General features: G+C 62.4%; 51 protein-coding genes and 3 pseudogenes (1 of these 54 cut by a window edge). 30 read left to right on the forward strand and 24 right to left on the reverse strand.

Annotated features, from left to right (window positions below; translation table 11 throughout):
• Positions 1-131 precede the first annotated feature (131 nt).
• The gene (locus M3484_RS19695) at positions 132-1,103 is read left to right on the forward strand and encodes an MFS transporter (RefSeq protein WP_249498879.1); all 972 of its coding nucleotides are present in this window, start codon (positions 132-134) and stop codon (positions 1,101-1,103) included.
• Positions 1,055-1,300 (forward strand): hypothetical protein, encoded by a 246-nt coding sequence (locus M3484_RS19700; RefSeq protein ID WP_249498880.1) that lies wholly within the window; start codon positions 1,055-1,057, stop codon positions 1,298-1,300. Before M3484_RS19695 ends, M3484_RS19700 begins: the two co-directional genes overlap by 49 nt.
• Before the next feature lie 275 nt (positions 1,301-1,575).
• On the opposite strand, the gene M3484_RS19705 is transcribed toward M3484_RS19700, so the two are convergent.
• Positions 1,576-2,232 carry an ArsR/SmtB family transcription factor gene (locus M3484_RS19705; RefSeq protein WP_249498881.1) on the reverse strand — a complete coding sequence of 219 codons (657 nt, stop codon included), beginning with the start codon at positions 2,230-2,232 and terminating at the stop codon, positions 1,576-1,578.
• A 197-nt stretch (positions 2,233-2,429) separates the two neighbouring features.
• Here M3484_RS19705 and M3484_RS19710 point away from each other — a divergent pair, with 197 nt between their 5' ends.
• The 3 genes and pseudogenes from M3484_RS19710 to M3484_RS19720 all read left to right on the forward strand — a co-directional run.
• Complete coding sequence (locus M3484_RS19710; RefSeq protein WP_249498882.1) at positions 2,430-3,617, forward strand: MFS transporter; 1,188 nt, start codon at positions 2,430-2,432, stop codon at positions 3,615-3,617.
• Positions 3,618-3,632: 15 nt separating this feature from the next.
• Positions 3,633-4,172 (forward strand): prolyl-tRNA synthetase associated domain-containing protein, encoded by a 540-nt coding sequence (locus M3484_RS19715; RefSeq protein WP_249498883.1) that lies wholly within the window; start codon positions 3,633-3,635, stop codon positions 4,170-4,172.
• A gap of 113 nt (positions 4,173-4,285) precedes the next feature.
• A pseudogene (locus tag M3484_RS19720) lies at positions 4,286-4,408 on the forward strand (PLP-dependent transferase); the annotation flags it as partial.
• Between the two features lie 205 nt (positions 4,409-4,613).
• Here M3484_RS19720 and M3484_RS19725 read toward each other — a convergent pair.
• Entirely contained in the window at positions 4,614-5,312 is a 699-nt protein-coding gene (locus M3484_RS19725) for an ArsR/SmtB family transcription factor (protein ID WP_249498884.1), read from the reverse strand.
• 346 nt (positions 5,313-5,658) lie between these two features.
• On the opposite strand from M3484_RS19725, the gene M3484_RS19730 reads away from it, so the two are divergent.
• Together M3484_RS19730 and M3484_RS24060 are read left to right on the forward strand one after the other, a co-directional pair.
• Complete coding sequence (locus M3484_RS19730; protein ID WP_502942487.1) at positions 5,659-6,336, forward strand: ATPase, T2SS/T4P/T4SS family; 678 nt, start codon at positions 5,659-5,661, stop codon at positions 6,334-6,336.
• Positions 6,337-6,693: 357 nt separating this feature from the next.
• A complete protein-coding gene (locus M3484_RS24060) occupies positions 6,694-6,945 on the forward strand; it encodes a TrbC/VirB2 family type IV secretion system protein (RefSeq protein WP_502942491.1) in 252 nt (83 codons plus the stop codon).
• Here M3484_RS24060 and M3484_RS19740 read toward each other — a convergent pair.
• From M3484_RS19740 to M3484_RS19770, 7 genes are all read right to left on the reverse strand, one after another.
• Positions 6,867-7,160: a hypothetical protein gene (locus tag M3484_RS19740; RefSeq protein WP_249498885.1), complete on the reverse strand. Its 294-nt coding sequence runs from the start codon at positions 7,158-7,160 to the stop codon at positions 6,867-6,869. The two genes, M3484_RS24060 and M3484_RS19740, sit on opposite strands and share 79 nt — an antisense overlap.
• Positions 7,153-7,920, reverse strand: a complete 768-nt coding sequence (locus M3484_RS19745; RefSeq protein WP_249498886.1) for an ABC transporter ATP-binding protein — start codon at positions 7,918-7,920, stop codon at positions 7,153-7,155. The genes M3484_RS19740 and M3484_RS19745 overlap by 8 nt, the downstream gene beginning before the upstream one ends.
• On the reverse strand, positions 7,920-8,909 hold the full coding sequence (locus M3484_RS19750; protein ID WP_249498887.1) for an ABC transporter permease: 990 nt from the start codon (positions 8,907-8,909) through the stop codon (positions 7,920-7,922). The genes M3484_RS19745 and M3484_RS19750 overlap by 1 nt, the downstream gene beginning before the upstream one ends.
• Positions 8,910-8,930: 21 nt before the next feature.
• Entirely contained in the window at positions 8,931-9,953 is a 1,023-nt protein-coding gene (locus M3484_RS19755; protein ID WP_249498888.1) for an ABC transporter substrate-binding protein, read from the reverse strand.
• Positions 9,954-10,127: 174 nt separating this feature from the next.
• Positions 10,128-11,201 carry an amino acid ABC transporter permease gene (locus M3484_RS19760; RefSeq protein ID WP_249498889.1) on the reverse strand — a complete coding sequence of 358 codons (1,074 nt, stop codon included), beginning with the start codon at positions 11,199-11,201 and terminating at the stop codon, positions 10,128-10,130.
• Complete coding sequence (locus tag M3484_RS19765) at positions 11,198-12,382, reverse strand: amino acid ABC transporter permease (protein ID WP_249498890.1); 1,185 nt, start codon at positions 12,380-12,382, stop codon at positions 11,198-11,200. The genes M3484_RS19760 and M3484_RS19765 overlap by 4 nt, the downstream gene beginning before the upstream one ends.
• A gap of 14 nt (positions 12,383-12,396) precedes the next feature.
• Complete coding sequence (locus tag M3484_RS19770) at positions 12,397-13,422, reverse strand: amino acid ABC transporter substrate-binding protein (RefSeq protein ID WP_249498891.1); 1,026 nt, start codon at positions 13,420-13,422, stop codon at positions 12,397-12,399.
• Positions 13,423-13,865: 443 nt separating this feature from the next.
• On the opposite strand from M3484_RS19770, the gene M3484_RS19775 reads away from it, so the two are divergent.
• Both M3484_RS19775 and M3484_RS19780 read left to right on the forward strand, forming a co-directional pair.
• Positions 13,866-15,173, forward strand: a complete 1,308-nt coding sequence (locus M3484_RS19775; protein ID WP_249498956.1) for an O-acetylhomoserine aminocarboxypropyltransferase/cysteine synthase family protein — start codon at positions 13,866-13,868, stop codon at positions 15,171-15,173.
• A 95-nt stretch (positions 15,174-15,268) separates the two neighbouring features.
• Positions 15,269-16,288, forward strand: a complete 1,020-nt coding sequence (locus M3484_RS19780) for an isopenicillin N synthase family dioxygenase (protein WP_249498892.1) — start codon at positions 15,269-15,271, stop codon at positions 16,286-16,288.
• 19 nt (positions 16,289-16,307) lie between these two features.
• Here the strand turns inward: M3484_RS19780 and M3484_RS19785 are convergent, their stop codons facing one another.
• Positions 16,308-17,639, reverse strand: a complete 1,332-nt coding sequence (locus M3484_RS19785; RefSeq protein ID WP_249498893.1) for an LLM class flavin-dependent oxidoreductase — start codon at positions 17,637-17,639, stop codon at positions 16,308-16,310.
• 119 nt (positions 17,640-17,758) lie between these two features.
• On the opposite strand from M3484_RS19785, the gene M3484_RS19790 reads away from it, so the two are divergent.
• Positions 17,759-18,049: an ArsR/SmtB family transcription factor gene (locus tag M3484_RS19790; protein WP_249498894.1), complete on the forward strand. Its 291-nt coding sequence runs from the start codon at positions 17,759-17,761 to the stop codon at positions 18,047-18,049.
• A gap of 166 nt (positions 18,050-18,215) precedes the next feature.
• Here the strand turns inward: M3484_RS19790 and M3484_RS19795 are convergent, their stop codons facing one another.
• The 5 genes from M3484_RS19795 to M3484_RS19815 all read right to left on the reverse strand — a co-directional run bounded on the left by M3484_RS19795 (position 18,216) and on the right by M3484_RS19815 (position 24,932).
• Positions 18,216-19,247, reverse strand: coding sequence for an HlyD family secretion protein (locus tag M3484_RS19795; RefSeq protein ID WP_092903297.1), 1,032 nt, complete (start codon positions 19,245-19,247; stop codon positions 18,216-18,218).
• 4 nt (positions 19,248-19,251) lie between these two features.
• Positions 19,252-20,907: an MFS transporter gene (locus M3484_RS19800; RefSeq protein WP_249498895.1), complete on the reverse strand. Its 1,656-nt coding sequence runs from the start codon at positions 20,905-20,907 to the stop codon at positions 19,252-19,254.
• Complete coding sequence (locus tag M3484_RS19805; protein WP_249498896.1) at positions 20,904-21,332, reverse strand: MarR family winged helix-turn-helix transcriptional regulator; 429 nt, start codon at positions 21,330-21,332, stop codon at positions 20,904-20,906. The genes M3484_RS19800 and M3484_RS19805 overlap by 4 nt, the downstream gene beginning before the upstream one ends.
• 20 nt (positions 21,333-21,352) lie before the next feature.
• Positions 21,353-22,390 carry an FUSC family protein gene (locus M3484_RS19810; protein WP_249498897.1) on the reverse strand — a complete coding sequence of 346 codons (1,038 nt, stop codon included), beginning with the start codon at positions 22,388-22,390 and terminating at the stop codon, positions 21,353-21,355.
• 124 nt (positions 22,391-22,514) lie between these two features.
• Positions 22,515-24,932, reverse strand: coding sequence for a membrane-bound PQQ-dependent dehydrogenase, glucose/quinate/shikimate family (locus M3484_RS19815; protein WP_249498898.1), 2,418 nt, complete (start codon positions 24,930-24,932; stop codon positions 22,515-22,517).
• A 409-nt stretch (positions 24,933-25,341) separates the two neighbouring features.
• Here M3484_RS19815 and M3484_RS19820 point away from each other — a divergent pair.
• Positions 25,342-25,488, forward strand: a pseudogene (locus M3484_RS19820) (IS5/IS1182 family transposase); the annotation flags it as partial.
• A 254-nt stretch (positions 25,489-25,742) separates the two neighbouring features.
• Positions 25,743-27,512: an aromatic amino acid ammonia-lyase gene (locus tag M3484_RS19825; RefSeq protein ID WP_249498899.1), complete on the forward strand. Its 1,770-nt coding sequence runs from the start codon at positions 25,743-25,745 to the stop codon at positions 27,510-27,512.
• Between the two features lie 38 nt (positions 27,513-27,550).
• On the opposite strand, the gene M3484_RS19830 is transcribed toward M3484_RS19825, so the two are convergent.
• The 3 genes from M3484_RS19830 to M3484_RS19840 form a co-directional block, all read right to left on the reverse strand.
• The gene (locus M3484_RS19830) at positions 27,551-27,793 is read right to left on the reverse strand and encodes a hypothetical protein (protein WP_249498900.1); all 243 of its coding nucleotides are present in this window, start codon (positions 27,791-27,793) and stop codon (positions 27,551-27,553) included.
• Positions 27,794-28,138: 345 nt separating this feature from the next.
• Entirely contained in the window at positions 28,139-30,031 is a 1,893-nt protein-coding gene (locus tag M3484_RS19835; RefSeq protein ID WP_249498901.1) for a pilus assembly protein TadG-related protein, read from the reverse strand.
• 187 nt (positions 30,032-30,218) lie between these two features.
• On the reverse strand, positions 30,219-30,452 hold the full coding sequence (locus M3484_RS19840) for a hypothetical protein (RefSeq protein ID WP_092903285.1): 234 nt from the start codon (positions 30,450-30,452) through the stop codon (positions 30,219-30,221).
• Between the two features lie 388 nt (positions 30,453-30,840).
• Between M3484_RS19840 and M3484_RS19845 the strand changes: the two genes are divergently transcribed.
• Both M3484_RS19845 and M3484_RS19850 read left to right on the forward strand, forming a co-directional pair.
• On the forward strand, positions 30,841-31,845 hold the full coding sequence (locus M3484_RS19845) for an NADP-dependent oxidoreductase (protein WP_249498902.1): 1,005 nt from the start codon (positions 30,841-30,843) through the stop codon (positions 31,843-31,845).
• Positions 31,846-31,917: 72 nt separating this feature from the next.
• Positions 31,918-32,817, forward strand: a complete 900-nt coding sequence (locus M3484_RS19850; RefSeq protein ID WP_249498903.1) for a LysR family transcriptional regulator — start codon at positions 31,918-31,920, stop codon at positions 32,815-32,817.
• Positions 32,818-33,005: 188 nt separating this feature from the next.
• Here M3484_RS19850 and M3484_RS19855 read toward each other — a convergent pair whose 3' ends face one another.
• Positions 33,006-35,513 carry a LuxR C-terminal-related transcriptional regulator gene (locus M3484_RS19855; RefSeq protein ID WP_249498904.1) on the reverse strand — a complete coding sequence of 836 codons (2,508 nt, stop codon included), beginning with the start codon at positions 35,511-35,513 and terminating at the stop codon, positions 33,006-33,008.
• Between the two features lie 223 nt (positions 35,514-35,736).
• Between M3484_RS19855 and M3484_RS19860 the strand changes: the two genes are divergently transcribed.
• The 3 genes from M3484_RS19860 to catB all read left to right on the forward strand — a co-directional run bounded on the left by M3484_RS19860 (position 35,737) and on the right by catB (position 38,883).
• Positions 35,737-36,906, forward strand: coding sequence for a TMEM43 family protein (locus tag M3484_RS19860; protein ID WP_249498905.1), 1,170 nt, complete (start codon positions 35,737-35,739; stop codon positions 36,904-36,906).
• 102 nt (positions 36,907-37,008) lie between these two features.
• The gene (locus M3484_RS19865; RefSeq protein WP_249498906.1) at positions 37,009-37,758 is read left to right on the forward strand and encodes a hypothetical protein; all 750 of its coding nucleotides are present in this window, start codon (positions 37,009-37,011) and stop codon (positions 37,756-37,758) included.
• A 498-nt stretch (positions 37,759-38,256) separates the two neighbouring features.
• Positions 38,257-38,883: a type B chloramphenicol O-acetyltransferase gene (catB, locus tag M3484_RS19870; protein WP_249498907.1), complete on the forward strand. Its 627-nt coding sequence runs from the start codon at positions 38,257-38,259 to the stop codon at positions 38,881-38,883.
• 72 nt (positions 38,884-38,955) lie between these two features.
• On the opposite strand, the gene M3484_RS19875 is transcribed toward catB, so the two are convergent.
• Complete coding sequence (locus tag M3484_RS19875; RefSeq protein WP_249498908.1) at positions 38,956-39,873, reverse strand: LysR substrate-binding domain-containing protein; 918 nt, start codon at positions 39,871-39,873, stop codon at positions 38,956-38,958.
• Between M3484_RS19875 and M3484_RS19880 the strand changes: the two genes are divergently transcribed.
• The 5 genes from M3484_RS19880 (at position 39,754) to M3484_RS19900 (ending at position 44,794) form a co-directional block, all read left to right on the forward strand.
• Complete coding sequence (locus M3484_RS19880; RefSeq protein WP_249498909.1) at positions 39,754-40,431, forward strand: DMT family transporter; 678 nt, start codon at positions 39,754-39,756, stop codon at positions 40,429-40,431. The two genes, M3484_RS19875 and M3484_RS19880, sit on opposite strands and share 120 nt — an antisense overlap.
• Before the next feature lie 329 nt (positions 40,432-40,760).
• Entirely contained in the window at positions 40,761-41,393 is a 633-nt protein-coding gene (locus tag M3484_RS19885; protein ID WP_249498910.1) for a DsbA family protein, read from the forward strand.
• 79 nt (positions 41,394-41,472) lie between these two features.
• Positions 41,473-43,293, forward strand: a complete 1,821-nt coding sequence (gene dsbD, locus M3484_RS19890; RefSeq protein ID WP_249498911.1) for a protein-disulfide reductase DsbD — start codon at positions 41,473-41,475, stop codon at positions 43,291-43,293.
• Positions 43,293-44,096: a TlpA disulfide reductase family protein gene (locus M3484_RS19895; RefSeq protein WP_249498912.1), complete on the forward strand. Its 804-nt coding sequence runs from the start codon at positions 43,293-43,295 to the stop codon at positions 44,094-44,096. The genes dsbD and M3484_RS19895 overlap by 1 nt, the downstream gene beginning before the upstream one ends.
• The gene (locus M3484_RS19900) at positions 44,096-44,794 is read left to right on the forward strand and encodes a L,D-transpeptidase (protein ID WP_092903266.1); all 699 of its coding nucleotides are present in this window, start codon (positions 44,096-44,098) and stop codon (positions 44,792-44,794) included. The genes M3484_RS19895 and M3484_RS19900 overlap by 1 nt, the downstream gene beginning before the upstream one ends.
• Before the next feature lie 269 nt (positions 44,795-45,063).
• Here the strand turns inward: M3484_RS19900 and M3484_RS19905 are convergent, their stop codons facing one another.
• Positions 45,064-45,453, reverse strand: a complete 390-nt coding sequence (locus tag M3484_RS19905) for a hypothetical protein (protein WP_249498913.1) — start codon at positions 45,451-45,453, stop codon at positions 45,064-45,066.
• Between the two features lie 66 nt (positions 45,454-45,519).
• Here M3484_RS19905 and M3484_RS19910 point away from each other — a divergent pair, with 66 nt between their 5' ends.
• From M3484_RS19910 to M3484_RS19935, 6 genes are all read left to right on the forward strand, one after another.
• The gene (locus M3484_RS19910) at positions 45,520-46,608 is read left to right on the forward strand and encodes a helix-turn-helix transcriptional regulator (protein ID WP_249498914.1); all 1,089 of its coding nucleotides are present in this window, start codon (positions 45,520-45,522) and stop codon (positions 46,606-46,608) included.
• 248 nt (positions 46,609-46,856) lie between these two features.
• A complete protein-coding gene (locus tag M3484_RS19915) occupies positions 46,857-47,201 on the forward strand; it encodes a hypothetical protein (RefSeq protein WP_249498915.1) in 345 nt (114 codons plus the stop codon).
• Between the two features lie 48 nt (positions 47,202-47,249).
• Positions 47,250-48,245, forward strand: coding sequence for an HlyD family efflux transporter periplasmic adaptor subunit (locus M3484_RS19920; RefSeq protein ID WP_249498916.1), 996 nt, complete (start codon positions 47,250-47,252; stop codon positions 48,243-48,245).
• Complete coding sequence (locus tag M3484_RS19925) at positions 48,242-49,498, forward strand: hypothetical protein (RefSeq protein WP_249498917.1); 1,257 nt, start codon at positions 48,242-48,244, stop codon at positions 49,496-49,498. The genes M3484_RS19920 and M3484_RS19925 overlap by 4 nt, the downstream gene beginning before the upstream one ends.
• Entirely contained in the window at positions 49,491-50,177 is a 687-nt protein-coding gene (locus tag M3484_RS19930; RefSeq protein WP_092903254.1) for an ABC transporter ATP-binding protein, read from the forward strand. The genes M3484_RS19925 and M3484_RS19930 overlap by 8 nt, the downstream gene beginning before the upstream one ends.
• Positions 50,177-51,340, forward strand: a complete 1,164-nt coding sequence (locus M3484_RS19935; protein ID WP_249498918.1) for an ABC transporter permease — start codon at positions 50,177-50,179, stop codon at positions 51,338-51,340. The genes M3484_RS19930 and M3484_RS19935 overlap by 1 nt, the downstream gene beginning before the upstream one ends.
• Before the next feature lie 446 nt (positions 51,341-51,786).
• Here M3484_RS19935 and M3484_RS19940 read toward each other — a convergent pair whose 3' ends face one another.
• On the reverse strand, positions 51,787-52,056 hold the full coding sequence (locus M3484_RS19940; protein WP_249498919.1) for a hypothetical protein: 270 nt from the start codon (positions 52,054-52,056) through the stop codon (positions 51,787-51,789).
• Between the two features lie 416 nt (positions 52,057-52,472).
• On the opposite strand from M3484_RS19940, the pseudogene M3484_RS19945 reads away from it, so the two are divergent.
• A pseudogene (locus M3484_RS19945) lies at positions 52,473-53,600 on the forward strand (integrase core domain-containing protein); the annotation flags it as partial.
• Positions 53,601-54,155: 555 nt separating this feature from the next.
• On the opposite strand, the gene M3484_RS19950 reads toward M3484_RS19945, so the two are convergent.
• The gene (locus tag M3484_RS19950) at positions 54,156-55,223 is read right to left on the reverse strand and encodes a ParB/RepB/Spo0J family partition protein (protein WP_249498920.1); all 1,068 of its coding nucleotides are present in this window, start codon (positions 55,221-55,223) and stop codon (positions 54,156-54,158) included.
• Positions 55,220-56,530: an AAA family ATPase gene (locus M3484_RS19955; protein ID WP_092903557.1), complete on the reverse strand. Its 1,311-nt coding sequence runs from the start codon at positions 56,528-56,530 to the stop codon at positions 55,220-55,222. The genes M3484_RS19950 and M3484_RS19955 overlap by 4 nt, the downstream gene beginning before the upstream one ends.
• A gap of 354 nt (positions 56,531-56,884) precedes the next feature.
• Here M3484_RS19955 and M3484_RS19960 point away from each other — a divergent pair, with 354 nt between their 5' ends.
• A protein-coding gene (locus tag M3484_RS19960) for a hypothetical protein (RefSeq protein WP_249498921.1) crosses the window boundary here: on the forward strand, positions 56,885-57,529 show its 5' portion. Its footprint extends 81 nt past the window's final position; 645 of the gene's 726 nt are visible here — the first part of the coding sequence; the start codon lies at positions 56,885-56,887; its stop codon lies beyond the right edge, outside the window.

A 57,529-nucleotide genomic window follows, 5' to 3' on the forward strand; every position in this document is an offset into this window, starting at 1 on the left:
GCGCGAAAGTGAGTTTCATGGTGGCTCTTGATATATATTCAAGTAATATATTGAAAAATGTTTGCTGGTAGTCCACCCCGCCGCTGGTGGCCCGCCGGTCGGTCGGCTGTCAGGAACAAAGGCCCCGATCCATGACCCACGCCCTTGGTATCCGCGAGAACCTGCGGCCATTCCTGGAACAGCTTCTGCAGGTGTTCTTTGTTGGGCTGACCATCGGCTTGCAACGCACGGTGATTCCAGCGCTGGCCGAAACCGAGTTTGGGGTGGCCAGAGGCTCTATGCTGGCGCTTTTCGGCTTCATCGTCTCCTTCGGGATCGTGAAGGGCGCGATGAACTTTGTCTCGGGCCGCATATCCGAGCGGGTTGGGCGTAAGCGGGTGCTGATCTGGGGCTGGCTGGCGGCCTTGCCGATCCCGTTCATCATCCTCTGGGCGCCGAGTTGGGGCTGGATCGTCGCGGCCAATGTGCTTCTCGGGGTCAACCAGGGTTTCTGCTGGTCGATGACCGTGACCGGCAAGATGGACATCGTGCGCGCCGACCAGCGCGGCATCGCCACCGGGGTCAACGAGTTCGCCGGCTATGGCGCGGTGGCACTGGCCGGCCTGCTGACCGGCTATCTGGCCAGCAGCTTTGATCCGCGCCTGAGCCTGTTCGCTTTCGGCCTGGTCGTCACGCTTTTCGGGCTGGCGGCCGCGCTTCTCGCCTACACCGAGACGCAGCCCTTCGCACGGGCCGAAGCCGCGCGGCACAAGGCCGGCACGGTCACGGGACCGCGCGCCCGCTTTGTCAAAGGGCCGGAACACCCGACCTCGGGTCAGATCTTTGCGCTGATCACATGGCAGAACCGCAGCTTCATGGCGCTGTCGCAGGCCGGCAGCGTGGAAAAGTTCGTGGATGCGCTGGTCTGGGCGCTGGTGCCGGTGTTCCTGATCGGCAGGGGCGCAAGCCTGATCGAGATCGGCTGGATCACCGGCATCTACGGCTTCGTCTGGGGCGGCAGCCAACTCTGGACGGGGCCGCTCTCCGATCGGATCGGACGCAAGGGCCGATCGTCATGGGCTTTTTCATCTGCGCGGCGGGTGTGCTGGCCTTCCCGTTCCTGACCGGCGTGGCGGCCTGGAGCATCGCGGCCGCGGTGATCGGGGTCGGCATGGCGCTGCTCTACCCGACGCTGATCGCGGCGATGGGCGATATTGCGTCTCCGGTCTGTGGCTGGTCCTCGATATGGAAGAAACCCATCCCCGCATCAATCCCGCGCCCGAACCGGCGCTTTGATCCCCTGCACTGCGGCTTGCCATGAAGCACCTGCTGATCGCGAACGGCCCGCCCTACGGCACCGAACGCAGCTAAAACGGCCTGCGACCGGCGAATGCGCTGGCCAGACAGGAAATCGGGGGCGAGGTCACAGTGTTCCTGATGGCCGATGTGGTCGCCTGCATGAAGGCCGGCCAGAGAACCTCCAACGGGTTCTGCAACATCGAAATGATATGGCGTCGCTAAGGTGCTGCTCTGCGGCACCTGCATGGATGCGCGCTGGCTTAAAGGCGGCGCGAACGGCAGGTTGGCCGGGATGGATCAGGCTGACTGAACCGCGCGGCCATCGGCCCGCCACTCGGGCAGGCCGCCCTCCATCCGGCGGGCGGTCAGGCCCATGGCGCGCAGCCGCGCCACGGCCTGATCGGACAGCACACAATAGGGACCTCGGCAATAGGCGACGATCTCGCGCCCGCCCGCGTCACGCACCGCTCTGGCCAGCGCATCAAGCTGAGCATTGCGTGCGCCGGGGATATGGGCGGCGGTGAACTCATCATCGGGGCGCAGGTCGAGCAAGATGACCCGATCCTCTGCCAACGCCCGTTCCAGATCGTCGCGGTCCATGGCTGTGGGCGGTTCCTCGCCCCCGGAAAGCCCCCGCAGGATCGCCTCCACCTCGGCCAGGTTCTGTTCGGCCAGCCGCCGGATCTGGTCCATCAGCACGAGGATGCGGTTGTCGGTCAACCGATAGATCACATGGTTACCGTCGCGGCGCGAGGCGACCAGTCCGGCGCGGCGCAACTGCTGAAGGTGCTGCGAGCAGTTCGCCACGGAAATCCCGACCCGCTCGGCCAGAGCCTCTACCCCGCGCTCGACCTGGGCAAGCTGTTCGAGAATCGCAAGGCGATGCGGCGCCGACATCGCGCGGGCGATCGTGGCGAATTCTTCCAGCAGGGCGGCCTTGGGTGAGGAGGTCATCGGCGGCTCGCTGTTCAAGAGTTTGCTTGAATCATAGGGGCATGATGGCCGCGCTGCAAGCCGTTGACCGCCCGGTCGATGCAACCTGGCGTTATGCCGGGGGCGTTGACAAATATATCTCAACAGAACTATCGATCAATTTAAAAATTGAATGATGATTCCGACCCTCAGCACAAGAGATCACGGAGACCCGGTCGATGATCCGCAACCCGATGCACCGGCAGGTGTTTCTCCTCGCTTCGGCACAGGCGCTGTTCCAGACCGTTTCGGTACTGGTGATGACCGTCGGCGGGCTCGCCGGCGCGCAGATCACCCCTCGCCCGGAACTGGCAACGATGCCCGTTGCGGCGATGTTCCTCGGCACCGCCCTGATGACCTTTCCGGCCTCGCATTTCATGGCCAGGGCCGGCCGGCGCGCGGGCTTCCTGCTCGGCGCGGGCCTCGGTATCGCCGGTGGCGCGATCGCGGCGGCGGGTATCTGGCTGGCGCAGCTTTACCTGCTGTCGCTCGGCGCTCTCCTGGTCGGAGCTTATCAGGCCTTCGCGCAATTCTACCGCTTCGCCGCCAGCGAGGTGGCCGATGATGCCTTCCGGCCCCGGGCGATTTCGCTGGTCATGGCGGGCGGTGTGGTCGCGGCGCTGCTCGGGCCGCTGCTCGGGCGGATCGGCGGGCCGCTGATGGAGCCGGCCTATGTCGGTTCGTTCCTGATCCTCGCCGTGGTCTCGCTGATCGCGGCGGGGGTGCTGACCGCTCTCAGGATGCCGGATGCCAGGGCCGATCACGTCGATCTCCGGCAGGGCCGCCGGTGGGGCGAGATCGTCACCCAACCCGGCTATCTGGTGGCGCTGTTCGGGGCGGCTACCGGCTACGGCATCATGATCCTCGCCATGACCGCGACGCCGATCGCGATGCAGCACCATCACCATGACCTCGGCACCGCCGCCACGGTGATCCAGCTTCATGTGCTGGGGATGTTCCTGCCGTCCTTCATCACCGGCTCGCTGATCGCGCGCTTCGGGGTGCTGCAGATCATGCTCGCCGGGGTCGCGATTCTCGCCACCCATGTCGCGCTGACCTTCACCGGCACCGGCTTCACCTCATTCGCCTCGGCGCTGATCATGCTCGGGGTGGGCTGGAACTTCCTCTACATCGGCGGGACCACACTGCTGACCACGACCTACACCCCCGCCGAGAAGAGCCGGGCGCAGGCCACCAACGACATGACGATCTTCGTGGTCGGGCTGGCCTGTTCGTTCAGCGCCGGGGGGCTTCTGCAGGCGCTTGGCTGGCAGGTGCTGAACGCGGTGCTGCTGCCCTGGCTCGGCCTCGCCGCGCTGGCGCTGATCTGGTTCGCGGCCAGCACCCGCGCCGCCCGGACCGCCTGACACGCGAGGAACACCATGAAAGATGCCATTCCCGCAAACCCGACCGACGAAGCCGCCCGTGCGCAACTCTTCGCCCGGTTCCGCGACCTCGGGATCGCGGCGCCAACCGTGCCCTATCCGGCCCACAGGACGGTCGAGGAAGGTAAGGCGCTGCGCGGCGCGATGGCTGGCACCTTCACCAAGAACCTGCTGGTCAAGGACAAGAAGGCCCGTCATTTCCTGCTGTCCTTCCATGAGGACCGGGTGATCGACCTCAAGACGCTGCACCGCCGGATCGGGGCGAAGGGCCAGGTCGGCTTCGCCTCGGCCCAGCGGGTGCAGGAATACCTCGACGTCCGGCCCGGCGCGCTGACCCCTCTGGGCCTGATCAACGACGCCACCCGGGCGGTGACGCCGGTGATCGACGCCTCGCTGATGGGCGCGGAACAGCTCAACTTCCATCCCCTGATCAACACCGAAAGCACCGGACTGCACCCGAAAGAGCTGCTGAGCTTCATCCTGTCTTGCGGGCAGGAGCCGTTGATTGTCGATTTCGATACGCCACTGCCGGCATAGGCGCGGCCTTTCCAGCCGAACGGAGGATACCCATGGCAGCCGAGCCCAGACTCAGCCTGTCCACGCTTTGGGTGCATGGCGGCGAACAGCTCGATGCGGAGGGCGGCAAGGCCGCCGGCGCTCTGGTCGTAATGGACAACACCTTCGCCTCGCCCGTCAACCAGTCGCCGCTGAAGCCTGGGGTCGATCTGGTGGTCCATTCGACCACCAAATACCCCGGCGGCCACAGTGACCTGAGGTGGTGCCGTGGCAGTCCGGCAGCGAAGCGATCATCCCGCCGCAGAGGTTGCCCGGTACCCCGCCGCTGAACAACGGATCGGGTGTGATCCGGGCGACAGTCCCTGCGCCGTCGAGGTGGCTTTCAGATACAGGCCATGCGGTTTAGCCGGGCCGCAGCCGCAGCGATGCTCAAACTTCGTCGACAGGGGAACTGGATCGCCTTCATGGCTCTGTCGTTCCGCCTGGGATGGGGATTTCGACGGGAAAGCCGAGCGCCCGCCATTCCGGGAAGCCATCCTCAAGCCGTCGCGCATCGAACCCCTGCGAGCGCAGGAAGCCCGCCGCCTCGTAGGCTTGTACGCAATAGGGGCCCCGGCAATAGACGACGATGGCGCGGTCGCGGGGGAGGCTGGCGAGACCGTGGTGCAGATCGAGCATCGGGATATTGATCGAGCCCGGGATATGTCCCAGCCCGAACTCATCTTCGGCCCGCACATCCACGACAAAGGCGGACTGTCCGGCAAGCCGCGTGGCCAGTTCTTCCCGCGTGACCGGAGGCATGGTGTCGTGGATTCGATACGAGGTGTTCAGGCGCTGCCCGACCGTAGCGATATGCGCCTCGCCCATCAGGCCGAGGGCCTTTATCAGCAGCACCACCTCGGTCAGGCCGGTCAGGCTGTAGACAACCTTCTTGCCCTGCCGTTCTGTCTTGAGAAGCCCCGCCCGCCGCAGGATTTGCAGATGGCGCGAAGTATTGGCGAAAGCCATGCCCGACCGTGTACTCAGTTCCTCGACCGACCGCGGCCCCTGCGCCAGATGCTCCAGCAGTTCCAGCCGGTTCACATGCCCGATTGCCTGTGCAAGCTCGGCCAGGCTCAGGAAAATATCCTGCTTCGGGGTCGCGCAGCTGTCTTGAGTCATCTCGGGCCGTCATTCATCAAGGCGATTGAATGACCTTACCAATCACAGTGGAGGGTCGCAATCTTGCGGGCATTGAAACAGCGATGTCCTGGCGGGGTTATTCTGACCAGATGCATCCAGCGCTGAGGCGCTCTGTGAATAAGCCGCTATTGGGCCGGATCACGTTGTGATCGCCCATCCGCCTCCTGTTCACGCAACGCACGAGATGTCGCCACCGCCGTTCTCCTGTATTTGCACGCCATACTACTACGACGGTCGAAACTTGTTGAAACGACCCGTTTCGGGTCTCTTTTAGTCATCCCCATCCGGGGACCATCTCTCGCCTCCCCGGTGGAACGGGGACGAGATGGCAGGCATCAACCACAAACAGGCAACGGTGGACCGCGGCGCGCGTATGCTCCGGACGGCGCTCGGGCCCGCCACCTCAACCCTTCTGCAAGACCCGGCTGTCGTCGGGGTTATGCTGAACCCCGACAGTCGGATCTGGGTGGACCGGCTGTCCGAGGGGCTGGCTGATACCGGCCAGATGCTGTCCGCCGCCGATGGCGAACGCATCGTGCGGCTGGTTGCCCATCATGTGGGTGTTGAGGTCCATGTTCGGTCCCCGCGTGTCTCGGCGGAACTGCCTGAAACAGGTGAGCGCTTCGAGGGCTTGCTGCCGCCGGTCGTGGCCGCGCCGGCTTTCGCCATCCGCAAGCCCGCCGTCGCGGTGTTCACGCTGGATGACTATGTGGCGGCTGGCATCATGTCCGCGGGCCAGGCGGAAACGCTCCGCGCCGCTGTCCAGTCGCGTGCGAACATCCTTGTCGCGGGTGGCACCAGCACAGGTAAAACGACGCTCACCAACGCGCTGCTCTCCGAAGTCGCAAAAGGCGCGGATCGCATCGTCATCATCGAGGACACGCGCGAGTTGCAATGCGCGGCGCCCAATCTGGTGGCGATGCGGACCAAGGAGGGTGTCGCCACTCTGTCCGATCTGGCGCTCGTCGCTGCGCCTCCGCCCCGACCGCATTCCGATCGGTGAGGTTCCTGGGGCCGAGGCGCTGGATCTCCTCAAAGCCTGGGGCACCGGCCACCCCGCGGCATCGGCGCGCTGCGCCGCCTCGAACAACTCATCCAGGAAGCCGTTGTCACCGTTCCGCGCGCCATGATCGCGGAGACCATCGACCTCGTCGCCGTCCTTGCCGGTAGCGGTTCCGCACGGCGGCTTGTCGAACTCGCCCGCATCGAAGGTCTCGGACCCGACAGCGACTACCGGATTTCCCCCCGCCTTTTCAGAACCCGACACCACCCACAACGCTGGAAAACCTGCATGATCCGTCGTGCCTTCCGTACCCACCATCATATCGCAACCGCCGCCGCCTTCGCCTGGGTGAGCCTGATGACATCCCCGGCCTGGGCCTCCGGCTCATCCATGCCTTGGGAGGCGCCGCTGCAATCCATCCTCGAATCCGTCGAAGGCCCGGTGGCGAAAATCGTGGCTGTGATCGTCATCATCGTCACTGGCCCGACGCTGGGCCTAATAAACGGAACCGGTTGTCAATCTCACAAGGGTCAGCTGCGCCGCAGCGCCGCAAAAAACCCGGCGGACAACAGGAGGAAGACGCCGGTCTGGAACAACTCGGGACGATAGGCTTTCGGGATCAGCAGGTAATCAACGCTGCAAAGCGACAGCATCAGCTGGCAGGTATAGCCCGATGTGCCCCAGAGGCAGGGCGCGGCCTGGCTGTATTTGCCATAGCCCTCGCTCACGATGGTGCCGAAAATCACATACCACCACAGGAGGGCGAGGAGGATCAGCCCGGCCCCGGCGGCCAGAACCCAGACCGGTCGCAGACGGTCAGACATCCTCCAGAACCCCGAGGCTGGCAAGAAGCCGTGTTCGCAGCGCAATCAGCGCGGGGTCATCGCGGCGGCGGGGCTGGGGGCGGTCCACCCGCAGCTCCTCGATGATACGGGCCGGGCGCGGCGAGAACAGCACCACCCGATCAGCCAACAACAGAGCCTCTTCAACATCATGGGTGACGAGAAGGGCGGTAAAGCCACGATCCTGCCAGAGGCGGATCAGATCCTTTTGCAGATTGAGCCGCGTGAGGCTGTCGAGCTTGCCCAGAGGCTCATCCAGCAAGAGGAGACGCGGGTCATTGACCAGCGCCCGGGCAATCGCCGCCCGCTGCGCCATGCCGCCAGACAACTGATGCGGGAAAGCCGCGCCGAAAGCTTCCAGCCCGACGAGACGCAGCGCCTCATCGACACGGGCCTGCTTTGCCGCCAGCTCGCCGCGAGCTTCGGGGCCGGCTTCGACATTGCGGCGCACTGTGCGCCAGGGGAAAAGGGTCGCTTCCTGAAAGACGAGAATGCGCTCTGGGCCGGGGCCGGTGATCGGCGTACCGCCGGCCAGTGCCTCACCCGCGCGCGGCAGTTCCAGCCCGGCCGCAAGCCGCAGAAGGGTCGACTTGCCGCAGCCTGATGGGCCCAGCAGTGCTACGAATTCGCCGGGCGCTACATCGAGGGACACATCCTCCAGCACCGGTAACAGCGTGCCGCCGATATCATATCCATGCGAGACATGGTCGAAGCGCAGCCCGACGGGGGTGACAGCAGACATCAGAGGATTCCCTTCTGCCAGCCCAGCAGCCGGTCCCGGATCAGGAACAAAAGCTTCACCAGCCCGGCGCAGATCAGTGCCATGACAATCAGCGCGGCATAGACATTGGCATAGGCCGAATAGGCTGTGTTGAACTGCAGATACCAGCCCAGGCCAAATTTTGCCCCCAGCATCTCGGCCACCACCAGCACGGCAAAGCTGTAGTAAAGCCCCATGAAGAGCCCGACAAACACATTGGGCAGCGCCGCAGGAATGGCGATTTTGGTCACCTGCCAGCGGCTGGTTGCGCCAAGCGTCCGCGCCACGTCATAAAAGGCGCGGTTGACCTGGGATATCCCCGATGCAGTCAGGATCGCGACCGGGATCCCCGAGGCCAGCGCCACCAGAAATACCGAGGCCTGGAAGGTCGAAGGGAAGATGAAAAAGGCGCAGGGGATCCAGGCACTGGCGGGCACCGGCCCGATCAGCTTCAGCACCGGCATCCCCCAATAGGCGAAGCGCTTTGACCAGCCCAGCCCCACCCCGGCCAGAAAGCCCACCGAAATGCCGATGAAAAAACCCAGGCCCCAAAGTCGCCCGGTATAGGCGATGCAGATCAAAAGCCGGTCCCAGTCGGTCATATAGACATGCAAAAGACCCTGTGGCGGCGAAAAGAACGGCTTGGGCAACCAGCCGAGCTTTGCGGTGATCACCTCCCACAGCAAAAGCCACAGGCCCAGTACGATGAACCAGGGGCCGTAATGCGTCAGGGTGCTGCTTTGCCCGGGCGCCACGGTGAAGGCCAGCGCGAGGAAGATCGCGGCGACCGTTCCCGTGAGCGCGGCGAAGGTACCGGTCGCACCCCATTGGATGACATCGGGCAGGATCAGTGTCACCACCGAGACCGAACCCCAGGCCAGCGCGGCCAGCAGACCGTCGCGCCAGATGGGCAGGGGCAGGCGGGTGGCGGGGGCGTAAACCCCCCGCCCGCTTTCAGGCAGATCGCTCATTCAGGATCGTCCAGTCAGGGTTCAGGCGAAAATGTCGATGGTGATGCGGCTGGCGATCTCTTCCGGATCGGTCGAGGCATCGGCCACGCCGGTCAGCTTAAGATCCTCATAGCCGCGTCTGACCTCGTCGCGCAGTTTGTCGCCGAACCAGTGCTCATGATAGGTGAAAGAGGCCAGAACCTCGGTCAGGGTCTCGACCGACATGCCGGGGCGCAAAGTGTCGAAATACCATTGCGCGACCTCGTCCGGATGGGCGGCGGTATATTGGTGCACCTCGAGATTGGCGGCGGCGACGCGTTTCAGCGCGTCTTTGTTGGTCTCGTAATAATCCCCGTTCACGCCCAGCACACAGCAAACCCGGTCCTGGAAGCTGAGCGTCTGGGTGTCGGCAACGCGGTGGAACTTATGTTCCTTTTCCCAGCCATAAGCCCAGGGATCCATATGCGCCAGCGCATCCGCCTCGCCGCGCAGCACGGCCTCGGCCACCAGATCGAAGGGGAAGACTTTCCAGGTCACATCCTGATCGGGGTCAAGCCCGGCCTTCTTCAGCGCGACCGAAAATGCCACGCGCGAGGGCGACATGACATCAAAGGTGCCGATGGTTTTGCCGCGCAGATCTTCCAGCGTTTTAATGCCACTGTCCTGAGGCGTCAGGATGCTCTGGCAGCCGCCATGCGATCCGGCGAAAAGTTTGACGTCAAAGCCCTGCTCGATCGGTTTCAGCCAGTCATACAAAAGACCCGGCCCGGCCTCGGCCTTGCGGGTGGCCAGCGCCTGGATCAGGGTCTGGCCGCTGGCGCCCTGGTAGAACAGTTCCACATCCAGCCCGTGTTTCTCGAAAATGCCCTTTTCCAGCGCGAACCCGACCGGGGCGTGGCAGGCGGCCACTTCGGTCCATTCAAGTTTGATTTTGGTCAGGTTGCCGGCCATGGCGCGGCGTGTGCTGATCCCGGTCGAAAGCCCGGCCGCGCCAAGGCCCGCCGCCGCCGCGCCGGTTGTCAGAAGAGTGCGGCGCGAAAGGCCGTTTCGGTGGGATGCTGTCATAATGCGCGTTCGCTTTTGCTGAGAAGGAAAGGGGTAATCGGGGGCCGGAATGGATCAGGTCAGAGGATAGATCAGGGCCGGGGGAACAGGATTTCGAAGACCACCCTTCGGCTGGCACAGCCATGTCTGGCTATGTGGGTCCGGGGGAAATTCCCTCTTCCCGTCGGCGCATGGTCATCGCCGGCGCAACCGCGTTTCCAGCCAGCGGCTGTAGCGCGAGCCGCCATAGCAGAGCAGGAAATAGATCAGGGCCGCGAAGACATAGGCCTCGTCGTAAAAGCCCAGCCATTGCGTGTCGGTGGTCGAGGCCCGGGCGGTGTTCAAAAGATCAAACGCCCCGATCACCGCCAGCAGCGAGGTCGCCAGCAGAAAGCCGATGCCAAGATTGACCAGCCCCGGGATCACCTTGCGAAGGGCCTGGGGCAGCACCACCAGCTGCATGATCCGCCAATAGCCCAGCCCGAGTGACTGTGCCGCCTCGGCCTGGCCCGGGCCAACGGTTTGCAGCCCGCCCCGCACGACCTCTGCCAGATAGGCGGTCCAGAACAAGGCGACCATGATCGTGGCGCGGATCAGCTTATCCAGGATTACGCCCTGCGGCAAAGCCAGCGGCAGGATCAGCATGGCGAAATAGAGGATCGCGACCATCGGAATGGCGCGCATCACCTCGATATAGGTGACCGAAATCAGCCGCAGCCCGCCCATTTTTGAGGCCCGTGCCAGCGCCAGAAGCACGGCGGCCGGAAAGGCAAAGGCCATGCAGGTCGACCACACCAGCAGCGTCACCGGCAACCCGCCCCAGTCATTCAGCGAGACCCGCATCAGCAGACCGGCGGTCCATGTGCCACCGGCCATCAGCGCCCAGGCCAGCGCCAGCGTGACCGGCCAGGCCAGGATCAGGAACGGTCCCCAGAAGCGTGGCAGGGCCGAAGCCACCATCAGCCCCAGAAGCGCAATGATCACGAGGATCGGGCGCCAGAGATGCTCGCCTGGGTAGAAGGCGAAAAGGATGAAGCGAGCCTTGGCGCGCAGAAAGGCCCAGCAGGCGCCGCTGGCAGCGCGGCATTCATCCTGTGTGCCGCTGAAGACCGCATCCGTGATCGCCCAATGGATCAAAGGTGGCAGGATCAGCGCCAGTATCAGCACCGAGGCCAGCGTCAGCACGGTGTTCAGCGGCCCGCCCGCGAGGCTGCGCCACAAGGGCGCCACCAGGTCGCGGCTGCGATAATTCATAAAGATCACGCTCATCTGCGCCCCTCTCCGCGCAGGGCGACGCGGCGGTTGTAATGGTTCATCAGCGCGGCCACGCATAGGTTGAGCAAAAGGAAGGTCCCGGCCATGATCAGCACTGCCTCGATGGCCTGGCCGGTGGTGTTCGCGGTGGTGTTCAGCACCGAGACGAGATCGGGATAGCCGATCGCGACGGCGAGGCTAGAATCCTTGGTCAGATCGAGAAAGACCGAGGTGGTCAGCGGCACGATCACTCTGAGCGCCTGGGGCAGTATCACAAGGCGCATGATCTGCCAGTCGGACAGGCCCATGGCGCGGGCGGCCTCACGCTGGCCCTCGGGGACGGACAGGATGCCGGCGCGCACGATCTCGGCAATCGCGGCAGAGAATTTCACGACCAGCGCGACCAGCAGCGCGGCATATTCCGGCGAAAGCGTCAGCCCGCCCCGAACGTTCAGCCCCTTGAGCACGGGGATGTCAAAGCTGAGGCCCGCCTGCCAGAAAATCCCGGCGATCAGCGCCAGGGCAACTGGCCAGGTGCCGCGCCTGAGCCTTGCATACCGGCGCAGCGCCAGCACGGCGACGATCACGACCACGCAGGCCAGAAGCGGCCAGAGCCAGCCAGCCTCGACCACCGGGGCCGGGACATAGACACCGCGATTGGTCAGCCAGATACCGCCCCCATGTACCGCCTGTTTTGGTCCCGGCAGATTGCGCGCCAGTGCGATCCAGAAGAACAGCTGCAACAACAGCGGCGTGTTGCGGATCAGCTCGACATAGATCCTGACCAGCCGGGTCAGAAGCGGGTTCCCCATCAGCCCAAGAACCCCAAGCGCCGTCCCGAGCAAAGCCGCCAGCAAACAGCCGATCAGCGCCACCCGCAGCGTATTGATCACGCCGACGCCGATGGCGCGCAGATAGGTATCGCCGGCTGAGAAGGGGATAGCGCTCTCGCCGATCTGGAAGCTGGCGGCGCGCGACAGAAAAGCGAAGCCGGGCGAGATCCCGGCCTTCTCCAGCGCGGCGGCAATGTTCTGGCCCAAAAGCCAGAGCCCGGCCAGGATGACCAGGACCAGCGCCAGCTGGGTATAGGGGCGCGGCCCCCACCATGCGACCAGCGCGGGGATGACCCCGCGCCGATGCGGTGATTGGCCCCGCCCTGCCTCATTGGGCCCTGCCTCACGGAGGGGGATATTCACCTTCTCTGACCTGCTCAGCGGAAGGGCGGCGAATAAAGCAGCCCGCCATTGGTCCAGATGTCGTTATAGCCGCGCTCCCAGCCCAGCGGTGTCAGGTGGCGGTCATAGATCTCGCCGTAATTGCCCACGGTCTTGATGATCTTATAGGCCCAGTCCGGCTTGAACCCGATGGCCTCGGCCAAAGACGGATCAACGCCGAGGAAACGCTGGATTGCCGGATCTTCCGATTTCAGGAATTCATCGACATTGGCCGAGGTGATGCCCCATTCTTCGGCCTGGATCGTGGCATAGACGGTCCAGTTGACGATTTCGAGCCATTGGTCATCACCGGCCTTGATCGCAGGCGCAAGCGGCTCTTTCGACAGCCGTTCGGGCAAAAGCACATAGTCATCGGGGTTCTTCAGCTGCTGCAGCTTGCCCACCAGATCCGAGCTGTCCTGGGTGATCGCATCGACCCGGCCCGATTCCAGCGCCGCGATGAATTCCGACGTATCTTCAATGGTGACGGGGGTGAATTCATGGCCAGATTTGCGGAAGAAATCAGCGATGTTCAATTCACCCGTGGTGCCCGATTGCACCCCGATCACCGCGCCGTCGAGCTCTGTCGCCGTGGTCACGCCGAGTTCCTTGCGTGCAAGGATGCCCTGGCCGTCATAGAAAACGGTCGGCCCGAAATGGAAGCCGAGATTGAAGGCGCGGTTGATGGTGACCGTGACGCCCGACAGGAGGATGTCAAATTCGCCGGCCTGAAGCGCGGGCAGGCGCTGCTGTGGTGAAGAGTTGGTGAACTCCACCTTACCGTCTTCATTGAAGACCGCGATGGACAGCGCCCGGCCGTAATCAATGAAGAAGCCCTGCCATTTGCCCTCGCTGTCGGGCGAGAAGAAACCCGGCGTGGTGCCGACACCGACCTTGATCACACCGCGCTCTTTGATGGCGTCCAGCGTGCCGCCTGCGGTCGCGGGAAGGGCGGTTGCGGCAAGCGCCGCCGCTGCTGCAAGACCGCGCAGGGTGCGGCCGAAAAGTCGTTCATTGCTCATGTAAAGATGCTCCGATATCTGCCGATTTCATGAGGCAATCCGAGCGCGGAGCCTGAATTATATCAAGTATCTTGCTGATTTACATGATATTTCTGTAATTGCGCGACCGAAGAGCAGCCCTCTTTCGCCGCAGGCGCGGCGCAGAGAATAATCCTGCTGTCGCCCGCCGGTTCTGCTTTTCGAATCACGTCAGATACAGGCTGCGCTGCCGCGAGAGGCAAAGAAATCATCTGTGGTTTTTCCTGTTCCGGGGCGGTTTCGCGCAGAAAAGATCAACTCTCCTGCCGGGGCAGGGGCGAAGGAAATCTCCTTCCCTGAATGCCCCTGATAAGACGATTGAAACAATCGTGATGATTTGACGATGCTGTTGCCAGCTCACATTGCGGGCCGTTGCCCGACCCCCTGATCCACCAGAAAGGATGATCCCGATGGCGACGACCAGCCTGCACCCCGAGACGCTCGCCCTGCATGGCGGCACCTGGCGCACCGATCCGGCGACCGGCTCGCTCGCGGTGCCAATCTACCAGAATACCAGCTTCCAGTTCGACGATACCGCCCATGCCGCACGGCTCTTCGCGCTGGAAGAGCTGGGCAATATCTATTCCCGCATCGGCAATCCGACGACCGACGCGCTGGAAACCCGGCTCGCGCAGATCGAAGGCGGCGCGGCGGCGCTGGCTCTGGCCTCGGGCCAGGCCGCGACGTTTTTCGCGCTGACCAATATCGCTCAGGCAGGCGATAATATCGTCGCCTCGACCGATCTTTACGGCGGCACGGTCACGCTGTTGTCGAATACGCTGAAGCAGTTCGGCATCGCGGTGCGGTTCGTCGACCAGGCCGATCCGCAGAATTTCGCCAAAGCGACGGATGACAAAACCCGCGCCTGGTTTGGCGAGACGCTGCCGAACCCCAAGCTTCAGGTCTTCCCGATTGCCGAAGTGGCCGAACTTGGCCGCAAGCTCGGCGTGCCGCTGATCCTCGACAACACGGCCGCGCCGCTGACCGCGAAACCGCTGAAACATGGCGCGGCGGTGGTGGTCTATTCCACCACGAAATATATCGGCGGCCATGGCACGGCGATTGGCGGCGCGATCATCGATGGCGGGAATTTCGACTGGGAGGCCCATGCCGCCCGTTTCCCGCTTTTGACCCGGCCCGATGCCGCCTATCACGGCGCGATCTGGACCGAGGCTGCCAAACCGCTTGGCCCCATCGCCTATGTGTTGCGCGCGCGGGTCAAGCTGCTGCGCGACATCGGCGCCTCGGTCGCGCCGCAAAACGCCTTCCTGACGTTGCAGGGGCTGGAGACGCTGCCTTTGCGCATCCGCCAGCACAATGAAAACGCCCGTCAGGTCGCGGATGTCCTGGCCGCGCTGCCAGGTGTCACCCAGGTGATCTATCCCGGCCTGCAGGGCGGCGAGGCCCGGCGCCGCGCCGATACCTATCTGGAAGGTGGCTATGGCGCGCTGATCGGGTTCGAGCTGGAAGGCGGCGTTGATGCCGGCCGCGCTTTCATCGACGCGCTGCAGCTGTTCCATCATGTGGCGAATATCGGCGATGCGCGCAGCCTTGCGATCCATCCGGCCTCGACCACGCATCAGCAGCTGACCGAAGCTGAACAACGCGCCGCAGGCGTTACGCCGGGCTATGTGCGGCTTTCGATCGGGATCGAGCATCCGGAAGATATCATCGCCGATCTGAAACAGGCACTTGAGGCGGCATCGGGCAATCGCGACCGCAAGGCCGCGTAAAGATCCGCCGCGAAACCCGGGCGTGAAAACCAGGGCGGGGAGGGCCCTCTCCTCCCCGCCCCTTACCTTGCAATGCGCCGGATCAGGAGCACAGATTGTCCAGCACCCTCCCCATTCTCGATGTCTCGCGTTTCCATGCCGGGCCTGACGCACGCGCCGCTTTCGTTGAGGAACTGCGCGCGGTGCTTCATGATCACGGGTTTTTCTACCTCACCGGCCATGATGTCCCGGAGACGCTGATCAAGGATCTGAAACGCCTGTCACGGGCGTTTTTCGCGCTGCCCGAGGCGGAGAAGCTGGCGGTCGCGATGGTGAAATCGCCGCATTTTCGCGGCTATAACCGCGCCGGGCTGGAACACACGCGCGGCGAGCAGGACTGGCGCGAGCAGATCGATTTCAACACCGAAGGCGAGCCCCTCCCGGATGGTACAGATCCCTGGAGCCGGCTGCATGGCCCCAACCAATGGCCCGACGCGCTGCCCGATCTGAAACCGGTGGTGCTCGACTATCAGGAACGGGTGACGGCGCTTGGGATCGACCTTTTGCAGGCGATTGCGCTGGCGCTTGGCCTGGAGGCGGATGCGTTCCGCGCGGTTTACGATCCGCAGCCGACCCAGCTTCTGAAACTGATCCGCTATCCGGGGCGCGATGTGGCCGAAACCGATCAGGGTGTCGGGGCGCATAAGGATGGCGGCATCATCACCATTCTTTTGCAAGACGAGGTCGAGGGGCTGCGGGTCCAGACGCTTGATGGTGACTGGATCAGGGTGCCGCCGCTGCCGGGCACATTCGTGATCAATTCAGGCGAGCTGCTGGAGCTGGCGACCAATGGCTTCGTGCGCGCCGATGTGCATGACGTGATCGCCCCACCGCCTGGGGTGGAGCGGTTTTCCTACGCCTTCTTCCTCGGCGCGCATTACGATGCCGAGATCCCGGTCCTGCCGCTTCCTGAGGCGCTGAAAAGCCGCGAGCGCGGGCTGACGGTCGACCCGCTGAACCCGCTCTTTCGCAATGTCGGGCTGAACCATCTGAAAAGCCGCCTGCGCTCGCATCCCGATGTGGCGCATGCCCATCACGGCGATCTGCTCAGGGCGGGGCTGGCCGGGAACGGCTGAACCGAGCCCACACGCTCGCTCAGCCGGGGAAAAACCGGTTCGGCGGGCGTTTGAGGCCCAGATGATCGCGCAGCGTCGCCCCCTCATAGTCGCGGCGAAAGAGGCCGCGGCGTTGCAGTTCCGGCACCACCTGGTCGGTGAAATCGGTCAGCCCCGCCGGCAGGAAGGGGAACATGATGTTGAACCCGTCAGAGCCGTCCTGATCGAGCCATTCCTCCATCTTATCGGCAATGCTTGCGGGCGTGCCGATGAAGGAAAGGCCGGAATAGCCACCCTGTCGCTGTGCCAGCTGGCGGACGGTCAGGCCCTCGCTGCGGGCCATTGCGATCACCCGGTCGCGGCTGGATTTCGACTGGTTGGTCTCGGGCAGATCCTCGGGCAAAGGCGCATCCGGGTCAAAGCCCGAGGCATCAAACCCGAGCGCGATTGAAAGCGAGGCAATTGCGCTTTCATAATAGACCAGACTGTCCAGCGCGGCGCGTTTCGCCTTTGCCTCGGCGATGGTTTCCCCCACGATCACAAAGGCGCCGGGCAGGATCACGAGATCTTCGCGCGCCCGGCCCGCCGCCACGGCCCGCGATTTCACATCGGCATAAAAGGCGCGGCCATCGGCAAGGCTTTGCGGCGCGGCAAACACCGCCTCGGCGGTTTCCGCCGCAAGCTGGCGACCGGGCTCGGAGGCGCCGGCCTGCACGATCACTGGCCAACCCTGCGGAGGCCGCGCGATGTTCAGCGGCCCGCATACCGAAAGCTCTGGCCCTTTGTGACCCAGCACATGCATCCGGGCCGGGTCGAAATACTGGCCGCTTTGCACGTCACGCGTGAAGGCATCATCGGCAAACGTGTCCCAGAGCCCGGTCACCACATCATAGAATTCCCGCGCCCGCGCATAGCGGTCGGCATGGACGGGCTGGTCTTCGCGCCCGAAATTCAGTGCCGCATCGGGGTTTGATGTGGTGACGATGTTCCACCCCGCCCGCCCGCCGGAAATATGATCCAGCGAGGCAAAGCGCCGGGCGACGTGATAGGGTTCGTCATAGCTGGTCGATGCCGTCGCGATCAGCCCGATACGTTCCGTCACCGCCGCCAGCGCGGATAACAGCGTGAAGGGCTCGAAAGAGGTGACGGTATGGCTGCGCCTGAGCGCCTCGACCGGCATATTCAGCACCGCGAGGTGGTCGGCCATGAAAAAGGCGTCGAACTTCGCCGCCTCAAGCCGCTGCGCCATATAGGTCAGATGGCGGAGGTTGAAATTCGCATCCGGCCAGGCGCCGGGATAGCGCCATGCGCCGGTATGCAGCGAGACCGGCCGCATGAAGGCCCCGAGGTGAAGCTGACGGTCACGGCTCATGATGACATTCCTGCTAAAGATGGGCAGAGTTTATATCGGGATTTGCAAAATGATATATCGGATTTTTACGATATAAGATAGAATTGATCTCCCGTGAGAGGCCCGGCAGAGGTGCAGAGATGGATGAGGATCTGATCCTGAAGGCCCTGGCGCATCCGGCGCGGCGGCAGATGCTGGCCTGGATGCGCGCGCCGGAGCAGCATTTCCCCGACCAGGCGCTGCCCCATGAGCTGGGTATCTGCGCCGGGCAGTTCGCGCGTTGCGGCCTCGCGCAATCCTCGGTCTCGGCACATCTTGCGGTGCTGACGGCGGCGGGGCTGATCGTGCGGGAGCGGATCGGACAATGGGTGTTCTATCGCCGGGACGAGGCGGTGATCGCCGCCTTTCGCAGCGCGCTGGCCGCTCTCTGACCGGGTCGGGCGAGGCCAAAGCCAGGCGCCAGGATGGCATAAAACACCGCCCCCATCCGGCTCGGCGCAGGCAGATCCGCGATATACACGCCAGGGGCGGTATCGGCGTAAAACGGCGCCACATCGCGGTGAAACGTGTATCGCGCCCGCAGAAAGCCATCCCGCGTCAGTCGGGCTGCACCGAGGCCACCACCGAGAATCCAGGCGCCAGCAGTTCGGCCCGCGCCTGGCCGGGGTCAATCCCGATCCGGACCGGTACACGCTGCGCGATCTTGGTGAAATTGCCGGTGGCATTGGTGCCGGCGATCAGGCTGAATTCCGAGGCCGTGGCGGGCGAGAAACTCTCGATCACGCCGGTAAAGACCTGGCCATGCAGCGCATCGACGCTGAAATGCACTTTCTGCCCGACGGCGAGGCTGTTCAGGCTGCCCTCATTGAAATTCGCGATCAGCCAGAGATCCTGGCCGACATGCGAGACCAGCGCGGTGCCGGGCGAGACATATTGCCCGACCCGGACCGCGATCTGCCCCAGCTTTCCCGCAGCCGGCGCGCGGATCACAGTGTTTCCGAGATCGATCCGGGTGAGTTCCACAGCGGCATTGGCATTGTCGATCTGGGCCTGAGCGCTTGCGATCTGCACCTTCGCATTGGCGAGCTGTTCGCGCTGCACATCCATCGTTGCCTGGGCCTGGGTCTGGGCGGTCAGTGCCTTTTGCAACGCAAGTTCTGTCTGTTCCAGCGCCGCCTCGGTTGCCACGCCGCGCTCGCGCAGCGATGTGGTGCGGCTGTTATCCGAGCGCGCCGTCTGGACCGCGAGATCGGCCGAGGCCAGCGCCGCCGCATCCGATTCCAGCACCGCCTCGGCCGAGCGTACATTCTGCACCGCGACCTCCATCGCAGCTTTTGCGCCAGCCAGCCCGGCTTCGGCCTGGGCGAGTTTCTGGCGGTAGATGCGGTCGTCAAGCACCGCGATCACATCGCCCTCGCGCACCTCCTGGAAATCCTGGACCTCCACTTTCGCGATATAGCCGGAAAGCTGCGGGGAGATCGTGGTGACCCGACCGCGCAGATAGGCGTTTTCAGTGGTGGGGGCCGAGGGTGCGAAAGGCGGCAGATGCCAGGCGAAAAGCACCAGCAACAGCCCGGCGAGGCCAATCACCCCGGCGATAATGGTGGGCACAAGGAAGGAACGGCTCATGGCGTCAGCTTTGCTCTGAGGGGGGAGAAGAGGGTTCGGGTTTTGCAACGAAAGCCGCGTTCATCCTGGCCCAGATCCAGTCGCGCAACACATGCAGGACCAGCACGGCAAGCGCGGTCAGCGCGATGAGGAAGGTCAGGAAGTAGGCATCATTATAGGCCATGACCCAGGCCTGGCGCCCGGCCTCGGTCATCAGCTGCGACAGGGTCTGCAGCCGGTCCGCCGCGAGATCGGGGCTTTGCGTGGCAAAAAGCGCGGTGCCCTGCGCCATCACGCTTTGCATCAGCGGGTCGCTGGCGGAGAGCTGTTCGGTCAGGGTGGCGAGGTGGAAGGCCTGGCGGTGGGTGGTGAAGGTGGTGAAGATCCCCGATCCGATCACGCCGCCAAGGCTCTGGGTCGCGATGAAGACGATTATAAAGGACAGAAGATAATTCGGTCCCTTTTTCAGCGCGGCCATCAGCCCCATCACCATCGCGGGGGGCATGAACAGCATCGAGGCAAAGCCGATCAGTGCCTGACTGACCAGGAATTGTTCGGGCCGGGTCAGGACCGTTGCCTGTGAATCGAGGAAAGTCGCCGCCGCGATCAGCACCAGCGCCGCCGCATGGAACGCAGGCTCGCGGGTCTGTTTCATCCAGGCGACACAGGCGAGGCCGCCCATCATCGCGGCAAAGCAGATCACCAGAAACAGGCTTTCCATCTGCGACGGCGCAACGCCCAGCACCTGGAACATCCGGGGCGCACCGGTGCTTTGTTCCGACAGAACCAGCCGGAACAACAAAAGCGTCAGCGTCAGATGCAGCATGGCCGGGGTCGCGAGCCAGCGGAAATCGACCAGCGGCGCGCGGCGCCCCAGTTCGATAATCACCGCAAGCGTCAGCGAGATCACCCCACCCGCCAGCAGCCAGCCGATCCAGGACGCATCGAACCACCAATGGATCGGCCCCATCACAAAACTGATGACAATGGCGGAAAAGCCAAAAGAAATCAGTGCGAAGCTGAGGAAATCCCCGGCTTCGATCACCTTCTCACGCGGCTGTGGTTTCAGCGGCAGCACCCAGACAACCGCAAGCGACATCAGCGCAAGGCCAAGCGCCGCGAAATGCACACCCGCCAGCCCGCCATCTCCGATCAGCGAGGGCGAGATGACGCGCGCCAGATTGGGCCCGATCAGGATCACCGCCATCACCGCCGGCAGCCCGTATTTCATCTTGGCGGGCGGGCTCAGCGGCTCCAGCATGTAAAGGAAAGCAAGCGTCGAAAGCGGCGCGGCGGCACAGCCTGACAGGAATTGCACCACCACCGCCGAGCGCAAATCCGAGATCCAGAGCGCTGAGAAAGCCACCACCGCAAAGACCACGATACTGACCTCGGCAAAGCGGCGCAGACCAAACTGGGTGCGCACCTTGATCAGCATCAGGGGCAGCGTCGCGCGCGGGATCATATAGGCCGCCATCAGCCAGCTGGCATCGGTGGTGCTGACACCCAGATCCCCGGCAATCTGCGGAATATTGGCGCTGACAAAGCCCTGGCCCAGGCCCTGCGCCAGACCGATCAGCACCGAGGCGCAAAAGAACGGCAAAGCCCGGGCGAGGCTCATCCCGGCGAATGCGGTCGGCGGTCCGGCCTCGGCCGATCCGGGCTGAGGGGCGGAGGTCACTTCTCACCGATCCTGGCAGTATTGACCGCCATACGTTGCAAGGCGCGGTCTGTGGCCGCCAGATCTTCGGGCGTGATGCCCTCGAACAGTTCGGCCCGCACCGCGCGCACGAAACGCGAGATCCCGGCAGAGCGGGCTTTTTCGGTCAGGAAAAGCGCCCGTTTGCGGGCATCGCCATCCATGCCGCGCCGCTCGATGTAGCCAAGCTTTTCCAGCCCGTCGATCTGACGTTTCAGCGTGGGCGCCTCAATGCCCAGATCCTGGGCAAGTTCGGCCTGGGTGGCGCCTTCCATATTGGAAAGCGAGGTCAGAACCCGGGTCCTGGCCAGCGTCAGCCCCAGCTCTTCGGCGCGCGCGTCGTAATTGCGGCGCAGCTCGCGCATCACAAACAGCAAGAGATCGAGGGTTGGCGGCCGGGGTTCCATTTGCTTATCATGCTAACTTGTTAGTCAGGTAACTGATATGCCTCCCGCCGCTGCTGGTCAAGCCGGGGCTCCGCACCAAGGATGGCACCCAATGCGCGCATTTGCACAAGAACGGCGGCCCAGGCGCTGTCGACACTCTCAGTTCCGGCCAGGCCTGGGTCAGGCGGGGCGGTGCCGGTCATTCGGGCGCGGCAGCTTGCAGCAAGGTGGCGCAGGTTCGCCTCCAGCCCGGCAGGGGGTGTGTTTCCGTTGCGCATCGCCACCAGCAGGGCATCGCCCAGCAGCAGCGCCGAGGCGCCCAGCCGGATCGCGTCATGTTCGACGCGTTCCGCCTCGCGCCGCACCCGATTGGCGGCGATGCGCCCCCTCAGCGACCAGCGCGCCTCATATCTGGCGCTGTCTATGCCGTTTTGCAGCGCGCCGATGGTTTCCTGAACGCGCGACAGATGGCTTTGCGCGATCTCGGCGCGGCGCGGGGTTGTGTCCTGCAGGGCCTGAGCCGCGAGGTCGAGCCCGCCCGCGATCCGGGTCAGCAATTCGCTCATGGCGCGGTCGATCTGACGCAAAGGGTCGGGCGTCAGCAGGACCTGGCTGAAGAAAAGCCCGACCCCCACACCGATGATCACATCCTGCATCCGGTGCCAGCCTGCACTGTCTGCCCCCATTGCCAGCACCAGAACCGCCGAGACCCCGGCCTGGATCGGCACCACCGCCGGCAGGCCGAAGGACGCGCCGACCATCATCGAAAGCAGAATTGCCACGATCATGCGCAACAGTGACATGGTCGGCCCCTCGATCCCGGTGACAGGCAATTGCAGCGCCGCCTCGCCGACGAGAATACCGATGGCGACCCCCAGAATGATGCCGGTCGCCTGCCGCCCGTGATTTGGCAGGCCCGGTGCGAGGCAGACGATTGCGGTCACCATGGCAAAAACCGGATGGGTATGGCCGAACAGCCAGCTTGCCAGCAGCCAGGCAATCGCGCCGGCGGTTGCAGCGGCCAGGGCATCGCGCCCCGCTGCCATCATGCGCTGCAGCTGCAGTGGCAATCTGTCCATGGGGAGGGCTTTCTTTTGACAGCTGAGGCAAGGCGAAACGGCGCGCAGGTCGCCCCGCGCGCCGGTCTTCAGATCACATGGACCACATCATACGAGCCCGATCATACGCAACAAAGCACGACGATCATTCCAGCCGATAGGCAAGAACCGAATCCCCGGGCGTGGTGCCAAGCGAGCCATGACCTCCGGCTGCGACGACGATATATTGCTTCCCGTCGGCACCGCGATAGGTCATCGGCGTGGCCTGGCCCCCGGCGGGAAGTCTCGCCTGCCACAGCGTCTCGCCGGTCTGCATGTCATAGGCGCGCATGATGTCATCCAGCGCCGCCGCGGTGAAGGCGACACCCCCCGCCGTGGTCAGCGTGCCGCCATGCGCCAGCATCCCCATTTCGAACGGGATCGGAAAGCTCACGCCCATGAATTTCTGCCCGGCCACAGTACCGTTGCGGTATTTCCAGGCGGTTTTGCCATTCGTCAGGTCAACGCCGACCCGCATACCCCAGGGTGGCGTGTTGCAGGGCACGCCCAGTCCCGAGCGGAAATGCTGGATCGACACCGCATAGGGCCCGCCAAGGTTCTCATTCCCCGGTTTCGCCTCGCCCCCGGACATATCGTCCTGGAACATCGGCTTCGTCAGATCGCCTTCGGGACGCGGATAGAGCTTATAGATATAGGGCAGATATTGCGGCGTACCGATGAGCCATTTATTCACCGGATCCACCGCGACAGACCCCCAGTTGAAGACCCCGATATTACCAGGCCAGACGATCGAGCCGGTGGTGGTCGGCGGCGTCCAGGAATTGCCGTCATAGCGGTTTGACACAAAGGTCGTGCGGCACTGGATCTGGTCGATGGGCGAGGCCCCCCACATATCCGCCTCACGCAAAGGCGCAGGCGCGAAAGTCAGCGACGACATCGGCTGTACGGCAGAGAGTTTTTCGCCGGGAATATCGCTGTCTGTCGAGACCTGTACCTCGGATACCGGCAGGATCGGCGTGCCGTCACGGCGGTCGAGCACCCAGAGATTGCCGATTTTCGTCGGGATGATGATCGCAGGCGTATCCACGCCATCCTTCGGAAGGTTCAGAAGTACCGGCTGCGAGGGGTTATCGCGATCCCAGAGGTCATGATAACTGGTCTGGAACTTCCATTTCAGCTGCCCGGTCTTCAGATCAAGCGCGGCCAGCGCATCGACAAAGGCCTCCTGTTCGGGCGTGCGGGCAATACCGACCTGGTCGGGAGAGGCATTGCCGAAGGGGATATAGACCATCCCCAGCGTCTCATCGGCCGCGAATTGCGTCCAGGCGACGTTGGAATTGGGCACATAGGTCTCACTAGGGGCAAGCGGTGCGGTATCGTCGGGCTTGCCCGCGTCGAATTTCCACACGACCTTGCCGGTGCGCACATCATAGGCGCGGATCACACCCGAGGGATTGTTCTCATAGTAGTTATCAGCAATCGCCGAGCCGAGGATGATCAGATCCTTCGTCACCAGGGGCGCCGAGGTCTGCTGATAGCTTGCCCGTTCGGTATCGGTCATACCCTCAAGCAGGTTCACATAACCATTCTCACCGAAAGTGGTGCAAAGTGCGCCGGTATCCGCGTTGACCGTGTAAAGCCGTGCATCGACCGAAGAGGCCACGATGCGTTTCGGGCATTCCGCCACAGCCGCAGTGATCGCCGCCTGAGCCTCGGGCGTGTCTGACGCGGGTGCGGTATAGCCGATGGAATCGTTCCATGAAACACCGCGACAGGTCTGGTGCTGATAAAAGGGGTCGCGCTTCATCATCGGATCAAACGACCATTTCACCGCGCCTGTCTCGGGAACCAGGGCCTGGATGATGTTATGCGGGGTGCAGAAATACAAAAGCCCGTTCACTTTGATCGGGGTGGCCTCGAAGGTGTATTCCTTGGAATCCTCATCCGCCTTGCGCAGATCGCCGGTGTGATGTTCCCAGGCGAGCGTCAGCCCTTTCACATTCCCCGCGTCGATATCCCTCAGCGCAGAATAGCGCTGGCCAAGATTGGTGCCGCCATAGGCCGTCCAGTCTTCTGCGGGATAGGCCACCCCCGAGGGATCCACGAGCCCGTCGCCGATATTGGCCTGCCTGGTCAGCGCGCCCCTGATCTGCGCCGGGTCGATAAACCAGGAACCCACTGCCAGCACGATGATCACCGCCACAGTGCCGCCAAGCAGCGGATAGCCGGGGCCAGAGCGGCCCGACCGCGCGCGGATCTCACTTGCGAAGACCGGGATGCAAAGGATCAGGCCGAAGGCCAGGAGCAGCGCCCCGCGCGGGATCCACTGCCATTTGTCGAAACCGACCTCGTAAAGCGTCCATAGGAAGGTGATGATCAGCGTTACCGCATAGACACCCAGACCGCTCTGATGCCGCCGGATCAGCCCGATCCCCGACAGGATCAGGCCAAGCGCCATGACGATATAGAACCAGCTGCCCCCGGCAGCTGCCAGCCCGTATCCGAGCCAAAGAACCCAAAGGCCGAAAAGGCCGCAGATGGCACCCATGATGATGGAGAACACGACATAACCCCCTGATTGATCCCAATCGAAGACAGACATTTGGGGCCGGAGTGGCGGAGATTGTCGGTTTCAGTAGACAGCTGCGTTGCCGTGTCGATGGAACCGTCGGGCTCCCGGACCTCGTAAATCTGTAACGCGGGCGCGGCATTGGCGGTTCCCTGGGCCCGGAAGAATTCCTCGCTCAGACTTCCTTGCCGGGCCGGCAGATACCGCCGCACACGACAGGCGCACCATGATCGCGCCACGTTGACGTGATCCATAACCCATTCGGGTCCCGCAGCCGACCTGTTGCGCGGCGGGTCGGATTTTGCTTCAGGATCCGCGCGCGCCGCCGGGTAACCGCGACAAAAATGGGAGACCATCGTGACCGTGGAAGCCGATGTTCAGCTGATGGCCAGGTCATGTCGACAGCCTGCGCAAAATGGTCGTGCGGTGCTTCAACAGGCTGAAGAACTGCCGACGGCTGGCGACCCGCCACGACAAAACCGCAGACAGTTTCTTCAGCTTCATCGACAGCGCCCGTATCAGGCTATGGCGCCGGCATTTGTCAACATGACCTCGCTAAACACCTATTATAAATCATTAAAATTTCCACAGAAATAACCCCAGGTCGCAAGCATCGCGAGGGCTCAACCCAGGGGGCAAAAAATTCTTGACTCAGCGATGCATGTTCACCCTGATGAACAAATCTTTCTCTACAGAGGGGCTCAGGAAGAAGAAATTTCTACAAATTAACTCGCAAGGAGACGACGGGTGTTACTTCAAAGATCACGAACCGTGTTGAATGCGGTATCCTGTGCAGGAGCAATTTTGCTATCCGCAACAATTGCGAAAGCCGATTTGCAGCCGGCTGCGGTTTACCAGCCGATCACCGTTACGGCAGCAGAGGAAACGATTGTGCTGACCGGGCGCGATATGACCTATGACCAGGTTATTCGTATCGCGCGCGACGGTGCGAAGATCGAGCTGAGCGCCGAAGCCATCCAGCGCTCGAAAGATGCTTACGGGCTTCTTTTGCAGGGCGCGGCGGAGGGGATGCCCATCTACTGGTTCAACAGGGGGGCAGGCTCAAATCGCGAAACGGTGATCTTTGAAGGCGATCCGACAACACCAGAGAATGCAGCCTTCCTGGCCGATCAGCAGCTTACGCGCTTTGCAAATGGCGCGAGGGGCGGTTACGGGCCGGAAATTCATGAAGAAGAACTCGTGCGCGCAATCATGGCAATTCGCGCGAACTCCCTGACATATGAGGCGGCAAGCCCGGCGCTTCTCGCCATGCTTGTCGAAATGGTCAACCGTCGCGTCACGCCTGTTGTCATGTCACGGGGCACACTTGGGGAAGGCGACCTTCCCACCATGGGCAATATCGCGGGCACTATGGTCGGAGCTGGCGAAGCCTACTTTGATGGCGAGCGTATGTCGGCGATGGAAGCGCTTAAGCGCGCGGGGCTGGAACCTCTTGCTCCGACAGGTGCCGATCAGGCCGCGCTGATCAGCACCAATGCCTATGCCTATGCGCAGGTTGCCCTTGTTCTGTCCGACGCACGCGAAGTGCTGGAATGGGCAGATCTCAGCTATGCCATGGCATTGAACGGCATGAACTCAAGTCTTACGCCGATTTCGGCGCCGGTTCAGTCCATGCGACCCTATGACTGGTTGAACTGGAATGCAGAGAAAGTGCTGGACATGGTCCGCGGCAGCTATCTTTTCGAGGTAGACCCGATGCGCATTATTCAGGACCCGATCAGCATGCGCGCATCAACACAGCGTCATGGCTCGGCATGGTACGCCTGGGCTGAGCTGCGCGATTCACTTCATATCTCGATCAATGGCTCGGATCACAACCCCGCAGTGGTTCCCGGCATTTCCCCCGACAGCTCATGGGAGCTGAGCAGCCCGCATTTTATGCGTTTCTACGTCAAGGGCGGGGAACTCAGCAACGGAATGTCAGGATATATCTTTTCGAATGCAAACTGGGATCCCTATCCGATTGCCAATCAGATAGAGGCCTTCAATATCGCCCTGACCAATATGGGCGTGGCTGTTGCTCAGCGTATTGAGCGCTTCAACAATCCGTTCTTCACCGTCATCAAGCCGGATGACGTGGTTGAAGCCGATATCAAGAGCAGATTGCCGGTCGCGCATGGCGGCTATCTTCCCAGCGATTTGTGGCAGGAACTGGCGCAGCTTGGGGTGCCGCTGACCCCGAATGGGCAGGCGATCGTAGCCACCGTCGAAGATCTTGAGGCCCAGACCAGACTGAAGGGTCAGACCGCCCGCAAAGCCGTGGATGTCCTGTCGCACCTTGTCGCGCAGGACCTGATGACGGCGAGCTACTGGATGGATATCCGGCGGCTGCAGGACCCATCGCGGAAGTTTGGCGAAGCGCCAACGGCAGCGCTGGCCGCTTTACGAAATGCTGTTCCCTGGGAAATGGCACCTGCGGACCGCCCCTATCGCAATCAGGGGCAGATCATCTATGATTTCATGTGGGAAACACCCGCCGCAACCTTCTATTCCGGCGGCCCTGAAGAACCCGCTGCGGCGCCGATCCCCCGCGCGGGCATGATGCCAAACTAATGCCCTCTGCAGTGCCAGGGCCACGACCCTCGCGATTATTATGAGCAGCGGAGCCGCCCGGAGATGTCCTGGGCGGCTGTTTTCATTGCCGATTTTTTTAAACCATCGCGGAAGCGCAGAAGATCTAACAGACTTGCTGTGGGCAGACGCCAACGAGCGCCCGAACCGGGTAGCCGGATGAAGCTCCACTGGAACCGGTGCCGAAGATCTTCGATCTCAGGACGGGCGAGGTGCTGCAGCGTGCCGAACCGCCGTGCCTGTCGCGGATTCAGCTTGACCATGTCAATGTTCGCCGCTGACAGCGTCTTTTCTATGTGCCGATGGTATGGGCCGGTCGGCTCAAAGACACCGCGCAATCTCACCACCCGCCGCCACATCAGAATTTGTCAAAAAATAAAGGAAAACCAGAAAGAAATCCGGCGTGAAGCAGAGCATAAATGCAAGGGGGTATAATGATAGTGAATTATATTTGGAAAAATTGCGGGACGGAGATGGGTGGGTGCAAAACTCCGCCCGAGGACCAAAGGCCTCTCAGCACTGAGGCCAAAGACCGAAAGGGTAAACGAATACCATTCGTGCGCACATCATATATGCTCGCAACACTGCAAGGTTAATAAAAATTATATTTACTGCGCCAGATAAGAGTCGCAGGACACGCTATGCAAAACCAGATCTGCTTGAGCAACTCCAATCCCGAGGATGTCGAGCAACAACTGAATGAACTCATCGACACCAAGGTTTTGCAGTAAACGAGCAATGCTATCTGCCAAAGCGGCGAGGACACCCAGGAGCGCCCCCAGAACCACATTTACTGTATTTACGATGGCACATAGCAAGGCGACAAGCAAACCCCGGCAGGTTCTGACCTGTTCCCGAAGATCGTCACGAGTAGCTCTCAGGTAGTCTGCAGTGTCACTGATAAGTCCGGTTACATTCATATTTCTGGTTTTAACGGGCACCGCTTTGCCTACCTGTCCTTTCAGGACCCGAACCTGCACAGGTTTGCCGCCGAGGCTGATTTTTTTGGTATCTGGCGGTATGTTAGCGCGGGTATCAAGCAAGCCCACGGTGAGCGATAAGTTAAGCACACTTGTATTTACATCAAAGAGGGCCATAAGATCGCTGTCATCTGTAGCAGCGCAGTTTAAGCTCACAATTGTCGCTTCGGCAGTTGCTGCGCTGAGGTTCAGGGTCACATCCAGAAGATTTGCTTCGCCAATATTAAGTACCGCTGCTTTTACAGTCGCGCCAATCTGAGCCATTCTGGCGCTGAGCGGGGGGAAATCATCCACATGTCCGATAGCGATCTTAGGTGGGTCCCCGAGATAAAGTCCGACATTGACATTGGCAAGCCTGCCGAGATTCAAATTCACAGAAGACTCTATCAGAGTTCCACTTGGCGGCCAGAGGCCAACAAAGGCCATTGCCATATCGAAGGCGTTTATTCTTACATCGTGGAGTATCTTACCGGCCTTCACCCCAAGAAGTTTAGGCGATATATTAAGGATGTCGGCAAAAGTCGTATTGCCGGAACCGACCGGTGTCGGATTAAGGGCAATATTTCCGACATTCGATAGCGCCAACAATCTGGCCAGCAAGTGCACCTTGTTGACCTGAGCATTCAGCAAGTTATCGAATGTTAATGCATCTAGCCCAACACCTGAATTAATCAGCCCACCCAGAAGTTCGTCGAGCCGAACACCCGCACTTGCAAGACCATTCGGTCCCAGGACCTCTCCGTTCAGTTGCAACCCAATTTTTGACAATGCGGGTCCCAGAAGAGAACGATTAGTATCAACACTCAGAAGGCGATTGCGAAGGCTGAACACGACCAGGCCACGCTTCGCTCCGACCGCCGCACGTCGGATAATGATATTTTTTTCGTCGAGAACAGGCCCCAGCAATATCGGATTGAATTTTGACGGCACGATTACCTTCACTGCACTTGGTCTCGCGGCTAACTCATCCCGGACAAACTTACCTGTATCGGAGGCAATGTAGCCGAACTCGAAGCTGCTGTCAGAAAGTGAAATTGAGCCATAGCGATCATTCGAAGTCACGGTTTGGCGAGCGTTCTCCCTTACAGCCGCCTTGTTGGGAAGGTACTTGCTTGACGTCAGCGCCGCCAGGTCCGCCTGCGATTGAACATATCGCTTTTGCGCATTCAACTGAGCAATGTCTGTCGCCACCCCCCCCACCAGCAGTATCAATGGCAGGAGCACGACAAGAAGTATCGACAACGCACCCGATGTGTCTGAGGCAAAACGATGATAAAAGTGCATTTCCAGCCTGTAGAAGGTAAGTGGAGGTGCGCAGTTCCTGCCAGAGTACGTCTGACCAGCACAAATGCAACCATTGATTGCATCCTGCATTGTCACTCCACCCATACTCCCAAAACGCCCCTCCGAAATGCTCGCCAGAAACGTTTCGTGAGCATTGGAATGCATTTCATCGTCAGGCGCACAAAAAGCGCGCCACGGCCCTATTCTTCTTGATTGCTCACGAAGAGAGCGCTTCATTTGGGATCATTTTCATGACTTTAAGCACTCTCTCACCTCGTGTTGCGGCATCTCTTCACTCGTTGTGCACACTGATCGCAGACGCATCTCAGTCAGCCCCGCAGTTCCTGATCCCGTCTGAGTTCCCACAGATGTCGAATCTTACCGAGGATTTCTCTTCAGCAGGCCAATAGCGTCGAAGATCGCGTCATTGCCTTAAGACACGAATACGCGCAGCGCGCCGGATTTTTTCCTTGATGTCCAAAATCCGAAAGTCATCTGCCTGGCCTTCCTGGGCGAACTCACCCTGCCGTTCATCAAGAAGCGGCAGCCATCCCCGCCCGACATTCAGATAAGCTCCGTCCGGCAGGCCCGGATACTTAGCGACTTTATCACCTCTCTTCAGAGCGGCAGGCCAGTACTGCCCGACCGACCGGGTCACGGCTATGATCCTGAAACTTCATATCCCACTGCGCTGTGATACTGGCTGCGACAGCAGGTTCCGGGCATTCCGGATAAACCTGCCCACTATGCGCGAGGTGATTGTCAGTCCTGCCGATAGGGTGTTGCCACCGGGAATGGCGGCTCGAATGATCGGCGTCGACAGCCGCGTTCCCCAATGCCGCCGTTCGATTGGTGCGGCAGAAAAATGTGATATGGGCCTTTCTCGACTTCATGGCGCCGATGCTGAGGACGGTGTTGCAGGGCGAGGATTGGTCAGCGGGTCCCAGTTGATTGTCCGAACAGACGAACATTCAGTTCATATTCCTGGCCTGTCTCCGCCCTGTTGCAAGGTCTAAGGTTAAGCCAGCAGTTGCATGAGGCAGACCATGACATCCAATCCCACCTGGGTTCTCTCCCGCTTTCCTGTCGGCATGCCCGTCCCCGATGACTTCACCCTTGAAGACCGACCGACCCCGGTGGCGAAGCCTGGCGAGCTGTTGGTCCGCACCCTGTGGCTTTCGGTCGACCCTTACATGAGGGCGCGACTGAGCCCAGCGAAGAACTACGCGGTCGGGCAGCAGATCGGCGAGATGATGATGGGTGGCGGGGTGGGCGAGGTCATCACCTCCGACTCGCCCCAGTTCAAACCGGGCGACATCGTTCAGGCGGATGACTTCGGCTGGCAGCCCCTGACCACGGTGTCTGCGAAGACGGCGGTCCGGCTTGACCCTGAGGCTGCGCCGGTCCAGACCTCGCTCGGCTGTCTCGGGATGCCGGGCCTCAGCGCCTATTTCTCGCTGCTCCATGTCGGACGGCCGAAAGCAGGCGAGACGGTGCTGATCTCTGCCGCCTCCGGCGCACTTGGTCAGGTCGCGGGACAGATCGCCCGGATCAAGGGCTTCGACGCGGTGGCCATCGCCGGTTCGGATGCGAAGCTCGATTGGTGCAGGAGCATCGGGTACCGCGCGGGAATCAACCATCGCATGGCGGGCGACCTGACCGAGGCGATTGCGGCAGCCTGCCCTTCTGGCGTGGACGTCTTCCTCGACAATACGGCAGGTCCTCTCCATGATGCGGCACTCCTGAACCTGAACACCTTCGGGCGCATCGTCGTGGTCGGGACCGTCGCCCGCGCCGACAAGTTCGACCAGCCCGACATTGGCCCGCGCTTCCTGCGCCGGATCCTCGTGACCCGCGCCCGGATCGAAGGCTTCCTGCTTGATGATTTCGAGGCGCAATACACCGAGGCCCGGCGGGAGCTGACCACCTGGTATCGGCAGGGGCTGCTGGAGGCGCGGGAGGATGTGGCGGAGGGGATTGAGGCTGCGCCCCATGCCTTCATCCGCATGCTGAAGGGCGAGAATTTCGGCAAGCAGCTTGTGAGGCTCTGATTCCCTGATCCGTTGCGCGGGCAGTGCGGGCGGTCTTATCGTTCCAGCTGACGGATAACCGGAGTGCGCGCGATGGACAGTCTCGACGACATGATCCTGCTGGTCGAGGTGGCCGAGACAGGCAGCTTCACCAGGGGCGGTCAGCGCCTGGGCATGCCAAAATCGACGGCCAGCCAGCGCATCGCCCAGTTGGAGGCCCGGCTGGGTCTGCGGCTGCTGAACCGCTCGACCCGACAAGTCACGCTGACCGCGGCCGGTCAGATCTACCTCGACTATTGCCGCCGGGTCCGGGACGAGGCGCAGAACGCAGCCATCGCTATGGGGCATCTGAAAACCCAGCCGGAAGGCCATCTGCGCATCACCTGTCCCGAGATAACGGCCAGCCATTTTATGCCCGGCTTCCTGCGCGACTTCGGAAGATCTCATCCCGGCATCACGGTGGAACTCATTGCCACCAATCGCCCCCTGGATCTGTTGCGCGAGCGGATCGACTTCGCTTTCCGCGTTGGCGCACCTCAAGGGCAGGAGATGATCCTGCGCAGGATATCCGCCATCCGCCGGGTGTTGACAGCGGCCCCTGACTATCTGGAAATCCACCCGCCGCCGCTGGTGCCCGAAGATCTTGTCCGGCATTCCTGTCTTGTCCATGACACGCAGCCGGACTGGGCATTTTCCGGGTCGGAGGGGCCGGTCTTGCGCCCCAAAGCGGCCATATCGTCGGATTCGATGGGTTTTCTGCTGCAATCCGCGCTCCTTGGCGGCGGCATTGCACTTCTGCCGGCCTATATCTGTGCGGAATCCCTCTCGAGCGGGGCATTGGTCAGCCTCCTGCCGGAGCACGAACCACTACCCTATGAGATGACGATGATCTTCCCCAGTCGCGAGAACCCTTCGCGCGCACAGTTGGCCTTTCGGGAACATGTCGCGGGCTACGACTTCTCGGCCTTCCTGCAGGTGACTGGCAGGCCCTGATCTTCTGAACAACAGCGCCCAGATGTCGGGTAATAGCGAGGCTGGGCTTTGTCCCGCGGTCGCCTGGACAGGATGCTGCATTGCCGCATTCCCCAAAGCCGCCCATTGAGGATTGACGCAGCAAAAAACGCGCGGGCATGGCAGGAATGCAATACTATGACATGCTGTTGATCACACATCCCGCGTCGTCAGTCCTGTCCCTGATGCAGCCCCAGGTTTTTCGCGCGGGCGATTGCCTTTGAACGCGATCGGACATTCAGCTTTTCATACAGATTTTTGCGGTGGGTCTTCACCGTCCCGTCGGACGTCCCCAGAGCACGGGCGATTTCCTTGGTGGACAGGCCCTCGACAATCAACGAGACGATCTGGCGCTCGCGCGGGCTGAGCAATGCGCGGCCGCCCGGGATGAGAGCGGCAAGATCGCTCTGTACTCTGGGGTCGAGAGCGATCTTTTGTGCGCTCAGCTTATCAAGGGCCTGACGCAGACGCTTCTGGATCTGTGGCAGGCCGACAAGCCGTGGCAGGTTGGGGGCTGTGACAGAGATTTTACGCAAGGCAAGGATCATCGCATCGCTGTCCGCGGCAAGGCGTGCCAGCTCCAGGGTCAGGCCAGTAAGACGCAGATCCAGCCGCAGATCGGCTGCGGCAATGGCGGTACGGTCAAGATTTTGTAAAAGACGAGCAGCGTCTTCGGGTCTTCCTTCGGACAGCAACACTTCCGCCTCAAGCAAAGCGGCAAGATCGCTGAGTTGGGGGGCGGCCTCTCTGGCTTCTGGCAGATCCGCTGCAATGGCATCGAATTGCTGTCTCGCGGCCCCGACCTGTCCGGCGCGGTGCAACAGGTCTGCGCGCACGAGGTCCAGCCCAAGCGCAAGACGGGGCTGTTTGCGTTGGCTGGCGAAATCGGATCCGCGTGTGATCCACAGCTCCGCCGCCCGATAGCCCTTCGCCTGGAAGGCCAGTTCTGCCAGGGCTGCGAAATATTCCAGCCAGTTCCTGCGCCAGCCATGGATCGCCGCGAGATGGCCGTAGCAGGGCTCAAGAAGGGCCATGGCCTGCGCAGGCTCGGCCATCTCAAAGGCACAAAGACCGGCATGGATCTGGCAGGAGACCATCTCGTAGCTGTCAGCCAGGGTATGGTCTGCCGCCAGTTTTCCGGCCTCGGCGACAGCCGCCTTCGCTTCGGTCAGCCGGGCCCGGGCCATCAGCGCCGACGCATGGTGCAGGCAAACAAAGATCGCCGCCTTGTCGGCCCGGCTGCGCGCCTGCACCTGCATGGCCAGACGGCTGATCGACAGCGCCTCCTCGCAGTCACCGGCATTCAGGGCCATCAGCATTGAGACAGTGCTTTGCGCCATGGCCAGCACCGGATCGCTGCTGATCGCATCGCGCAAAGCGGGCCCGAAGCCGGCGCGCCAGGCCGGATCAACCGGCATATCTGCCGAGATCCGGATGACAGCCGTGAACACATCGACCCAGGATCGGATCTGCCGCATATCCTGCGATGTCTCAAATCGGGTAAAGCCATCAGTCAGGCTGGCGGCATTCTCAAAATGCACCTGAGCCTCGTCAAAGGCGCCAAGGCGGATCCGTTCATAGATCATCCCGAAGAAAGTCAGCGGCCTGGTCAGGACGCTTGCAGCCAGGATCGGCTGCGCCAGCGCAAGATCCGGCCCCTGAGCCAGTGAGACCACAACTGCACCCGCCGCGTCGACGCGGGACATTGCCTCTTCATCCGACCAGATGGCCAGCCCGTGACGGATCTCGCCATCGGGATCGTGGTTCTGCGCGCTCCAGCGGACCGCAAAATGCCGGATCTGAGTGGCGCGCTCGGGATGAAAGAGGTCAAGCCGGTTGCGCAAATGACGGGCAAAGGCCGGCATGAGGCTGAACCAGCCAGGACGGGTCTCGCTTTGGTGCAGAAACAGCCCGTCTTCGACCAGATGGCGGGAAAGGCATGGCGCACCGGCATCCTCGGGGCGGGCCGCGGCGGGCAGCGCGGCCAGAAGTGACGCCGGGAAATCGCCGAAAACCGACAGGTCCATCAAGAGCGCCCGCTCTTGCCTGGTGAGGCTCGCCTGCATCCAGTCGTCAAACCACAGGCTCAGGCTGGAAGGCAGCGGCTGGCTGATGCCATCCCGACGCATCAGCGCAAATGCCCGCCCTGTTTCGCGTGACAAAAGTCCCAGCCCCAGTGGCCAGCCCCGGGTGAACTGATGCAAAAGCTGCGTCTCGCGCGAGGGTTGGATCTGGATCTGCGTCTGGCCGAAAAGCACCGCCGCTTCCTGCGGGGTAAAGGCCAGATCGCTGCCGCTGATGAGGCACGCGCGCCCGGCAATCCATGCATCCCGCAGGGGCTGTGGCAAGGGGCCGTTCAGGGCGATCACAATGCGCTGGCGCCGCAGACGTGCGCCGATCCCTTTCAGAAGGTCAATGGACCAGGTGCCCGGATCAAGCAGCAGCGTGCCGTCATGGGGGGCGTCCGCCAGGTTTGCCGCCGCCGTCCAGTGGCAGTCCAGGCTTCGCGCGCGCAAGGCCTGTGCCAGGGCCAGCAGGGTCATGGACTTGCCGCTGCCTGCCGGGGCGCAAAGTACAATCAGGGGCGCCGCAGCCCGCAGGATCAGCCCGACCAGCGCCTCGCGCGGCAGAAACGGCTGTGCGGCAAGCGGCTCCTGGCCGGGCTCTGTTGAAATCATCGCGGCACAGCCATGAGGCGGAAAATATCCGAAAGGTGAAATCTCAGCGGAAATGATTAGGGAGAGTTGCCCCTGGCGGCAAGCAGCAGCATCGCAGAACCTACCCCTTTTGGTTGAGTGTGCGTCCAGGATGCTGCCCGATAGAGCAGTCAGCACATGCCCTGATGTTTGGGGCCTTACGGCACAGCGCAGCATTGCGGGACCGGCCGGGAAGGGAATGGGAATGTCTGTTGAAGAAACCGTAAGCCACAGTCTTGGGGAACGCCTGAAACAATCGCTCGTCGGTATCGGCACCGGGGCCGCGCTCATCAGTGCCATGGTGGGTACGCTGTTCTGGAATGAGGGCCGCGCTGTCCAGACGGCAAGATCGCTCAGCGAGGGCGCGGGCCTTGTGATCGGGCGCCCGGCTGATCAGATCGACCCGGCTTTCAACGGTGCGCTGATCCATGTTGCGGGCGCCACCTCGGCCAGCGCCCCGGTCCGTGACCCGGATTTCGGGCTGGAGTTTGTCGGCCTGCGCCTTGATCGCAAAGTCGAGATGTATCAATGGGTGCAAAGCAGCAGGACTGAGAAAAGCACCGCCACCGGCGGCACCGAGACCCAGGTCACCACCTATAGCTATGCGACGGACTGGCAGAGCACCTGGCAGGATCCGGCCGGCTTTAAGGAACCGCAGGGCCATGCCAATCCGCCGATGGCCTATGCCTCGCTGGGGCGCATTGCCGAAGGGGTCAGCGTTGGCGCCTATGGGCTGGAGGAGGATGTCGTGTCGCAGCTGGGCGCAGGCCCCGCGCAACGGCTGAGCGAGGACCAGCTTGCCACGATCCGCGCGGCGGTTGCGCCCGGCACCCTTGCCACGATCCATCAGGGCACTCTCTACCTTGGACGCAATCCCGAAAGCCCGGCGGTCGGGGATTACCGCATCACCTACAGCCTTGTACCACTTGAGGTGATCTCGGTGATCGGGCGCCAGCATGACAGCGGCCTCGGCCGGTATCGCACCGACAGCGGCAATGCGCTTTTGATGGTGGAAAAGGGCAATCGCGACGCGAAGGACATGTTCGCCACGGCGGCGGACAGCAACAGCACCACCACCTGGGGGCTGCGGATCGGGGCGGTGATCGGTCTGATTGTCGGATTTGCGCTGATCCTGCGGCCGCTGACGGTGCTGGCCAGCGTGCTGCCCGTCCTTGGTGCGGTCATGGGCTTTGGCACTGGCCTGATCGCTGCCCTGATGGGGAGCAGTCTGGGCCTTCTGGTGATCGCCTTTGCCTGGTTTGCCCATCGCCCGCTGGTCTCGCTCATCGCAATGGCCGCCGTGGCGCTGCTTGCAACTGCACTGATCGTGCTGGCCCGCAGGGGCAGAAGCACCGCTGCCCTTGCCGGCGAATGACCCCGGGGCGGCCCGTCCCCGGCCTGCCTCGGGGGGCCGATGACATCGCCATGCTGCGGGGCCAACTTGCGGCATGGCACATTCTCCAGATGGACAGCTGATATGCCTCGCCTTTTTCTGATCGCAGCCCTGAGCCTTACACCGCTCGGGCCCGCCTCTGCCCAAAGCTATAATGTCGCGGAAACACTCACCGACATGGGCCGCAGTTATTGCGCCATGTCCTTTGTCCGCGACATCGGGGATTTCGACAGCCAGCCCTTCCTGCGCGACCTTGTGGCCATGAACTACCCGCAAGAGGCCTTCTGCACCTGCGTTGCCGCCGAATTCCGCGGCTCGGGCGATGACGAGATGACCGCCTGGCTTCTGGACGAAATCGAAGAAGAGAGCGATTATGCGCTGATGGCATCCTTCCTGCGCGCAGGCTTCGTGGCCTGCATGCCCGATGCCGATTTCGCGGCAGCGGCGCGCGAGGACGGTCCTGGCATTGACCTCGGTCTTGAGGAGAGTGATCTGAATTTCACCCTCTCAGACGTGGCAGCGCAGGAGGATGACACCGGCCCGACCATTGAAGAGGTCCTTGCCGACAATGTTTTTCCCGCCGATGAGGGGGACATTCAGGCCTGCCGCATGGCCTTCGACGACACCATGCTGCTCCCTGGCTTCGATCCGATGGATGCTAAGGCCCGGGTCAGGCAGGCGGGACAGACGCTGGATGAAGTCTGCAGCTGCGCCGGATCCTATATCGCCGCATTGGGAGAGCCCTTCCAGGCCGAGGTCGAAAAGGCAATGAACCCCGCGACGATTTATGGATCATCGCTGGCAGGGGGTATCAACATGTGTATTGAAAGCTGAGCGGGGTATTTGGCGAGGCAGCGCTCCTCTCCTTTTTCCACAAACAAGTGGAATGAGGCACACATTCCGGGATCCGAGGATCAGCGTGAGCCGGCACAAAGGTCAGCTGCCTGAATGACCGCTATCCCAAGCTCGCTGCGGGCGACAGGTGGCTCTCCCATCAGGTTAGCCCTTCATTCAGGCGCGCCCAGAGCCCTGTCGCAACCGGCCCGCCAGAATGATCTGTCTCTTGACGTGGAAAGGCTGCGCATAAGCGCCAGCCCGATTTCCGAACGGATGCAGTTGAAAGACCCGCGCCGGTTGCGATGAGGCGCCGGAATATGCGATGATCGGCGGCGTATAGGAGAGGTTCTGCCCCCCATGAAAGCCGCTCGACGAACGATCTGACACCGCCTCAGCTTTTGCTGAGGCCCGCTTCGCACGCCGCTGACCGGCAGTGCGCGGTAACCGCGTGCCCTCAGGGCAAGCGATCAGATCGATCTTCAAGTGAGACCCAATATGCAGAACGCATTCGAAAGCCCGTTCAAGGGCGTGACGCTGGACAAGCAGGTCACAAATCCGAACATCCTCGTCGGGCGCTACAGCTATTACTCCGGCTATTATCACGGTCACTCCTTTGACGATTGCGCGCGCTACCTTTTGCCGGACCAGGGCGCGGACCGGCTGATCATCGGGAGTTTCTGTTCGATCGGCTCCGGCGCGGCCTTCATCATGGCCGGAAACCAGGGCCACCGCGCCGACTGGATCAGCACCTTTCCGTTCTACTGGATGCCGGAAGTGCCCGCCTTCGCGGGTGCCGGGAATGGTTTCCTGCCGGCCGGCGATACGGTGATTGGCAACGATGTCTGGATCGGCTCCGAGGCGATCATCATGCCGGGGGTCCGGATCGGCGATGGCGCCGTGATCGGCACCAGGGCGCTGATCACCAAAGACGTCGAGCCATATGCCATCATGGGCGGAAATCCGGCCAGACTGATCCGGAAGCGGTTCGAAGACCGGCTGATCGGAATGCTGCTGGAGATGCGCTGGTGGGACTGGTCGGAGGATCAGCTCAGGGCGGCGATGCCCATTCTGACGAGCGGTGACGTCGCGGAGCTTCACCGCCGTTGGGCGCTTCAGTCCTAATGTGACAGGCGGGCCACGTCAGCCCTTCCGGGGGCCGGCGTGGCTTTGGCACGCAATCGGACGCGCTGCCAGTCAGGGCGGAACCTGCAGCGCCGCCGGTTCAACCACATCGAGGATGCGGGCCAGCAGCCAGCGCAGCGCGGGATCCGCGCGGCGCCGTCTGGCATAGAGCGCGCTGAACGGGATCAGGGGCAGGGGAAATGGCGGTTCCAGAACCGTCAGCGGATGAACTTTGAGCGGCAGGCTGCGCCGGGCCACTGTCAGGATCAGATCGGTGCCGGGGATGACCTGAGGCGCGATGCCCCAATGCGGCAGGACAAGCGCCACGTGCCGGGGCCCATCCTGTGCATCAAGGGCCAGATCGAGCTCGGTGGCGAATTCGCCCTGCACCGCAACATGCGCATGAGCTGCCGCCCGGAATGCTTCGCGTGTCATCCCGTCAGGCAGGGGCGGTTGCTGGGCGGGATCGACCACACAGACATAGCGATCTTCCAGCAGAAGCTCCTGCTCCAACGGGGCGGGCACTGCAGGGAAGACGCCAAGCGCGAGGTCCAGCGTGCCATCTGTCACGCCCGCGATCATGGCTTCGCGGCTATGCTGGGTAATGATCAGCTCTATGCCGGGTGCTTCACTGCGCAGGCGTTGCATCAGCCCGGGCAGAAGAAGGCCCGCCCCGTAATCCGACATGGCAAGGCGAAACACATGCTCTGTGGCCGGATCAAAGCCCTCCGGCCCCAGCACGCTGCGGATCTGGGCCATGGCTTCGGTCAATGGCCCGGCAAGTGCGAGGGCGCGAAGTGTCGGCAGCATCTGCCCGCCCTCACGCCGGAACAGCTGATCCCCGAGGAGAAGCCGCAACCGGCCAAGGGCATGGCTCATGGCGGGCTGGCTCATATTCAGCCGGGCCGCCGCACGGGACAGGTGCTGTTCGGCCAGCAGGGCATCCAGCACAACGAGCAGATTCAGGTCAATGGAACGAAGATTATTCATGCCAGACATAGTATGAGAAGATTATCGAATTTCCCATATGTATTGAGAATGACGTATTCCGGGGCCAACCAATCAACGGAGTCCGGAATGCCAGCCCTTGTCCTTTTTCTTATTGCCCTGATTGCCGGCGCGCTGGTGCCGTTTCAGGGCGGAGCCAATGCCGCGCTTGGCCGGGCACTTGGTCATCCGCTCTGGGCCGCAATTGCCTCACTGATCGTCAGCCTGATCTGCATTCTGCCGGCGCTGATCGCATTGCGGGTGCCGATGCCGGATCCGGGTGCTGCCCTGGCACAGCCGAAATGGATATGGATCGGTGGGTTGGTGGGGATCATTTATGTTTCTGCGGCGATCTTTCTTATGCCGATGATGGGCGCGGCCGGTTTCATGATCGCCGTGATCGCGGGTCAGCTTATCGGATCTCTCATCATCGACCGGTTCGGGCTGTTGGGGCTGGTGCCAAAACCCTTTGACCTCTGGCGGGTCCTGGGCGCAGGACTGGTTCTGGGCGGCGCGCTTTTGTTTCAATGGCCTGGTCTGTCCAGAATGGCCGGGGGTTGATGTGAAGACGGATGTCTGCCCGGACGAAAGGCTCCAGCCCAAACCTGGTCAATCTCTCGCACCCGGCGCCCGACATTTTAGTGGCCTTGCCTACCTGCGCGGCGGCTCGAATTTCGGGCTGCCGTCAGGCCGTCACGCAGCTTGTCATCGTCTTCGATGATCAGAACCCGCATAAATCGCCTTTTACGTAATCATTTTCTGCCAGTTGCATGGTCGGTTTAAGCCCGGCTTAAGTCCGGGCTGATTGCAGACATCCTGCGGCAGCGATGTGCTGGTCTTGCCCCGGCGGACCGGGCCGCACCAGTCATAACCGGGTGAAGGAGCGAAACATGAAGCTGATGGACAGGCGCGGAGCGCTCAGACTGGGTCTGGCAAGCTTTGGTGCGCTTTCACTGGGCGCCCGTGCCGGTTTCGGTCATGACAACCCGATGCCGCCCGAACTGCGCGACGAGATCGAACGCCAGCCCTTTGCGCCGGTACTGGGCAATCCGGCGGGCGATATCACCCTCACCGAATTCTTCGACTACAATTGCCCGCATTGCCGGACTGCTGTTCCCGTGATGAAACGCCTGATCGCCGCCGATCCCAAGCTGCGGGTCGTGTTCCGCGAATGGCCGATCTTCGGCGAGGGCTCGTATTTCGCGACCCAGGCCTCGCTGGCCACCCTGAAACAGGGCAGGTATTGGGAGTTTCACGAGGCGCTGATGCAGATCAGGGGCAAGGCTGAGGAGACCTCGGTCATGGCAGTGGTCCGCAAGACCGGGCTCGACGAAGCGCGGCTGAAGCGCGACATGGAGAGTGCGGAAGTGCTGGGCCATATCGATCACTCGATGCAACTTGGCGATCACCTGGGCCTTGCCGGCACGCCGACCTTTATCGCGGGGCATGACGGGCTGTTTGGCGGGCAGGATCTGGCCTCATTGACCGCCCTTGTTGCACAGGCACGGCGCGACCTGCTGTAAGCCAATCGCGATTTCGTGTTTTCGACCCGGGGCAGGCTTAAGTTTTGGTTAAGCCCGCCCCGGGAACTGGGGCCGCATGATGCAAAGCCTCAACTCCTCCCCCCGTATAATCCGCCTTCTGGTCCTGATCCCGCTGCTTTGGCTGTTTGTGGCCGGATCGGTCCTCGCGCAACAATTCAGCTTTCCCACCCGCAGCACCCAGCCGCTGGACCCGGAAATCGCCTTCCGGATCGAGCTTCTGGACAGCGCGGAGGGCCGGAGCGAGATCGGCTGGCAGATCGAAGAGGGATATTACCTCTATCGTGAGCACATTAAGGCGGAAACGGTGGATGGCACGGCACTTGATATCGAAACCCATGCCGGCAAGCTGAAGGAAGATCCGAATTTCGGCGCGGTGGAGGTCTATTACAACGCCGCCACGGCGGTTCTGCCGCAAGCGGGGGGCGAGGTGCGTATCACCTGGCAGGGCTGTCAGGAAGACGGGATCTGCTATGCGCCTGTGACCAGCACGCTGATGCTGGCCGACTGGTCGGGCGCGGCCCCGGCGGCTGAAAGCGCCGTGGCGGCCGCACCAGCCGGCGGCAGCGGCCTGCATCTGGCCGAGGATAAAGGTCTTCTGGCCAGCCTGGCCGGACAAGGCGGTGCCGCGCTGGTGCTGCTGGCATTTTTCGGCTTTGGCCTGATGCTGGCGCTGACACCCTGCGTCTTTCCCATGGTGCCGATCCTTCCGGGCATGCTGGCGCGGCAGGGCGAGACCCTGACACCGGCGCGCGGCGCAGCTTTGTCCGGGGCCTATGTTCTGGCAATGGCCTCCGCTTTCGCGCTGCTGGGCGCGGTGGCCGGCTGGTCGGGCCAGAATTTGCAGATCCTGCTGCAATCGCCCTGGGCGATCGGCGCGGTGGTGGCGCTGTTTCTGGCGCTGGCCCTGTCGAGCTTTGGCCTGTTCGACCTTCAGCTTCCGGCAGGGCTGACAGCCCGGCTTTCGGGCGGAGCAGGGCGGCGCGGCTCGCTTGGCGGCGCGGCGGCGCTTGGTTTCACGTCGGCGCTGATCGTCGGGCCCTGTGTCACGGCGCCGCTGGCCGGTGCCTTCATCTATATCGCCCAGACCGGCGATGTGACCCTGGGCGCGGCGGCGCTGTTCATGCTGGGCCTCGGCCAGGGCGTGCCTTTGTTCCTTGCAGGCACGTTCGGCGCGAAGATCCTGCCGAAAGCCGGTGTTTGGATGGAGGCGATGCGGCGCATTTTTGGGGTGGTCTTCCTTGGCATGGCGATCTGGCTGCTGGAACGGCTGATGCCCGGCCCGGCGATCCTTCTGCTTTGGGCCGTGCTGCTGGCCGGGGTCGCGGTCTTTCTGGGCGTGCTGGACCGGCCAGAATCCGGGGCGGCACCCGCGAACCGTCTGCTGCGCACCGGCGGCATTGTCACCCTGTTTGCCGCGGCAGTTCTGGGCCTCGGCGCAGCGCTCGGCGGCACGGACCCGCTGCGCCCGCTCGCCCCGCTCTCGGTCGCGACCGGATCTGCCCGGGCAGCGGGTCTGGATCTGACATTTGCCGAGGTCACAACCACAACCGGGCTGAGCCAGGCGCTGGCGGCTGCGGATCGCCCGGCGATGGTCTATCTGACCGCCGACTGGTGCGTGACCTGCAAAAGGATCGAGCGCAGCGTCATACCCGATCCGGGCGTCACCACCGCGCTTGGCAATTTTCTTCTCGTCAAGGCGGATGTCAGCGAGACCGGTGCCGATGCGCGGGAGCTGATGCAGATGATCGGGGCCGCCGGGCCGCCCACCATGATCTTCCTCGACCGCCATAGCCGCGAGGCCGCAGACAGCCGCCTGATCGGCACCATCGGGGCCGAAGACATCCGGGCCTCGGCAGCTCTGGTCCAGGCTGCGGACTGATGGGCGGGATTTCACTCGGGCCGCTCGCCCTTTCGGCCGAGCGCGCGCCGGTCATTGCCGGAGTGCTGGTTCTTTTGCTGGTGACAGGCCTGATCGCCCGCAAGACCGGGCCCGCCATCAGCCTTTGGGCCAGCGCGGCCGTCATCGGCGCGGCGCTCACCGCAAGGCTGGGTTTTGTTGCGCAACATGCCTCTGTCTATCTGGCCGAGCCGCTGAGCATCTTTGCCTTCTGGCAGGGCGGCTTCAGCCCGCTATGGGGGATTGCGGGCTTTGCCATGGTGACGGTCTGGTATCTCCGGCGGCAGGCGGATCTTGTCTTGCCGGTTGCGGGCAGCGTGGTCATCGCATTTGCGGCCTGGAATGTCGTGCATCAGCTGGCGCGCGGGCCGGATGTAGCCTTGCCGAAAGATGTCCTGCTGTCCTCACTGTCGGGTGATCCGGTCCTGCCTGCAAACTGGCAGGGGCGGCCGATGGTCGTCAATCTCTGGGCCACCTGGTGCCCGCCCTGCCGGCGCGAAATGCCGATGATGGCAGAGATTGCGGCGCAGGAAACGGCGGTCGACCTGCATTTCATCAACCAGGGCGAAGGCGCCGAAACAGTCCGCACCTATCTGTCGCAGTCGGGCATTGTCATCACGCCGGTGATGGACCCCGGCTCGCAGATGATGCGGCATTTCGGGTCCGTGGGGTTGCCCGCCACCTTGTTCATTGATGCCGATGGCCGGCTGCAAGCCGCGCATTTGGGGGAAATCTCTCGTGCGCAATTGCTGGCCGGTATCGCCTTTCTCAGGGATACGAACTGATGCTGAACCGATTTTGTCGAATGCTGATGGCGGCGGGCGCATTGGGCCTGCTTGCGGCCTGTGCCACTGCACCAGAGCCGGTTGCGCCGCCGCAACCCGAACTGCCCCCTGAGGTTGCCGCCCATTATGCCGGGCTGCAGGATGGCGGGTTCGAAGTGCCCGCCGTCCCCTCCCGATATCTGAGCGACCGCAATATCCGGCGCGAAGTGGATTACTGGACGGATGAAAAGCCAGGCACCATCATTGTCGATCCCTGGCAGCGGTTTCTTTATTATGTCCAGCCGGGAAACCGGGCGATCCGCTATGCTGTTGCAGTCGGGGATCAGGGGCGTGCATTTTCCGGAACTGCCCATATTCCCTATTCGCGGGACTGGCCCAGCTGGATCCCCACGCAGAACATGATCCGCGAGTTCCCCGAACAATATGCCCATCTGAGTGGCGGCATGGAAGGCGGCCTGATGAACCCTCTGGGGGCGAGAGCGCTATATCTGCACAAAGGCAATCGCGATACCTATTACCGGATCCATGGCACGACCGACATGGGGTCAATCGGAAATGCGACCTCGGCCGGTTGTATCCGCATGTTCCATCAGGATGTGATCGAACTGGAAACGCTCGTCCGGTCCGGCGCGCGCGTTGTCGTCCTGACCGAGGAGGAAAGCGGCAAAGGCACGACTTCTCCCGCGCAGGGAGTGTAAGAAATGCGTCTTGGGAAGACCTGAATCGAAGATGGCGAAGGACCGTTCGGATATATCTGCCCGAGCGATCTCGCGTGTCTGATCCCAGGATTTGAGGGTGCGATTGAACGCACTGGGCCTGCTTCGGTCTGAACACTGTTTTTTGACACAAGGGTGCAGGCAACAGACCTCTTATGCTCATGCCATATTGCCCGAAACATTGCCCCGATGTCTGACACGTTCAGACATCGGGTTCATGCGGTCATATGTGAGGCATTTGCACGATCGGCTCAGATCGCGATGTGATGGGCGTTGCAAAAGGCGCGGACCGACGCGATCCGTGCCGGATCCTGCCCTTTGCCCGGTATATTATGGGGCACGAAGGCCCCCCCTTGTCCTGCGCCCAGCACGCCGCCAAAGAGAGCCGGCGGGGCCCGGCCATCCGTGACATAGCCACAGACCGGCACCACGCCATCGCTCATTCTATAGGTCGCCCGCAGGCCGGAAAGATGGGTTGGTTGCTTCAGATAATTGTCCATCCGGGACTGGATCTGCGCCGTCTCAGCCCGGCTCAGCCGATGGTCTGAATGGGTAAGATAGCCGCCATTGTCGTCAAAACCATCGACACAGCCCGCCAGCGCGGTCAGTATAAAAGCAGCAAGTACAGTCTGAAGTTTCATCTTTCTTCCTTTTGAAGTGATTTTCATTTCAACCAGAGCCAGTCAAAGAAGGGATTGTCGCCGCCCATGGATGCTGCCGACGAGCTTATTCCCCTGATCTATGCCTCTCTGTTGCGAGAGACCCGTTGGGAGGAGTTCATCGGTCGTCTTGCGGCACTGGCGGATGTGGAATGCGCCACGCTTTTCTTTCATGACAGTCAGAGCGGCAGAGGCGCCGTTACCCTTCAGTCGGGCATCCCGGATGTCGCGCAACGCGATTATCTCAGCCATTACGGGGCCTTGAACCCCTGGATGTGGCAGGTCGGGCGCACCCCTGTCGGTACAGCAATCGTCGGCGAGCAGCTGGTCGCACGCGACAGATTCCACCGGACCGAATATTACAACGACTTCCTGCGCCGCTTTGACCAGGAGACCGGGGTCGGCGTGACCATCGAGCGCACAGAGGGCCGTTTCCTGCTTCTGTCCACCCTCAGCGGAGACGTGGATGAGGAACGCAATGCCGCGCGGGCCAGGCTTCTGAGCCGCCTTGCCCCGCATCTGCGCCGCGCGTCGGAATTCTACCGGCGCAACCATCATTCCGGCATCGGCGCTGAACTGACCGGCTGGCTGAGCGAAGCGGGCGGGGTCGGCTTTGTGCTGGTCGATCCGGTGGGCCGGGCAAGCCATGTCAGCCCCGCCGCCGAAAAATACCTGGCAGATGGCCGCGCAGCGAGCCTTGGGCCAAATGCGACGCTGCGGTTTCGCAATCCCGATATCCAAAGCGCGCTGCAACAGATGCTGCGTGGCCCGCGGGCCGTGCTGCCCGTCACCCTGCAGGATGGCGGTTTCGGGATCACCCTGATGCCGGTTGGCCAGAACGAAGGGGGCATTGCCTTCAGCGGCCAGACCGTGGCTGCCGTATTCACCCCGGTTCTGGCGCGGACCGCTGCACCGGCGCTTGAATTTGCCCGGCGCTATGGCCTGACCCCTGCCGAGACAAGGGTTCTCACCGCCATCCTTGACGGACAGCGGCCGGCTGAAATCGCGACGGCAGCCTCGCTTTCGGTCGAGACGGTGCGCAGCCAGCTGAAATCTGTCTTCTCGAAGACCGGCGCGAATGGCCAGCCCCAGCTTATCCGCATGGCCATCGGTCTGGCGGATCCCGATCCCGACTGACATCACGCATATTCCCCCTTCAGATCTTCAGAAAGCCTTGCCCTATGCAGCCCGGCATCGCCTCACCCGTTTGGGGGAGCGATCCGCGCGCCATGCCGGTTTCCTCTGCAGTCGGGCGGGGTTTTCACCCATATGGGTGCAGCCCGCCTCGGTTGCCCGGTGCTAGGCCTGCCCTGATCACATGGTTCAGGACGGGCAGATCAGGGAGGCAATCTTCCTGCCCGGCCTGATAAAACGGGAGTAAAACCTTGAAAATTCTGAAGCTCAGCCTGACCCTCGCCGCAGTTCTTGTGCTTGCGGGTTGCTATGAAAGCGGCAGCTCTGACAGCAACAGCAGCGGCGGCTCCGGCAGCACTGGCGGTACCGGTGGTGGCAGTGTCACTGTTCGCCCGCCCGCCTATACCTGCCCATCGAATTGCCAGAATGTGCAGACCCGCACCAGCTGCCAGGCCGCTGAATCCTATTATCAGGTCTATGTCGAAAACGCGCGGGCCGGCACAGCCGCATCGACGCTGGAACAGCTTTACGACAACCACGCCCGGTCGGCGGGGCTGGCGCGCAGCATGGTGCAGCAGATCGGCTGTGCCCCCTGACGCAGGCCTGACGTGCTGCGTTTTTACATAACCGCAGGTATTGCTGCGATGGCCCTGACCGGTGCCATCGCAGCAGGACTTGGCCATGGCCCCGCCAGTGTCGCACCGGAGGTCCGGACGGCTGTGGCTGTGACGGCCGCGGCCCCATCCGGGGCTGCGGTTGAACCTGCGACATTCAGGACATGCTTTCTCGACTGGGCCGAAGAGACGCCGCTGATCGCCCTGCGCGATGGATTTGCGTCGACCGGGCTTTCGGTTTCAGACCGGGTCCAGCCGGATACCGTTCTTCTGACCTTCCGCGCTGAAAATGAACGCACTCAGCTGGAAATGCTGGATCTGCGCGCCCTTGGTCTTGCGGACCGGCAGCGCCTTGCAACGGCCGCCCATGCCGCAGCCCTCGCCCGTCACGCGACCGAGGCCCGCGCCGTTGATCGCAAACTTACGCGTGCGCGCGAGGCAGCGGCGCTTGCCGCCACCCGCCATCGCGAAGGCAGGCTCGACCGCCTCTCGCTGGAACTTGCCGAGGATCAGCTTGCCGAAATTGACGATCTTGCCGCGCAGACCGCCCCTGCGCTTACCCTGCTGGAGGCAGAACATGCCCTCAGACTGATCGAGTTGCAGCAGGAAAGCGCTGCCCTCACCAGTGAAAGAACGGCGCTTCAGGACCATATCGGGACACTTTCGCTGCGCAGCGAAACCGCTGGTGTGATCAGCTTTGTGGCACCCGCGCTGTCGACAGGTGCCCTTGTCGCAGTGCGGCGCGGCGAACATGTGATCAGCCTTGCCCGCCCTGGCATGTTTCGCGCGAAAGTTCCGGTGCATCTGCGCGACCTGTCGCTTTTCACCGATCGCCACGTCACCGCCCGCCTTGCGCTGGAGGCGGGTATCCTGACGGGTCAGGTCACGCGCATCTCGGCCCTTCGCAGCCCTCTGCCCGATGGCAGCACGCATGAGGTCGAAATCCGCTTCGATCCGACAGGTCTCGCGAGTGAACCGCAATCAGCAAGCTGCCTGTTCGAAACCGGCACCGGGGCCGCGCCATGACCCTGCGTTCCGGCCTTCTCTGGCTTGCAGTGGCCTTTGGCGCTGGATGTGCTGCGCCCGACTTTGACCGGGCGGAAGCACTGATCGACCAGGTTACCCTGGATCTCGCGCAGGATGCGCCCGCCAAAGGTCTCGCCTTTGTCGATCACGCCCGCCGTTATGGCCCGGCCTTTCACACCGCCCGTCTGCGCGAGGCAGAGCTTTTGCTGGATCTGGATCAGCTGCGCCGGGGCGCATTGCCGCGCCTCAGCGTCATGGTTCAGGGCAGGGCCCAATGGCATGAAAGCGGCGGCTTCTCGGTCAGGGGGCGCAATCATGCCTTTGTTATCGAATGGGATTTCATCCGGGCGATCTATGTCCTGTTCCGGAATACGCCCGAGATATTCGCCATTCTGGTTGCACAGGAAAGCGCGCTTGCCCGGCAAAGCGCCGAAAAGCAGCTGCTTGACCAGCTGGCAGATACCCTCGACACCGGGCTGGCGCTTGAAGAGGCAGGCCTGACCCTTGATGCCGAGAGCTGCCGCATAAAGGACATGCAGGGTGAGCTGGCGCTTGGTACCCTGCCGCGTACCGAGGTTGCGGCCGGGCAGACCGCGCTGCAAAGCCGCAAATCCGCCCATGCCGCACGCCGGACCATGTATGAAGCCAGCCGCGCCAGTCTTGCCCATGGCACAGGCGGCGCGCCCTTCCGTCCGGATCTGCGGATCGCGGCTTTGCACCCGGGACCCTCGCGCGCCCGGACGGCCGTGCAATGCTATGCAGGTTCGGCGCTGGAGGCCCGCAACGCGGTTTTGCACCGGATTGCCAAAGACGGGCTGGACGCCGCCCGCATTGATCGTTGGATCGCGCTGTCCGGCATCGTGCCCAATCAGCTTGGGCCGGACAGTCCGGCACAGCTGGAACTTTTGCTCAATCTGATGGTACCGTTGATTGATCAGGGCAAGGGTGACCGGCAGGTGCAGCGGGCACGGATCGCGGTCGCCAATGCGCTGATCGCGGCCCGTGAAAGCAAAGCGGCCTTCATGCTGGCCCATGCCGAGCTCACCCTGGCCCTGGCCGAGGCCCGTGTGATGCAGGCCGGGTTGACACCTCCGGCCATGGCAGAGACCGGATGCGCAGCCGATCTTTCCGCGCGGCTTTACGATCTGGAAAAACGCCGCGCCAGGCTGACGCAGGAGCATCTGGAAGTCGGGCTTGCCCTTTTGTGTATGCCTGCTGCGCCGCAGCCTGGCGGGGCAGCAGCCAATGAGTGAGGCCCCGTTGCCGCTGCATCTTGAGCGGGTTGTGGTGCGTCATGGCGGCCAGGACCGCCGGATCGTGTTGGACCATGCCGATCTGACAGTCGCACCCGGCGAACGGCTTTGCATCCTTGGCGAAAGCGGTTCGGGCAAGACTACGCTTCTCGAGGTGATCAGCGGCTTCCGGCGCCCTGATGCCGGGCGGGTGCGCCTTTTCGGCATTGATCCTGCGGGTGCCGCAGACCGGATTCGTGCGAGGCTGCGCCGCCAGCAGCTGGGGTTCATCTTCCAAGACTATGCTCTGATCGAAGGGCTGACAGCTCTTGCCAATATCGCTATGCCCCTGCGGCTTGACGGTATCCGGGCCGAGGCCGCTCATCAGCGTGCGGCGGAACGTCTGGCAGCCCTTGGCCTCACGCATCTTGCTGCGGTGCCCGCCAGCGCGCTTTCGGGGGGCGAGAAGCAACGCGTGGCCTTTGCGCGCGCCACCATCCACGCGCCCCGCCTGATCCTGGCGGATGAGCCGACCGGCAGCCTCGACCCCCAGACCGGCCAGGAAATACTGCAGATGATCCTTGGGCGCGGGCAGGACAGCCCGCACAGCCTGGTGATGGTGACACATAACCACGAACACAGCCGCCATTTCGACCGCGTTCTGGTGCTGCGGGACGGTCGGCTGCATGAGGTCGCGTGATGAAGGTCCGACGCCCCTTTCGTCGCGTGATCCTGCGCAGGCTGCTGATCTATTGCCTCGTCTCGGCCTGTTTTGCGGTCATTCTTGCCAATCGCATCATCACCTCCGCCGCGACCGAAGGTTTCGAGGCCCGCATTCGCGCCAGCCTCTATCACGAGGCTGTGCTGACTCTTCCGATGCTCTCGGCACAGAAGGTCAGCCGGGGCCACACCGATGCGGACCATCTCGCCCCCTGGACTGAGGACGCGCTGAAGGCCGCCTTTGCCGGGGCCGGGATCTCGGTCTCGCCCTATGCGCGGCAATTTAGCCCGATTGCCGAACTGCCTGCCGCCGGCATGGTGGAAATCCTGACAAGCGATCCGCTTTTCCCTTTGGCCTACCGGCTGAGCCTCAGCCCCGATCGCGCACCAGCGCCGGGAAGCTGCCTGATTGGCCGCCGCCTTGCTGATCAGCTAAAGGGCCCGCTGCCCGAATGGCTGCATTTCGGCACCATGCGCTGCAGGCTTGCCGGGGTCTTTGACGGTGAGATCCGCCCGCCTTTCTGGACGCTCGACCGGGCGGTGCTGCGGCTGGCCGCGCGTGACCGGGTCATGGCAGAGGAGACCATTCTCTGGAGCAGCTATCTGCAGGCGGATACGGCCGTTTTGAACGAGGCGGATCTGCGCACGCGCCTGGCCCCCTGGCTGGAGGCCGGGGCGGTGGAAATCTGGTCCAGCCAGCATCACGCCGAACGCGCGGCGGGTATTCTGGCAATCTACAATTTCGTAGCAGCCGCAATCGGCGGCATCGCATTGGGCCTTTGTGCTTTTGCCATTGCCACAACCTTCATGTTCTCGGTCTCGGAACAGCGCCGGGAAATCGCCATTCGCCGCGCGATAGGGGCGACGCAATGGCAGATCATCGGCCATGTTCAGACCGAGATCGCAGCCCTGGTTCTTGGTGGTCTGCTGACAGGTATGATCGGCGGCAAATATCTCGGCCTTTATCTTCTGGCGCAGATGCAGGGGGCCGGATTGCTGGACCCTGCGGCACAGGCGGTTCTGTCTCCTGTCGGCCTTATCCAGCTTGCAGCCATGTTTCTGGCGGCAGGCGTCACGGCGGGTCTGATCCCCGCCATTGTCGCCGCCCGAATTGACCCTGCTATCGTGCTGCGCGGCGGCTGACTGACGCTGCTCTGGCGTCCTGCGATGAGAACGGCCATGCGAAATTCGTACACGAAGCGACAGCAGGCGGCCTGTGCGGGCGACGTGAAGTCCCCACGCCATCGGAGAGGATTTCGAGGTAAGCTGGGCAGCAATACTGCATCTGCAGAGGACCCCTCGAAGGTCCCAAGCCGAGACATATAGGGCATCCGCTCGCCGCACCCCATGTGTTTGATCCCATGGTTTGCTGGCGCGATCCTTTCTTTGGAATGAAAGGATGCCCTATGGGACAAGTTCGTCACGGCAGCGCCACGACCACGCACGCTTTCCGAGCAGCAACACGAGCCGAATGGAAGCTTTGACTGCGGCACTGAGCCGCGAAGCGGGTATTAAACCTAGGACTGTGGCGACGTGACGAAAACCTCAGACGGTCGAAGTCATGAAGGCTGGGTCGAAATTGCCTCGTTCTATGGTGCTAAGCCGGGAGGAGTAAGATCGGGTGATGTCAGCCCGTCGAACAGTCGCCGCGCAGCGCCGTCACTGACCTCAGGCCCTGCCTGCGCCGCCAGTTCGTCCTCTGTCGTCAGTGCATCTGCGCGGCGGGCCGGATCGACACGAAGATCAATGACCACAACCGCCCCCCTGCCCCAGGCAGACGCGCAGGCCACAATCCATGCCTCGCCCTCCAGCAGGAAAGTCGCCCGAGCCACAAGCGGATCCGCCAGCCAAAGCGCCACGGGATGCCATCCGGTTCCTCACAGCGCGCGCTCGGATCCAGCGCGGCTAAGGCCGGAAGACCTGGCGCGAGCTGAGGAGATCTCCGGGCACGGTCCATGTCGGAGCGCTTCCAAAATCGGCGCTTTACTCTATACATGAGCAAAATATCCGCCGCGCTCGTCACATCTATATTATATCCAATAAGGTTGCATTATCGGACATATTTTCACCACGGAAGTGGAGTCGACGATCTGCGCATCTTCACAAACGTGGGAAGCTTCTTTGCCCTCAATTCTGACCTATTCTGACGGCGCCTCAGCCAGATCCTATTCGTGCTGCCCCCCTGAAGCTCCCTCAGACTGATGTCGCATCCGCCCAACGTGAAGTAGCAGATGTGATGCGGCAAAGCTGAATCCCCGAAGTGCAGATTATCGGGATGACCAAAGACCAGCGGGCGGGCTTGCCGACGGCTGAACTGTGCCGCGGCATGGGCTCTGCCCTGCGACCTTCTGCAATCTGAATTCCAGCGATGGCGGGATGGACCTGTGAGACATAAAGCGCCTGAGGCAGCCGGAGGAAGAGAGCACCAGCCTGACACGCCTGGTGGCAACTGTCATGCCCGACAATATTGTTCTGTAGGATCTGCCAGGAAAGCCCTGACGACGCCGATGCAATGACGGGACGCGGTGTCGCTTGCATTAAAGACAGAGCCGATGAATGCCACCGGTTCTGGTGAACAGGCGACGTCCGGTCTCTCAGCGCCGGGCCGGCGTCCTGATCGGTGTAGATCAGAGGAACGTGCGGCGCGAGCCGCCGCCCAACACCCTAGAGATCCATCAGGAAATGCACAGGATCGCCGGGAAGCGGCGCCGGTTTTACCAGCGGTGCATGGCTGTGATCCGGACCACGTGGGCATGGTGATGAACGATAAATGCTCTGCCGCATCTGTCGGAGAGAAGGGTCATCAGTACGCTGGCGTCCTGGGCGCCACGGGGCACGCAGCCGACGCACACCGATGCCAGACCCCGATGCGAGTGCCAAGGCGACCGAACCAGCGCTGGTCGCCAGACTACCTGTCGGACACATTCGGGGCCTGCCGCAAGTTCCGCAACGTGGCCTTTATCGCCGACACCAGTATCTCGGTGACCAGGGTCGCGCGGGAACCTGATGCCCTGGTTCTTCGGACCTATGGCAAGCCCGACTGCATTGTCGCTGACATGGGCACCGGTTTCACCAGCCATGCGATCCTGAAATGGGCGAACAAGAACGGTGACGGATGGCGCCACATCCCCTCGGCAAGCCACAGCAGAATGGCTGGATCGTTCCCTTCGACGGAAGTCCGCGCGACGAATACCTCAACAAAGATATCTTCGACAGCCTCGTCTATGCCCGGCGCAAGCTGGCCCTGCTGCGATACGACGACACCCGTGTCAGGCCGCTATCTTCGCTGTGCAGCCAGGCCCCAGTAGAATCGCGCCGGGCGGTTGAGCTGTTTAATGGCAGCACGCCCGGCACGCTTGCCACAACCGAAACCTCTGCCTGTCAAACCCAGAGACTTCCGCTAAGAACGAGACACGACCGGGGACAGGTCAGGAGTGATCGCCTCGGAGGGCGATCCGATGCACCCTCCCTTATGCCGTTTACCGCCAGGCCTGTCAGACCAGATGTCGTGCTCTTTGCACCCTGCCCCACAGCGACAAGGTCGCTTTCACCTACATCATGGACCGCATGTCGTCAGATCAGCACCGGAGCACTTTTGGCCCTCACCCCCTTCCGCAGCCTTAGCCCGTTTCATGCAACCCGGGCAATCGAGCAGCGGAGCCCCCCACGGCAGACCATTTCGCGCGCATCGCCCGATGACCGGATTGCGGGCACTGCAGGCCGCGAGGGGCGCACCGTGACATGGCCGCGTGGCTATCATTGTTGCTTGAGGGAAGCGGCGGCCCCTTCGGCGCATAGTGGTGGGGGTCGCTTTGGCATCGGCACCCTGCCCATGTCCTTGCGTTACCGACCGGTAACCTGATCACAGGTCCAGGTTACCGGCCGGTAACAAATAAAGCGGGCGACCAGAAGGCCGCCCGCACAGATCGCCGAACTCGCGTCGCACCCTGCCCGCAGATCAGTCTCCTGAGGAAAGTGCCGCATGAAATGCCTTTACCGCCCGCTCCAGCACACGGCGCTCGACTGACGCAAAATCGATGGCTGCCTTGATCCGGAACTCTCCCTTTCGCGCCGTAACTTTCGACTCTCCGACGTGGAACTCAAACTTCTGGCGCTCCGCCGCCTGGGGCTGCGAAAGCCGCGCACCCGCGCCGTCTGGGGCACCCAAAAAGGACCGCAGCACCGCCGTCTGTTCCTCTGCGGATGTCACAGCGGCAAGCCTGCCACGCAGATCCGCCACGCCATCCTCACCCAAAGACGCAAGACGGCGCGCGATATCCACACCCAGATCGCGCGGCACCGCCTTGGGAAAGATCAGCGCCTCACCGAGGCTGCTGACCAGCGTGACAAAGCTGCGGATATAGGCGCGCTTCACCTTGTGCAGCGAGCGGAACAGCCGCGACACCGCCTCGTCCGTGCCATTGATCCCGGCCTGCGGGTCCTGTGCCAGCTGCACAGCAATCTGGGCCATTTCCGCAAAAGTCAGATCCTGCCGGATGACGTTCTCTTCCACCATGTCGACATAAAGCTCTGCCCGGTCAGGCCCAGCGACTGTCACGCGGGCAAGGATGGTCGCAAAGCGCGGATCGCTGGTTTCCGTTGACAGCTGCCGCAATGCGGTCAGCCGGCGCCAGCCGGTCTTGAGCTGATAGGCCCCGGAGGCGTCGATAAAGACCTCGACCGGCTCCCGCTGGCCACGCTCGCGCAGCGAGGCCTTCAGCTCATCCATCTCGTCGCCGATGGCCACCGTGTCCAGATCAAGCCGGTCACGCGGCAGCGCATCACTGGCAATCTGATCCAGCGGCAACGCCACCAGCACCCTGCCCTCTTCGCGTGCCGCCCGCAGCTCTTTGGCATCCGTCGCATTCTGGCGGCGCTGCTCAATCAGACCTTCGCTGGCCTCTTGCGCGCTGGCCGCGCTCTCGCGCACCGCAACGCCCATCGGGCCCGGCTCACGGCTGCGCCGCGTTGGCGCGGCTGGCAGATCCGCCGCAGAGATCCCGAAACGATTGCCCTTGCTGGTCACGTCCTGGCCTCCTTTGCGGTGTTGCGGGCCTTCCAGGCCGCAAGAACGGTAAGCTTGAATTCCTGATAGGCATTGTCAAAAGACAGTCGGGCACGTTTCCAGGTCTCGCGGGTCATCTCACGGTAGTCCTGTTCGTAGACCGACATCTGGAACCTGCCGGATTGTTCGACTGCGCGGGTCATTTCAATCGGGTTTTGACAAACATCCGCACCGAACACATTGCGGAAAGCCTCCAGCATCGCAGTATGCAAAGGGTTGGCGCTCTCAAACCGTGTCATCAGAAGCCGTATATCGAGGAAAGCCTTGGGCAGGGTGATCCCGGCATCTGATGCGATCTTCTCAAAGCCGACGCTGATTTCCTGCAGCGCATCCCCCAGCTGGCCGAGGAATGACGTGGTCGAGTCATATTCCCAGTATCCCGGCCCCGACGGAATATAGAGAACATCAGCCGCAAAAGCCGCGTTCAGCGACTGGTACCCAATGGCGGGCGGGCAGTCGAAGATCACAAGGTCATACTGGTCTTCAGGCAGTTCATCGAGGTAGCGCGCGACACAGCCGAAGAACGACCAGGCCTTGTGCAGGGAGCGATACTGGGCGCTGGCGAATTCAACAAAAGCTGCGTTCGCACATGAAGGGATGATGTCGATGGTGGGCCAGGAGGTGTTCTGAATGAAATCCTGCGCCCGCATCAGGCCGATTTCCTGCACATCTTTCGGCAGCTCATCTGCGGCGGGGTAGGGGCAGTCAGCCGGGTCGTCATAGGTTTCCATGATGCGGTCGGCCTCGCGGCACAGGTCCCGGCACATGATGCCCCAGACCGTGTTCCACTCTTTCACCTCAACCAGACCCATCGAATGTGTCAGCGTGGCCTGGGGGTCAAAATCGACCACCAGCACGCGGTAGCCATCCAGCGCCGCCGCATTCGCCAGGTGCTGCGCTACAACCGTCTTGCCGACCCCTCCCTTAAAGTTCGATACAGCAACTCGCAGCGCGCGGCCCTTTGGACGCTCAGGCAACATTGCGCGGCCCCGAAAGCGGATGCGCCGCCGCAGTTCATTGATCTCTTGCAGCGAGAACCAGCGCTGTCGCCCGTCATCCTCGACCGTACCCTGTGGCAGCGAGGGATCCTCGGCCAGCTTCTTGCGCAATGTGTCGGCAGGCACATCAAACATGAAGGTTGAAATTTCCCAGATCGAGAAGGGCCGCAGCGTTTTCACCTCTGAGGGTGAGAAGGTCGCCCGACGCACTGCAGCCTGTTGCGCAAGGCTGCGCTCATTCATGTCCTGCAAATAGCTGTAATCGCGCATCTGAAACTCGCGTTGTTGTTCGTTAGAACGTAAATAGCGCGAATTCCAGATTGTGCCAAACAAGAAAAGCGCAAATTCCCGTTCTTTGCGCCGATTCGCTCAAGAAAGCGCTGGCTTTCTGCGCAAACTCTATATTTGGTGACAGATGACCCGGGATAATCCAGAATTTGGTGACACCCGGGGCGAATTAGGGTGACACCCTGGCTGTCACCCTATACCTAATATACCTGATTTCTTTAAAAATTCTTGATAGGTGAAAAATCCCGTCTTCGAAAAGCATTTGACAAATAACGGGATCGTGTCAGTTTGAGATCCAAGAAGGAATCGGAACAAATCCGGCAGATGGGCAGTATCATGCAAAGTCACAGATTGACCGGCCCGGGGGCAGGCAGTGAGAAATATGATCTTCTGACAGCAATGGCCGTCAATGGCCTTTCTGCTGGTGGCACCCGCCAGGCGACAATGATGCGGCTGATTGCGCTTGTCACGGCCCGCTATAACTGGGCGGCAGATGAGGTCACGATCGGGCAGCGCGAGATGGCCGCGCTCTGGTCGGTGGATCAGCGCACGGCCAAGCGCGAAACGCGCAGGCTGATCGATGCCGGATTGCTTGAGATCACACGGCCAGGCGTGCGGGGCAGGGTGGCCTCCTATCGTTTGTGCCGGGCAGAGATCTATCGCCAGACCGCGCCGGGCTGGGCCAGTGTCGGGCCTGACTATGATGCGCGCATGTCCGCGCGCCACACCGTGCCTGAAGAGGTGCCGGCTGCCGCCGAGGTAAGTTCGCCCAAAGTGGTGCAGGTCAATTTCGGAACGCGGCCTGTAGCGCTTCCTGCTTCGGCGCCATGGGATAAGGTTCTGGCGCGTCTGGCGGCCGATCAGCCGGGCACCTATGCAGCATGGTTCAGCCAGCTGAAGGGGGGCGAGCCCGGTCATGACGGAACATTGCGCGTTGTTGCGCCGTCAAGATTCCTCGCCGTCTATATCGCAAGCCGGCTT

Source organism: Pseudomonas sp. GX19020 (assembly GCF_023371075.1).
In the GTDB taxonomy this organism is placed as follows: domain Bacteria; phylum Pseudomonadota; class Alphaproteobacteria; order Rhodobacterales; family Rhodobacteraceae; genus Pseudogemmobacter.

Coding starts and splice junctions, on each gene's coding strand:
- M3484_RS19700 (WP_249498880.1), top strand. CDS start 1,055: ATGGGCTTTTTCATCTGCGCGGCGGGTGTGCTGGCCTTCCCGTTCCTG.
- M3484_RS19905 (WP_249498913.1), bottom strand. CDS start 45,453: ATGAAACTTCAGACTGTACTTGCTGCTTTTATACTGACCGCGCTGGCG.
- M3484_RS19740 (WP_249498885.1), bottom strand. CDS start 7,160: ATGTCTGACCGTCTGCGACCGGTCTGGGTTCTGGCCGCCGGGGCCGGG.
- M3484_RS19760 (WP_249498889.1), bottom strand. CDS start 11,201: ATGAGCGTGATCTTTATGAATTATCGCAGCCGCGACCTGGTGGCGCCC.
- M3484_RS24060 (WP_502942491.1), top strand. CDS start 6,694: ATGACATCCCCGGCCTGGGCCTCCGGCTCATCCATGCCTTGGGAGGCG.
- M3484_RS19730 (WP_502942487.1), top strand. CDS start 5,659: ATGGCAGGCATCAACCACAAACAGGCAACGGTGGACCGCGGCGCGCGT.
- M3484_RS19895 (WP_249498912.1), top strand. CDS start 43,293: ATGGGCGGGATTTCACTCGGGCCGCTCGCCCTTTCGGCCGAGCGCGCG.
- M3484_RS19845 (WP_249498902.1), top strand. CDS start 30,841: ATGACATCCAATCCCACCTGGGTTCTCTCCCGCTTTCCTGTCGGCATG.
- M3484_RS19860 (WP_249498905.1), top strand. CDS start 35,737: ATGTCTGTTGAAGAAACCGTAAGCCACAGTCTTGGGGAACGCCTGAAA.
- M3484_RS19835 (WP_249498901.1), bottom strand. CDS start 30,031: ATGAAGCGCTCTCTTCGTGAGCAATCAAGAAGAATAGGGCCGTGGCGC.
- M3484_RS19955 (WP_092903557.1), bottom strand. CDS start 56,530: ATGCGCGATTACAGCTATTTGCAGGACATGAATGAGCGCAGCCTTGCG.
- M3484_RS19875 (WP_249498908.1), bottom strand. CDS start 39,873: ATGAATAATCTTCGTTCCATTGACCTGAATCTGCTCGTTGTGCTGGAT.
- M3484_RS19770 (WP_249498891.1), bottom strand. CDS start 13,422: ATGAGCAATGAACGACTTTTCGGCCGCACCCTGCGCGGTCTTGCAGCA.
- M3484_RS19745 (WP_249498886.1), bottom strand. CDS start 7,920: ATGTCTGCTGTCACCCCCGTCGGGCTGCGCTTCGACCATGTCTCGCAT.
- M3484_RS19910 (WP_249498914.1), top strand. CDS start 45,520: ATGGATGCTGCCGACGAGCTTATTCCCCTGATCTATGCCTCTCTGTTG.
- M3484_RS19900 (WP_092903266.1), top strand. CDS start 44,096: ATGCTGAACCGATTTTGTCGAATGCTGATGGCGGCGGGCGCATTGGGC.
- M3484_RS19755 (WP_249498888.1), bottom strand. CDS start 9,953: ATGACAGCATCCCACCGAAACGGCCTTTCGCGCCGCACTCTTCTGACA.
- M3484_RS19935 (WP_249498918.1), top strand. CDS start 50,177: ATGAAGGTCCGACGCCCCTTTCGTCGCGTGATCCTGCGCAGGCTGCTG.
- M3484_RS19795 (WP_092903297.1), bottom strand. CDS start 19,247: ATGAGCCGTTCCTTCCTTGTGCCCACCATTATCGCCGGGGTGATTGGC.
- M3484_RS19885 (WP_249498910.1), top strand. CDS start 40,761: ATGAAGCTGATGGACAGGCGCGGAGCGCTCAGACTGGGTCTGGCAAGC.
- M3484_RS19725 (WP_249498884.1), bottom strand. CDS start 5,312: ATGACTCAAGACAGCTGCGCGACCCCGAAGCAGGATATTTTCCTGAGC.
- M3484_RS19750 (WP_249498887.1), bottom strand. CDS start 8,909: ATGAGCGATCTGCCTGAAAGCGGGCGGGGGGTTTACGCCCCCGCCACC.
- M3484_RS19705 (WP_249498881.1), bottom strand. CDS start 2,232: ATGACCTCCTCACCCAAGGCCGCCCTGCTGGAAGAATTCGCCACGATC.
- M3484_RS19715 (WP_249498883.1), top strand. CDS start 3,633: ATGAAAGATGCCATTCCCGCAAACCCGACCGACGAAGCCGCCCGTGCG.
- M3484_RS19810 (WP_249498897.1), bottom strand. CDS start 22,390: ATGGACAGATTGCCACTGCAGCTGCAGCGCATGATGGCAGCGGGGCGC.
- catB (WP_249498907.1), top strand. CDS start 38,257: ATGCAGAACGCATTCGAAAGCCCGTTCAAGGGCGTGACGCTGGACAAG.
- M3484_RS19805 (WP_249498896.1), bottom strand. CDS start 21,332: ATGGAACCCCGGCCGCCAACCCTCGATCTCTTGCTGTTTGTGATGCGC.
- M3484_RS19710 (WP_249498882.1), top strand. CDS start 2,430: ATGATCCGCAACCCGATGCACCGGCAGGTGTTTCTCCTCGCTTCGGCA.
- M3484_RS19930 (WP_092903254.1), top strand. CDS start 49,491: ATGAGTGAGGCCCCGTTGCCGCTGCATCTTGAGCGGGTTGTGGTGCGT.
- M3484_RS19920 (WP_249498916.1), top strand. CDS start 47,250: ATGGCCCTGACCGGTGCCATCGCAGCAGGACTTGGCCATGGCCCCGCC.
- M3484_RS19880 (WP_249498909.1), top strand. CDS start 39,754: ATGGCTCATGGCGGGCTGGCTCATATTCAGCCGGGCCGCCGCACGGGA.
- M3484_RS19865 (WP_249498906.1), top strand. CDS start 37,009: ATGCCTCGCCTTTTTCTGATCGCAGCCCTGAGCCTTACACCGCTCGGG.
- M3484_RS19925 (WP_249498917.1), top strand. CDS start 48,242: ATGACCCTGCGTTCCGGCCTTCTCTGGCTTGCAGTGGCCTTTGGCGCT.
- M3484_RS19785 (WP_249498893.1), bottom strand. CDS start 17,639: ATGAGCCGTGACCGTCAGCTTCACCTCGGGGCCTTCATGCGGCCGGTC.
- M3484_RS19830 (WP_249498900.1), bottom strand. CDS start 27,793: ATGGTCAAGCTGAATCCGCGACAGGCACGGCGGTTCGGCACGCTGCAG.
- M3484_RS19850 (WP_249498903.1), top strand. CDS start 31,918: ATGGACAGTCTCGACGACATGATCCTGCTGGTCGAGGTGGCCGAGACA.
- M3484_RS19855 (WP_249498904.1), bottom strand. CDS start 35,513: ATGATTTCAACAGAGCCCGGCCAGGAGCCGCTTGCCGCACAGCCGTTT.
- dsbD (WP_249498911.1), top strand. CDS start 41,473: ATGCAAAGCCTCAACTCCTCCCCCCGTATAATCCGCCTTCTGGTCCTG.
- M3484_RS19695 (WP_249498879.1), top strand. CDS start 132: ATGACCCACGCCCTTGGTATCCGCGAGAACCTGCGGCCATTCCTGGAA.
- M3484_RS19790 (WP_249498894.1), top strand. CDS start 17,759: ATGGATGAGGATCTGATCCTGAAGGCCCTGGCGCATCCGGCGCGGCGG.